The sequence below is a fragment of the Proteiniphilum saccharofermentans genome (assembly GCF_900095135.1).
Classification (GTDB): domain Bacteria; phylum Bacteroidota; class Bacteroidia; order Bacteroidales; family Dysgonomonadaceae; genus Proteiniphilum; species Proteiniphilum saccharofermentans.
Genome location: NZ_LT605205.1, coordinates 1,960,823 through 2,018,493, shown reverse-complemented (window position 1 = coordinate 2,018,493; position 57,671 = coordinate 1,960,823). Strand labels below are relative to the sequence as shown.

At 42.5% G+C, this 57,671-nt stretch carries 45 protein-coding genes (1 of these 45 cut by a window edge); 21 read left to right on the top strand and 24 right to left on the bottom strand.

Annotation, left to right across the window (positions count from 1 at the left end; all coding sequences use genetic code 11):
* From PSM36_RS07875 to PSM36_RS07865, 3 genes are all read left to right on the top strand, one after another.
* Positions 1 to 2,291, top strand: partial view of an efflux RND transporter permease subunit gene (locus tag PSM36_RS07875; RefSeq protein WP_076930452.1) — the 3' portion only. Its footprint begins 811 nt before the window's first position; 2,291 of the gene's 3,102 nt are visible here — the last part of the coding sequence; its start codon lies beyond the left edge, outside the window; the stop codon is at positions 2,289 to 2,291.
* A gap of 101 nt (positions 2,292 to 2,392) precedes the next feature.
* On the top strand, positions 2,393 to 3,205 hold the full coding sequence (gene lpxA / locus PSM36_RS07870) for an acyl-ACP--UDP-N-acetylglucosamine O-acyltransferase (RefSeq protein ID WP_076930451.1): 813 nt from the start codon (positions 2,393 to 2,395) through the stop codon (positions 3,203 to 3,205).
* Between the two features lie 105 nt (positions 3,206 to 3,310).
* A complete protein-coding gene (locus PSM36_RS07865) occupies positions 3,311 to 3,748 on the top strand; it encodes a thioredoxin fold domain-containing protein (RefSeq protein WP_076930450.1) in 438 nt (145 codons plus the stop codon).
* A 350-nt stretch (positions 3,749 to 4,098) separates the two neighbouring features.
* Here the strand turns inward: PSM36_RS07865 and PSM36_RS07855 are convergent, their stop codons facing one another.
* Entirely contained in the window at positions 4,099 to 5,001 is a 903-nt protein-coding gene (locus tag PSM36_RS07855; RefSeq protein WP_076930449.1) for a glycerophosphodiester phosphodiesterase family protein, read from the bottom strand.
* A 245-nt stretch (positions 5,002 to 5,246) separates the two neighbouring features.
* Positions 5,247 to 5,537, bottom strand: coding sequence for a DUF5856 family protein (locus PSM36_RS07850; protein WP_232001545.1), 291 nt, complete (start codon positions 5,535 to 5,537; stop codon positions 5,247 to 5,249).
* 295 nt (positions 5,538 to 5,832) lie between these two features.
* Between PSM36_RS07850 and PSM36_RS07845 the strand changes: the two genes are divergently transcribed.
* The 4 genes from PSM36_RS07845 (at position 5,833) to PSM36_RS17335 (ending at position 10,071) form a co-directional block, all read left to right on the top strand.
* On the top strand, positions 5,833 to 6,588 hold the full coding sequence (locus tag PSM36_RS07845) for a copper homeostasis protein CutC (protein WP_076930447.1): 756 nt from the start codon (positions 5,833 to 5,835) through the stop codon (positions 6,586 to 6,588).
* A gap of 204 nt (positions 6,589 to 6,792) precedes the next feature.
* Entirely contained in the window at positions 6,793 to 7,440 is a 648-nt protein-coding gene (locus PSM36_RS07840) for a hypothetical protein (protein ID WP_154670984.1), read from the top strand.
* Positions 7,441 to 7,583: 143 nt separating this feature from the next.
* Positions 7,584 to 9,920, top strand: a complete 2,337-nt coding sequence (locus tag PSM36_RS07835; protein ID WP_076930445.1) for a glycoside hydrolase family 20 protein — start codon at positions 7,584 to 7,586, stop codon at positions 9,918 to 9,920.
* 13 nt (positions 9,921 to 9,933) lie between these two features.
* Positions 9,934 to 10,071, top strand: coding sequence for a hypothetical protein (locus tag PSM36_RS17335; RefSeq protein ID WP_154670983.1), 138 nt, complete (start codon positions 9,934 to 9,936; stop codon positions 10,069 to 10,071).
* 26 nt (positions 10,072 to 10,097) lie between these two features.
* Here PSM36_RS17335 and nfo read toward each other — a convergent pair whose 3' ends face one another.
* Together nfo and PSM36_RS07825 are read right to left on the bottom strand one after the other, a co-directional pair.
* The gene (gene nfo / locus PSM36_RS07830) at positions 10,098 to 10,940 is read right to left on the bottom strand and encodes a deoxyribonuclease IV (protein ID WP_076930444.1); all 843 of its coding nucleotides are present in this window, start codon (positions 10,938 to 10,940) and stop codon (positions 10,098 to 10,100) included.
* Positions 10,941 to 11,064: 124 nt separating this feature from the next.
* Complete coding sequence (locus PSM36_RS07825; RefSeq protein WP_076930443.1) at positions 11,065 to 11,685, bottom strand: RNA polymerase sigma factor; 621 nt, start codon at positions 11,683 to 11,685, stop codon at positions 11,065 to 11,067.
* A gap of 270 nt (positions 11,686 to 11,955) precedes the next feature.
* Between PSM36_RS07825 and PSM36_RS07820 the strand changes: the two genes are divergently transcribed.
* From PSM36_RS07820 to PSM36_RS07795, 6 genes are all read left to right on the top strand, one after another.
* Positions 11,956 to 12,984 (top strand): FecR family protein, encoded by a 1,029-nt coding sequence (locus PSM36_RS07820; protein ID WP_076930442.1) that lies wholly within the window; start codon positions 11,956 to 11,958, stop codon positions 12,982 to 12,984.
* Between the two features lie 9 nt (positions 12,985 to 12,993).
* Positions 12,994 to 16,374 (top strand): SusC/RagA family TonB-linked outer membrane protein, encoded by a 3,381-nt coding sequence (locus PSM36_RS07815; RefSeq protein WP_076930441.1) that lies wholly within the window; start codon positions 12,994 to 12,996, stop codon positions 16,372 to 16,374.
* A gap of 30 nt (positions 16,375 to 16,404) precedes the next feature.
* Entirely contained in the window at positions 16,405 to 18,180 is a 1,776-nt protein-coding gene (locus PSM36_RS07810) for a RagB/SusD family nutrient uptake outer membrane protein (protein ID WP_019540751.1), read from the top strand.
* Positions 18,181 to 18,203: 23 nt separating this feature from the next.
* Complete coding sequence (locus PSM36_RS07805; protein ID WP_081624401.1) at positions 18,204 to 18,977, top strand: endonuclease/exonuclease/phosphatase family protein; 774 nt, start codon at positions 18,204 to 18,206, stop codon at positions 18,975 to 18,977.
* Between the two features lie 9 nt (positions 18,978 to 18,986).
* Entirely contained in the window at positions 18,987 to 19,754 is a 768-nt protein-coding gene (locus PSM36_RS07800; RefSeq protein ID WP_019540749.1) for a hypothetical protein, read from the top strand.
* Between the two features lie 94 nt (positions 19,755 to 19,848).
* On the top strand, positions 19,849 to 21,399 hold the full coding sequence (locus tag PSM36_RS07795) for a hypothetical protein (RefSeq protein WP_076930440.1): 1,551 nt from the start codon (positions 19,849 to 19,851) through the stop codon (positions 21,397 to 21,399).
* Positions 21,400 to 21,500: 101 nt separating this feature from the next.
* Here PSM36_RS07795 and PSM36_RS07790 read toward each other — a convergent pair whose 3' ends face one another.
* The 8 genes from PSM36_RS07790 to PSM36_RS07755 form a co-directional block, all read right to left on the bottom strand.
* Positions 21,501 to 23,258, bottom strand: a complete 1,758-nt coding sequence (locus tag PSM36_RS07790; protein WP_076930439.1) for an ATP-binding protein — start codon at positions 23,256 to 23,258, stop codon at positions 21,501 to 21,503.
* 96 nt (positions 23,259 to 23,354) lie between these two features.
* Positions 23,355 to 24,059: a response regulator transcription factor gene (locus tag PSM36_RS07785; protein ID WP_076930437.1), complete on the bottom strand. Its 705-nt coding sequence runs from the start codon at positions 24,057 to 24,059 to the stop codon at positions 23,355 to 23,357.
* Positions 24,056 to 24,811, bottom strand: coding sequence for a phosphate signaling complex PhoU family protein (locus tag PSM36_RS07780; RefSeq protein WP_019540744.1), 756 nt, complete (start codon positions 24,809 to 24,811; stop codon positions 24,056 to 24,058). The genes PSM36_RS07785 and PSM36_RS07780 overlap by 4 nt, the downstream gene beginning before the upstream one ends.
* 146 nt (positions 24,812 to 24,957) lie before the next feature.
* On the bottom strand, positions 24,958 to 25,743 hold the full coding sequence (gene pstB / locus PSM36_RS07775; protein ID WP_019540743.1) for a phosphate ABC transporter ATP-binding protein PstB: 786 nt from the start codon (positions 25,741 to 25,743) through the stop codon (positions 24,958 to 24,960).
* Entirely contained in the window at positions 25,731 to 26,606 is an 876-nt protein-coding gene (gene pstA / locus PSM36_RS07770) for a phosphate ABC transporter permease PstA (protein ID WP_076930435.1), read from the bottom strand. Before pstA ends, pstB begins: the two co-directional genes overlap by 13 nt.
* Positions 26,603 to 27,460 (bottom strand): phosphate ABC transporter permease subunit PstC, encoded by an 858-nt coding sequence (gene pstC / locus PSM36_RS07765; protein WP_076930433.1) that lies wholly within the window; start codon positions 27,458 to 27,460, stop codon positions 26,603 to 26,605. Before pstC ends, pstA begins: the two co-directional genes overlap by 4 nt.
* Positions 27,461 to 27,614: 154 nt before the next feature.
* Positions 27,615 to 28,676 (bottom strand): phosphate ABC transporter substrate-binding protein PstS, encoded by a 1,062-nt coding sequence (pstS, locus tag PSM36_RS07760; RefSeq protein WP_076930431.1) that lies wholly within the window; start codon positions 28,674 to 28,676, stop codon positions 27,615 to 27,617.
* Between the two features lie 260 nt (positions 28,677 to 28,936).
* A complete protein-coding gene (locus tag PSM36_RS07755; protein WP_071136433.1) occupies positions 28,937 to 30,040 on the bottom strand; it encodes an ISAs1 family transposase in 1,104 nt (367 codons plus the stop codon).
* A 226-nt stretch (positions 30,041 to 30,266) separates the two neighbouring features.
* On the opposite strand from PSM36_RS07755, the gene queC reads away from it, so the two are divergent.
* Entirely contained in the window at positions 30,267 to 30,941 is a 675-nt protein-coding gene (gene queC / locus PSM36_RS07750; protein ID WP_019540739.1) for a 7-cyano-7-deazaguanine synthase QueC, read from the top strand.
* A gap of 78 nt (positions 30,942 to 31,019) precedes the next feature.
* Positions 31,020 to 31,499 carry a preQ(1) synthase gene (gene queF, locus PSM36_RS07745; RefSeq protein ID WP_019540738.1) on the top strand — a complete coding sequence of 160 codons (480 nt, stop codon included), beginning with the start codon at positions 31,020 to 31,022 and terminating at the stop codon, positions 31,497 to 31,499.
* Here the strand turns inward: queF and PSM36_RS07740 are convergent.
* A complete protein-coding gene (locus PSM36_RS07740; protein ID WP_076930429.1) occupies positions 31,456 to 32,244 on the bottom strand; it encodes a glycoside hydrolase family 16 protein in 789 nt (262 codons plus the stop codon). The two genes, queF and PSM36_RS07740, sit on opposite strands and share 44 nt — an antisense overlap.
* 239 nt (positions 32,245 to 32,483) lie before the next feature.
* On the opposite strand from PSM36_RS07740, the gene PSM36_RS07735 reads away from it, so the two are divergent.
* From PSM36_RS07735 to PSM36_RS07725, 3 genes are all read left to right on the top strand, one after another.
* Positions 32,484 to 33,728, top strand: a complete 1,245-nt coding sequence (locus tag PSM36_RS07735) for a pyridoxal phosphate-dependent aminotransferase (RefSeq protein ID WP_076930427.1) — start codon at positions 32,484 to 32,486, stop codon at positions 33,726 to 33,728.
* Positions 33,682 to 34,929 carry an ABC transporter permease gene (locus tag PSM36_RS07730; protein WP_076930425.1) on the top strand — a complete coding sequence of 416 codons (1,248 nt, stop codon included), beginning with the start codon at positions 33,682 to 33,684 and terminating at the stop codon, positions 34,927 to 34,929. Before PSM36_RS07735 ends, PSM36_RS07730 begins: the two co-directional genes overlap by 47 nt.
* Before the next feature lie 123 nt (positions 34,930 to 35,052).
* Positions 35,053 to 35,400, top strand: coding sequence for a DMT family transporter (locus tag PSM36_RS07725; RefSeq protein WP_394333047.1), 348 nt, complete (start codon positions 35,053 to 35,055; stop codon positions 35,398 to 35,400).
* A gap of 1,173 nt (positions 35,401 to 36,573) precedes the next feature.
* Here PSM36_RS07725 and PSM36_RS07720 read toward each other — a convergent pair.
* The 4 genes from PSM36_RS07720 to PSM36_RS07705 all read right to left on the bottom strand — a co-directional run bounded on the left by PSM36_RS07720 (position 36,574) and on the right by PSM36_RS07705 (position 41,104).
* Positions 36,574 to 37,272 (bottom strand): hypothetical protein, encoded by a 699-nt coding sequence (locus tag PSM36_RS07720; RefSeq protein WP_076930422.1) that lies wholly within the window; start codon positions 37,270 to 37,272, stop codon positions 36,574 to 36,576.
* Positions 37,269 to 39,200 carry a hypothetical protein gene (locus tag PSM36_RS07715; RefSeq protein ID WP_076930420.1) on the bottom strand — a complete coding sequence of 644 codons (1,932 nt, stop codon included), beginning with the start codon at positions 39,198 to 39,200 and terminating at the stop codon, positions 37,269 to 37,271. Before PSM36_RS07715 ends, PSM36_RS07720 begins: the two co-directional genes overlap by 4 nt.
* A gap of 2 nt (positions 39,201 to 39,202) precedes the next feature.
* Entirely contained in the window at positions 39,203 to 39,862 is a 660-nt protein-coding gene (locus PSM36_RS07710; RefSeq protein ID WP_154670982.1) for a hypothetical protein, read from the bottom strand.
* Between the two features lie 222 nt (positions 39,863 to 40,084).
* Complete coding sequence (locus tag PSM36_RS07705; RefSeq protein ID WP_076930416.1) at positions 40,085 to 41,104, bottom strand: hypothetical protein; 1,020 nt, start codon at positions 41,102 to 41,104, stop codon at positions 40,085 to 40,087.
* 441 nt (positions 41,105 to 41,545) lie between these two features.
* On the opposite strand from PSM36_RS07705, the gene PSM36_RS07700 reads away from it, so the two are divergent.
* On the top strand, positions 41,546 to 42,439 hold the full coding sequence (locus PSM36_RS07700; protein ID WP_076930414.1) for a hypothetical protein: 894 nt from the start codon (positions 41,546 to 41,548) through the stop codon (positions 42,437 to 42,439).
* Between the two features lie 86 nt (positions 42,440 to 42,525).
* Here the strand turns inward: PSM36_RS07700 and PSM36_RS07695 are convergent, their stop codons facing one another.
* The 7 genes from PSM36_RS07695 to PSM36_RS07665 form a co-directional block, all read right to left on the bottom strand.
* Positions 42,526 to 43,119, bottom strand: coding sequence for an RNA polymerase sigma factor (locus PSM36_RS07695; protein ID WP_076930412.1), 594 nt, complete (start codon positions 43,117 to 43,119; stop codon positions 42,526 to 42,528).
* Between the two features lie 248 nt (positions 43,120 to 43,367).
* A complete protein-coding gene (locus PSM36_RS07690) occupies positions 43,368 to 44,717 on the bottom strand; it encodes a sugar MFS transporter (RefSeq protein ID WP_076930409.1) in 1,350 nt (449 codons plus the stop codon).
* A gap of 29 nt (positions 44,718 to 44,746) precedes the next feature.
* Positions 44,747 to 46,195 carry a Gfo/Idh/MocA family protein gene (locus PSM36_RS07685; RefSeq protein ID WP_076930407.1) on the bottom strand — a complete coding sequence of 483 codons (1,449 nt, stop codon included), beginning with the start codon at positions 46,193 to 46,195 and terminating at the stop codon, positions 44,747 to 44,749.
* Positions 46,196 to 46,206: 11 nt separating this feature from the next.
* Positions 46,207 to 48,243, bottom strand: a complete 2,037-nt coding sequence (locus tag PSM36_RS07680) for an alpha/beta hydrolase family protein (protein ID WP_076930405.1) — start codon at positions 48,241 to 48,243, stop codon at positions 46,207 to 46,209.
* Positions 48,243 to 49,010, bottom strand: a complete 768-nt coding sequence (locus PSM36_RS07675; RefSeq protein WP_019540486.1) for a glucosamine-6-phosphate deaminase — start codon at positions 49,008 to 49,010, stop codon at positions 48,243 to 48,245. Before PSM36_RS07675 ends, PSM36_RS07680 begins: the two co-directional genes overlap by 1 nt.
* A gap of 74 nt (positions 49,011 to 49,084) precedes the next feature.
* A complete protein-coding gene (locus tag PSM36_RS07670) occupies positions 49,085 to 50,635 on the bottom strand; it encodes a SusD/RagB family nutrient-binding outer membrane lipoprotein (RefSeq protein WP_076930402.1) in 1,551 nt (516 codons plus the stop codon).
* Between the two features lie 8 nt (positions 50,636 to 50,643).
* On the bottom strand, positions 50,644 to 53,634 hold the full coding sequence (locus PSM36_RS07665; RefSeq protein ID WP_232001544.1) for a SusC/RagA family TonB-linked outer membrane protein: 2,991 nt from the start codon (positions 53,632 to 53,634) through the stop codon (positions 50,644 to 50,646).
* Positions 53,635 to 53,857: 223 nt separating this feature from the next.
* Between PSM36_RS07665 and PSM36_RS07660 the strand changes: the two genes are divergently transcribed.
* Positions 53,858 to 55,078 carry an AraC family transcriptional regulator gene (locus tag PSM36_RS07660; RefSeq protein ID WP_232001543.1) on the top strand — a complete coding sequence of 407 codons (1,221 nt, stop codon included), beginning with the start codon at positions 53,858 to 53,860 and terminating at the stop codon, positions 55,076 to 55,078.
* A 243-nt stretch (positions 55,079 to 55,321) separates the two neighbouring features.
* The gene (locus tag PSM36_RS07655; protein ID WP_076932127.1) at positions 55,322 to 57,196 is read left to right on the top strand and encodes an AMP-dependent synthetase/ligase; all 1,875 of its coding nucleotides are present in this window, start codon (positions 55,322 to 55,324) and stop codon (positions 57,194 to 57,196) included.
* Positions 57,197 to 57,671 lie beyond the last annotated feature (475 nt).

Here is a 57,671-nt window from a genome sequence, read left to right as displayed (position 1 = left end):
TGTACCGTGTGAACGGTGAGCCGGCCGTAGGCATCCAGATCAAAAAACAGGACGGGGCTAATACCGTTGCCGTGTGCGATGCGATAAAGGAAGAGATTATATCGCTCGAGAACCGGTATGCCGCGTCGAACATGCAGTTCACTATCCCGCAGGACGGTTCGCTGATCATTATCGACGCTGCCGACTCGGTGCGTTTCGACCTGATACTGGCCGTAATACTGGTAACGTTCGTCATGCTCTTTTTCCTGCATAGCGTGCGCAATGCCGTTATCGTGATGATCGCCGTACCCTTGTCCATTGTTTCCACGTTCGTCGGCATGGAACTGTTGGGATACACCCTCAACCTGATCACGTTGCTAGCGCTCTCTCTGGTGATCGGTACGTTGATCGACGATGCCATCGTGGTACTCGAAAACATATACCGCCATCTGGAAATGGGAAAAAGCCGCCTGCAGGCAACCGTCGACGGGATACGGGAAATCGGGTTGAGCGTGGTATCCATTACCATGGTACTCGTGGTGGTATTTTTTCCTGTCGCATTGTCCCAAAGTATCATATCGCCGGTGATCGCACCGTTCGCCATGGTGATCGTGATCTCGGTTTTAATCAGCTTGGTGGTGGCCTTTACCGTGGTTCCCCTGCTGACATCACGTTTTTCAAAACTCGAAACCCTTGACCGGAAGACAGGATGGAGCAGGATCATTACCGGCTTCGAACAGGGAATGATCGCTTTCTCCAATGCCATTCAACAACTTCTTCAATGGTCGCTTCGCCGGAAATGGATCACGATGGCCATTGCAACCCTGTTGTTTACAGGCTCACTGATGCTGGTGGCAGGTGGTTTCATCGGTAGCGAGTTTCTTAATATAGGAGATACGGGCGAATGCATTGTGAAAGTGGAATATCCCAAAAACTACACCATTGAACAAAATAACCTGATGACACGCAAGATAGAAGAGGTCATCAGTCAGAAACCCGAAGTAATCGGTATTTACTCAACTATTGGTGGCGGATCCGGTTTTCTCGCGGCACAAAGCGGGAATAATCAATCTGAGATCAATATCAAACTGGTGGATAAAACAAGACGGGATATTTCGTCGAACCTGTTTGTGAAAAGGCTGGAAAACGAACTGAATGAAACCTTTACCGATGTAAAAGTAGAATCGGCGGTAGTAAGCCTTATCGGTGGTGCCGATGAAGCACCGATCCAGGTTGTCTTTCAGTCGTCGGATATGGATACCCTGATGGTTTTCGCCGAACAAATGCGCAGGCAGATCAGTGAGATACCCGGGGCGAATAATGTCAGGCTAACTATCGAAAGCGGAAATCCGGAAGTAGTGATCAGGCCGGATAAGCAAAAGATGGCACGATTAGGATTATCGCCGGAGATAGTCGGGGCTACGATCTATACCTCTTTCAGTGGAAATAGCGATAGTAAATTTCAACAGGGAAATTTCGAGTACAATATCAACGTGCGCCTCGACGCTTTTAACCGGCAATCGATCAGCGATGTGGAGAACCTGACGTTTATGAATGCTGCCGATCAAACGGTCAAACTCAAACAATTCGCTTCCGTGACAGAAGAAACAGGAACGTCGCAACTCGAACGTTACGGACGTATATCGTCGGTGATGCTCGAATCGCAGGTATTGGGACGAGCCATGGGGGATGTCGGAAACGATGTTATCTCCTTTCTCGAAAAAACCGATTTTCCGGAAGGCGTCACCTGGCTACCCGAAGGGGAAATTAAATACCAGGAAGAAACATTCGGCAGTATTGGTACGGCCTTGCTGATCGCCATCGTGTTGGCCTACCTGATCATGGTAGCGCTGTATGAATCTTTCCTGCATCCTTTCGTGGTATTGTTCTCCATTCCCCTTTCCATTATCGGCGCTTTGCTGGCGCTGGCACTGACGGGACAGGCCCTCAGTATTTTCAGTCTGCTCGGCATTATCATGCTGGTGGGCCTTGTGCTCAAAAATGCCATTCTGGTAGTAGACTTTACCAATCATCTGCGCAGGGAAGGAAAAAACATCCACGATGCGCTGACAGAGGCAGTACAACTCCGGCTCCGTCCTATCGTGATGACCGCGATCTCCACGGTGATCGGGATGCTGCCTATTGCCCTGTCACACGGTACGGGAAGCGAATGGAAGAGCGGTATGGGATGGGTACTGATCGGCGGACTTCTCAGTTCGATGTTGCTATCGTTAGTGGTAGTACCCGTGGTGTATATGATTGCCGAACAGGCAAAAGCATTTATTAAAAAAGGAAATAGATTTTTAAGTTGATTAAAATACTATGCGATTTATCATTATTAAGAATAATTTCATAAATATCGTATACTTCAAAATTGGATTAAAAACAATATGAAAGAAAAAACAGAAAAAAAATGAAACAACCTTTAGCCTACATTCATCCCGACGCGAATATCGCGCCAACGGTCGAGATAGAGCCATTTGCCATCATTGATAAAAATGTTGTCATCGGAGAGGGAACCCGTATCGGTTCCAACGTGAGAATTATGGAAGGTACACGAATCGGTAAAAACTGCCATATCTTTCCCGGGGCGGTGATAGGCGCCATTCCCCAGGATCTGAAATTCAGGGGAGAAGAAACACTTGCCGTTATCGGCGACAATACAACCATACGGGAATTCGTGACCGTCAACAGGGGAACCATTGCCAGGGGTAAAACCATTATCGGGAATAATTGCCTGATCATGGCTTATTGCCATGTCGCACATGACTGTATGCTGGGCAACAACATAATCATGGCTAATACGACACAACTGGCAGGAGAAGTTGTGATTGACGATCATGCTGTTTTAAGCGGCGGTATACTGGTGCATCAGTTTACGCATATCGGTTCGCATGTGATGATCCAAGGGGGTTCAAAAATAAACAAAGATATTCCCCCTTTTGTAAAAGCGGGACGCGACCCCGTTTCATATACAGGCATCAATTCCATAGGATTGCGGCGACGAAATTATACCAACGGACAGATAGAAAACATCCGGAACATTTACCGTTATCTCTATCTGATGGGGATGAATACATCGCAAGCACTCGAACGCATTGAAGCCGAATTTCCCGTCACAAAAGAACGCGATGATATTTTGCTTTTTGTACGCAACTCTTCACGCGGAATTATTAAAGGGCAGCCGGAACATAAGAGTAAAAAAGCATCTGCTTTATCATATTAAACCGGTTATGACCAAAGTAGAGACCTATATGTACTATGGATAATAAAACGGCTATAAATGGGTTTTCTAATTTAATAAATCATTGGAAATAAACATTGAATAAATATGTTGAATCGTGTTTTTAAACTGGCATCCTGGCATTTTATCATTGCAATAGTGGTATTTTATATCCTGACCGTTATGGTTGCGGACATCAAAGTTAAACAAATGCCATTAGCATCAGTGCATACTAATTTAATTGAGATCGAGGAGATCGAATTGAATAATGAAGAACTCAATTTTGTGTTTTTCCATGACAGTAATTCGGAACTCTGCGAAAAGATGAGATTTAATATTGAGAAACTGATCGAGAGTAATCATGAACCGGTTTGTTTCTACGCGATAGATGTAAGCAAAAACCCCCGACCTTTTTATGAACACAATGTATCCGGCACCCCTAATATATTGGTTTTTAAGGGGGATAGAGAAATAAAAAGGATCATGGGAGTAGTGCCCTATAAAAATTTAACAAGTATCGTTCAAAGAATAAGAAAATATGCATAGGATAAAGCAGTTAAGATGAATCAAAGAACAATAAGAAACAATCCTTATGTCAGAAAAATGATAAAACAAATAAATTTATTCTTCAAATTAAACTGGTTCGTATTCGTTTGTGTATTGTCAGGAATAATTATCGGTTACATATACTGGTATTATTGGGGAATATATTACGGCACTCTCCCTCTCTCTTCCGTGTGCTGGGTAAATTGCACCTACGGAGGATTGATCGGGGGATTCCTGGGTAGTTTAATAAAGGAATAATTTTGAGGAACCCCCGATGACGTTACAAATATTACAAAAGTGCATACCTCAGCATTTATGCGAAACAGGGAAAGATAAGAGAAGACGGGGCATCAATCCTTCAGGGCTTTCCATACTTCAACCGGATAGTCTGACTCAATGATGTCGGGACTTATCCTGATTGCTTGTCTGTAGGCAGATTCTCTTTCTTCGGCTGTTCTTAGCCGGTCGAGTGATGGAGCGTATGACACCATACATCTGACACCTTTGGCCCGTAACTGTTCTACAATATGTCTGTTGGAGTCGTTAATCGTCTGTCCTACATAAGCAATCATGCTTTCCCAGGGAACACCCGAAATAGCAATATCTGCGAATTCTTCATCAGTCCTTGCGAATACTGACAACATGATTCCCGGTAATCTGTCGGAATAATATCTTGCCTGTGCTCCGGTGTGTACTGTAAGCATTACATGCTTTTCCGCCTTGTGCTTCTTGATTAACTCCACAATCATATGAAGCGGTACATCTTTCTTATCGAGATTGACAACGGTCTTGCCTTTACTCCATTTGATCACCTCTTCGAGTGTGGGTATTTTGGCAGAAGTGACATTTCCTTCATGATCTTTTAGTCTTACCGATTGTAGCTCGGAGAAGGCATAATCAGAGAGATTACCGGTCGCATCAGTAGTCCTGTCCAGTGTGGCATCATGCATAAGTACAATAATACTATCTTTGGTCAGGCGGGGATCTATCTCGAAGAAAGCAGGCATTTGGCTCAACACATGCTGGAATCCTTCAATGCTATTTTCCGGATATCCGGCTTCACGACCTCCTCTATGCCCGCTTACCAAGATTGAGCTATCACCTTTATAGGCAAAATATTGATGCGTATCTTTGAGCTTTTTAAATTTAATATAATTTTCTTCACCCTTTCCGGATTTGCAGCTGTTAAGAGACAGCAGTATAACCAACAAAAGAGAGATAGCAAAAAGTAGATTGTTATTGATTTTTATCATAATTATCCTATAGCTTATTCGAGTTTTGCAACATCGTATAATAGTAACTAAATCATGCGAAAGGTCTCAAAGAGTATTCGCTCTTCAAAAATATAACATAAAGATAGAAAAAACTAATAATATGCTCACTAAACGGATAAAAATATGTATGGGCAACCCAAAGAATAATAATACCGGACAACTAACAAGTATAAAAAAGAGCGAACAAAGCCGCTCTTTCCATTTTTTCATTTTTATGGTTTTGGTTATTGCAATCTGACAAGACGGTAAAGGAGCTGTTGAATAGCTTCCTGGATATCATCGAGGATCGATCCTGAAAAGTCTTCTGTAAACAAATCACGTTTGGAATCCACATACTCGTAGAAGCCCGTAGCGTGCTTTACAATATCTCCCGGGACAGAAGTTTGGGGAATCACGATATCCAAATCACCCTTCAACGCGTAAGTAGTTTCGGTAATCCGGTCCAGCAAGCCAGTCAGAGTATCTATAGCCTGATCCAGAGCAATATGCTGGGCATAACTACCTTTACCTGTCACATGCCAATGATAAAGCTTTAAACTATTGTTAAATGAAAAAAGTTCTCCAATGAAAGTTCCGATTTCCTTGCTAGCGGAACTTGTCTTTGATTTTGGTTGTTTTGCTGTTACTGTGCTCATAACTATTATTTTTAGATCGTTAATATATATCAAACAAACCAGAAAGAAAAAAGTGCTCACTTGTTGATTGAAGATATTTATAACCCATACACTTTAACTATATATTAGTTACTTTATATCGCGAAATACCCGCCTAATTTTGTATCTTTGAAGATATTTTAAAAAAGATTGCAACATGAATTACAAACTGGAAATCTGTGCCAACTCCGTCGCCAGTTGCCTGGAAGCCCAAAAGGGAGGTGCTTATCGGGTAGAACTATGTGCTGCCATCCCAGAAGGGGGCACCACCCCGTCGTATGGCGATATTACCGTGGCAAGGGAACTGTTGGATATCAAGCTGAATGTAATTATCCGTCCGAGAAGTGGAGACTTTCTCTATTCGGCACTGGAGCATAGGATCATGCTGAAAGATATCGAAATAGCCCGCCAACTGGGAGTCGACGGTGTAGTGATCGGATGCCTCACGGCAGAGGGTGAAGTGGATATGGAGCGGAACCGGGAACTGATTGACGCCGCGGGGGAGATGAGCGTCACCTTCCACCGTGCATTCGATATGTGTCATGATCCATTCGACAGTCTTGAAAAAATCATTTCTCTGGGATGCCATAGGATACTCACATCGGGGCAACAGCAACAGGCAGAACAAGGTGTTCCACTCCTGAAAGAGTTGGTGCAACGCGCGGACGACCGCATTATCATTATGCCCGGCAGTGGCATCAACATGAACAATATAACTACCATTGCAAGGGAGACCGGAGCAAAGGAGTTCCATCTTTCTGCAAGAAAACCGGTAGAAAGTGCCATGATCTATCGCAATCCCAATATCAAAATGGGAGGCACTGCGGTGGTGATTGAGGAATATGAACAACAGGTCACCAATTCGAATTTGGTACATAATACGTTGAAAGCGTTGGAAAATCTTTCAATTTAAATAGCTTTTCTCTCGGCTTTCACTATATTTCCATTATATAGGATGCGCCTTGGAAAATTTCAAGCAAGCTTGGTTTTTCTCTCGGCTTTCACTATATTTGCATCATATCTATTTAAATTCCAACAATTATGGGTAGAAATAGTAAAATGCTAATGACAAAATAAATACTGTTTCTTGAATCGGGCCTCTAAATCATTTTGGAATATGAAACACAGTTGTCCTATTTTAATAGTTTTGTTTGCATTGATCATATCTTCCTGCTCCGAAGACGATGCAAAACTCATTTATGAGCCGGGCATATACAGGCCTTACAAACAGGATATCTCACCTATTTACGCTTTTACCGACAACAAAGAGATTGATGGTAGTTCTATAAAAGTAACAGGCCCGTCGGGAAAGACCGGTGATATTCATATTGTAGATATGGAACCCAGGGTGGATGCATTGAGAGAACCAACAATACGATATAACACCATTCTTCTGGGAAGAAGAGGTACGGCCAGAGTCTTCTGTCCAACCTGTTTGGATGTCCCTATGCAAATAAGTGTAAAGAATGATAGCCTCTTTTTGGCGCCAAAAGATTTGACAGAGGCAGTGAAATTTGCCCCCTATACTGAAATGGGCCTTGCTGTTGTCAGCGGAGAGGAAGCGGAACTCCATACAACTTTACGGGGGAAAATAACGGAAGGAGGATTTATACTATCTACTTATAATATTTTCATTAAATCTTCAAGTAATACAAAAGGCACTGCTGATGCCAATTATCTCGATCTCGATTATCTGAAAAGCGAACTTAAGAAGAACGACACTTTGGTATATGTGAAAAAAGAAACTTATTTTAGGAAACCATAGGAAACTGGCCCCTTTCCATTATTGATGAGTCTATCAATAGATATGCAATAGAATTAAAAGACCTCAATAATAAAAAAGTAAAGAGTATCTTTGTGCTATCAATCGCGTAAAGAAAAAGTGAATAATTACAAAACCCAAAGAAAATGAAGAGAATCAAACAATCGATCATTGCCATAGTGATCGCTCTGCTTACTGTGTCCTGTAATACGGGTGGCAGTGGTACGGCAGAAGCCAATTATGAAGTAGTCCCCTTACCCAACGAAATTAACATAAAGGAGGGAATTCCTTTCACATTTTCAGGAAGTACCAGGATCGTCTATCCGGAAGGTAATGAAAAGATGCAACGCAATGCCGAGTTCCTGGCGGAATATATGGAATTATCCACGGGAATCAAACCGGTTGTCACGATTGACATTCATGATCAGAACGCCGTTATCCTGTCCACAGGATTAAAAAATGAAAATCCCGAAGCATACCAAATCACCGTCGACGAGCAAACCATCCGGATTGACGGTGCCTCTGAAGCTGCGGTATTCTACGGTATCCAAACATTGCGCAAGGCCACTCCTGTGGAGAAAAAAGGAGCTGTTTCCTATGCCCCTGCCACGATTATCGATGCACCCCGTTTCGGTTACCGCGGCTCAATGCTCGACATAGCCCGCCACTTCCAGCCGGTGGAATTTGTAAAGAAATATATCAATCTGCTGGCACTGCATAATATCAACCGTTTCCACTGGCATCTGACCGACGACCAGGGATGGAGGATACAGATCGATGCGTACCCGAAACTAACAGAAGTAGGATCGATGCGTAAAGAAACGGTGATCGGCCGTAACAGCGGTGGATATGACGGTATACCACACGGTGGTTTCTATACAAAAGAAGAACTCAAAGAAATAGTGGCATACGCACAAGAACGCTATATTACCGTGATCCCCGAAGTGGACCTTCCCGGACATATGCTGGCAGCACTGGCTGCTTATCCTGAATTGGGATGTACCGGCGGACCATACGAAGTAGAGGGATCATGGGGGGTATTTGATGATGTACTCTGCGCAGGAAACGATTCTACCTATATCTTCCTTGAAGCGGTATTGACAGAGGTGATGGAGATATTCCCGTCAGAGTATATCCATATCGGTGGGGATGAATCGCCGAAAACACGTTGGGAAGAATGCCCCCGCTGCCAGGCACGGATCAAGGAACTGGGACTGAAGGACCACGACGGAAATACTGCAGAACACTACTTGCAGAGTTATGTGACGGCCCGCATGGAACAATTCCTGAACAGCCACGGAAGAAGAATCATCGGATGGGATGAGATTCTCGAAGGTGAACTGGCTCCCAATGCTACCGTGATGTCGTGGCGCGGTATGGGTGGAGGTATTGAAGCTGCACAGATGGGACATGATGTGATCATGACACCTACCACTTATGCTTATTTCGATTATTATCAGACGCACAATACCGAAGAGGAACTTTTTGGCATTGGCGGATACCTCCCTATTGAACAGGTTTATAGCTTTGAACCGGCACCGGAAACACTTACTCCTGCACAAAGAAGACATATCCTCGGAGCACAGGCCAATCTCTGGACCGAATATATCAAAACACCTGATCATGTGGAGTATATGCTCTTACCCAGACTGGCTGCCATGAGCGAGGTACAGTGGATGCAACCCGAAAAGAAAGATTATCAGCAATTCCTAAAACGATTGCCGAGACTGCTGAAGCTTTATGACAAACTGGGATATAACTATGCCAGACATATCTTTGATGTGCAGGCCACACTTACTTCCAATACCGACAAGAATGCCCTTGATGTGGAATTCTCCACCATTGACAATGCTCCGGTATATTACACCCTGGATGGCAGTGAACCGACGGAAACCTCAACACGTTATGAAGGCAGATTCTCCATACAGGAGGACGCCACACTGAAAGCAGTCGCCATCCGTGAAGGAGGAGAAAATAGCCGCCTCTTCAATGAGACAATCAAAGTCACCAAGTCGACCTATAAACCTATCGAGTTATTGACAAAACCAGCCTCCGGCTATGCTTATACAGGGGCAACCATGTTGGTGGACGGCCTAAATGGCAGCAGCACCAATTACCGCACCGGACGATGGATGGGTTTTCAACGGGACGATCTTGTAGCAGTAATCGATATGCTGGAACCTGCGGAAATCAGTACTGCTGAAGTCCGTACTGCTGTGGTTACCGGCGATTGGATCTTCAATGCTTCGGCCATTGAGATAGCCACTTCTGACGACAACAAGCATTTCACGACGGTAGCCACGAAGAAGATTGTAGACGATGCAACAGATAATTATGAAGGGATTTTCACCCATGATGTTTCATTTGACCCGGTGATTGCCCGCTATTTCAAGGTGACGGTGAAAACCTCTGTGATACCCGAATGGCATCCCGGAAAAGGAGGAAAAGGATTTATCTTTGTAGATGAAATAAGATTAGACTAAAATTAAACGGGATATGTACGGACAAAACCGTATTAAGACCCAATACTATCAACAAGGCCTGCACGGGATACGATCCCTGATGCAGGCCTTGTCATCTATTATGAAACCGTTTACCAATATTGTATTCAAACAGGTTTACCAACCTTTCTGAACATTATATTTCCTCAACCTTATTATTTATTTTTGCAGCGAGTAAAGCAATTGGATTTCTTCGGCCCAGAGCGATTCATCCGGGGTCTCAAGGATTAACGGCAGATCGTCGAGCCGCGGATCGTTCACGATAAAAGAGAACATATCCATACCCATCACTCCCTTACCGAGGCTGTCGTGCCTGTCTACCCGAGTTGCCAGCTCTTTTTTCGAGTCATTGATATGCATCCCTTTTAAATAGTGGAAACCCACTATCCGGTCGAACCGGCTGAACGTCTCATCATACCCTTCTCTCGTTCTGATCTCATAACCGGCAGCGAGAGTGTGTGCCGTATCGAGGCAGACACCTACCCTACTCTTATCATCTACCTTATCGATAATATGGGCAATCTGCTCGAAAGTGTACCCAAGGTTGGTCCCCTGCCCGGCGGTATTCTCGATAACGGCTGTCACTCCATTCGTCTTTTCAAGTGCTATGTTGATCGACTCGGCAATCCGGTCTAGGCAGGCATCGACCGGCATTTGATTCAGGTGGCTTCCCGGATGGAAATTAAACCGGTTCAATCCCAGATGTTCGCAGCGTTTCATCTCATCATTAAAGGCTCCCCTTGATTTCTTCAGGGCCTCTTCTTCAGGATGGCCCAGATTGATCAGATAACTGTCGTGCGGAAGAATATGATCGGGTGAATAACCCAGTTCTTCGCAACGCGACTTAAAAAGGTCGATATTCTGTTGGGTATAGGGTGATGCAAACCACTGACGCTGGTTCTTCGTAAAGAAAGCAAATGCCTTTGCCCTGATGGCGTGCGCGTTGAGGGGTGCATTCTCCACACCACCTGATGCACTGATATGAGCTCCGATAAATTTCATGATTTATTTTATTTTGATCGTATATTTGTTATTTAATGCTTTGAGGGCCGAAAATGTTCAGTTATCGATGTCCGGCAAAGATATGATGGTAAAGGTTCAATTACAAAAGAAGAATAAACATTCTTCAAAAAAAGAGGGTACGCAATGAAAATATCTTTTTTCCGTTTAAGGTCGAGTTAAAGTCCTCAATCAACTCAGGATGGTTATTTTTCAGATGCGACCTCACAATCGACAGCGATTCCGAATATTTATTATATACTGTTTTTTTGCTCACGGACAACACTTTTGCAGTTTCTTCCACCGACCAGTCATTAATCCGCAACCAGAATGTTTTCCGCACTACATAGGGCTGTTTATCCAATGCTTCACGAATTACCAGTAATAACTCTCTTTCATCCAATCCGGCAGTAATATCCTGATAGTTAAACTCCATAGTTTCTTCCAATTGATCTATGGAGATCATATTTTTCAATGTTTCCCGATACACATCCAGCACTCTGAAACGAAGGTTTCTCAACATATAGGATTGTACTGACCCCTGTTCATTACATTTCAGGAAAGAGGGATCTTCCCACACCTTTATCCAGAATTCCTGAATAAGATCGTCTGTTCGCTCCTGATCGTTCAATGCCTGGTAAACAAATTTGTAGATTAGTTTGATATAACGGTCATAGAGCAAAGCAAAAGCTTTCCGATCCTTTTCCGAAATTAACCCAAGCAAAAAATAATCCGTCTTTTTAATCATAGGGTCTCCTTAACTGCATCTGATTTCACTACAAAGAAACATTATTTCATCCATAAAAAGGAAGATAAACCGCATTAAGTTTTTACTACGAAAAAATTACAAAAATGTTACTATTTTTTCATTCATCGAAAAATGGTCAGTCCATAATCGTCACAATAATAAACATTATGAGATAAATCAAAAAACACATTAAGTTTTATTAACCAAAAAGTCAGGGAAAAACAAACTCTCAATTCCGTAATATATATAAGAAAGAACCGAAAAATGAATATGGATAAAGATAAGTTGCCTGAAAAAAATAATGAAGAAAAATTTTTATTAAAATATTTTCTTCGGCGCATTCATAACAATGAAACTACTCAAAAGGAGAAAAATGTTATAGAGTTATTAAAGCAGTCTTATGAACCGGCTAGAGGAATAAGAAGATTAACCGACAAGGGGTTAAAGAAGGCCATCGCAAGGAACCGGAAACAAATCATGAAAGAGATCGGGACCTCCCAATATTCCAAAGGAAAGACTATACGGCGCATTCCTTTAGTTATAGGAAGCAGTGCCGCCGCAATTGCTTTACTTCTTATCTTATTGACATTCCCGTTCACCAAAGATCCATCTCTTACAGATACAACAGCGATACCGTCGGAATCTTCTTCGATTGAAAAACAATTTACAACCGGTAACGATATGAAAAAGATCGTACTGGCCGACGGCTCTACCATTTTCCTCAATCAGGGAACAACTATCAGCCTGCGACAGGGAAAATTCAACGCTCATACCCGTGAAATATGGCTGGATGAAGGAGAAGCATTCTTCGATGTGAAAAAAGAGGCAAGCCGGCCTTTTATCGTTCATACTCCCAATGGGATCAGTACACAGGTATTAGGTACTTCTTTCAATATAAGAGCATATGCCCAATTGGAAGAACAGGTAATCTCGGTCAATACGGGCCGGGTACAGGTATATGATGAAAAAGAGAATAAAATTATCCTGGATCCGGATTATAAAGTCTCTGTCAAAAACGGGAATAACGAGTTTGTAGCCGGTAAAACAGATGCCGGAAACATATCTGCATGGCGGTCGGGAACAATTATGCTGGAACAGGCAACCATCAGGGAAGTTGCTTTCAGGCTGAAACAGGCATTTAATATTACCCTGATCTACGATCATGCTGTAAATGACAACGAAAGGATAGTAACATCATTTACTTTAAACACACCACAAGAAGAAGTACTTACCACAATATGTAAATTATATAATGTGCATTATAAAAGAAATAACAACAGAGTTGAATTGATTAAATAGGACAAAATTATGGGAATTAAAATGGATGAAATGCGTAGGATCACCCTCTCAGTCGTGATATTGTGTTGGGTGAGTATTGGAAATTTGTCTGCCACTGTACAGAATGTCAGTAGTTTTCCTGCCGAGTCGATGATACACAGATTGGAGCGACTCAATGAAATTGGAAAAACTACAGGGCAATCCGTATCATACAATGCTACAGAGATTCAGAATGAAGAAGCTCCTGCATTTGATGCTGAAACCAATAATATGGAAGAGTGGCTGTATAAATCACTGAGCCAATCGGAATTTACATATGAGAAGAGGAATAATAACCATTACCTCGTTGTTCGAAATAAGCAGGCAGAACCCGAACCGGAACAAACACAGCCGGTGTCTGTTCTCTCCGGACGTGTAACAGATATACATAATGAGCCACTTATCGGTGTAAATATTGTAGAAAAAGGGACTTCCAACGGAACTGTGACCGATATAGACGGCCGGTATTCTTTATCCGTTCCTACCGATGCCGTGATCATATTTTCTTATATTGGATATACTGCCCAGGAAATACCTCGTAACGGCCGGAGCACGATAGACATCGTATTGAATGAAGATTCCGAATTACTCGATGAGGTGGTTGTGGTTGGGTATGGTACACAACGAAAAGTTAATTTGACAGGATCTGTAGGTGTAATCTCATCTGAAGACCTGATAAAGAGACCGATAGCCAATGTATCTACCGGTTTACAGGGACTTGTGCCTGGGATGACTGTTACAGCCAATGCAAACGGAGGATTACCGGGGCAATCCAATGCTACGATACAGATCCGGGGGGTCGGCTCAAGAGGCAACAATAATCCCCTTGTATTGATCGATGGTGCGGAAGGAGATATGAACATCATCAATCCGAACGATATCGAAAGCATCTCAGTATTAAAGGATGCTGCTTCTGCAGCTATCTATGGGAACAGGGCCGCCAACGGAGTTATCCTGATTACAACAAAAAACATATCGGGGAACGAACGTGCACCACGTATCAACATTGACACATATTATGCCGTGCAAACACCCACCAAGCTCCCAAAAATGGCTGACAGCCCTACATTCATGGCATGGGAAAATGAGGCTCAGGCAAATGTGGGAGGCATTCAGAATTATACACCGGAAGATATTCAGAAAGCCATTGACGGAACAGATCCCAATTATTATGCTAACACCAACTGGATTGACGCAACATTTTTATCATCAGCTCCGCAATACAACCTGAATGCCAGTATCGACGGGAAAGCACGAAATATGGGCTATCTGCTTTCTTACGGTTACCTGAATCAGGAGGGTTTGACCGTGGGCAAATCTACACATACAAACCGGCACAATATCAGGTTAAAACTCAATACAAGAGTAGCCAACCGTTTCGATATTACAGCTAATATGGGCTATATTGACCGCCAATTCTCTGCACCAAATGCGTCTTTCGACCTTACCGGAGGTGTATTGTATAACGCTATGCGGACACGACCCACCGTACCTGTGCACTTTACTGATGGCCGATGGGGTTACGGGGGCGGACAAAGCAATCAGGTAGCCTATCTTACCGACGGAGGTGGGCAACAATTCTCTTCACAGGAATTTACAGGTAATTTCACAGTAAAAGTAGATATTCTCAGAGGATGGACCGCTTCGGCCAATTATATCACACGCCAGTCAAACAGTTTCAGAAACCTGTTAAGTAAGACCATTCATTTCTACTATCCGGAAACGAATGACATCTGGTACACAACGAACACCCCTAACTCTATAGAAAACAGAGACTATCGTACCTTAAGCCAAACTCTATTCGCACAAACCGATTATGAATTAACTATCGGCGATCACTCTCTCAACGCGATGCTTGGATTTCAACAGGAATGGCAGAGAGCCGACCAGTTCAATGCTCTCAGAAGAAACCTGATCACGGAAAAAGACCCAATCCTTGACTTTGGTTCACCTGATTCTCAAGCTAACAGCGCAACAGCCAACCATTGGGCAATGCGTTCCGGATTTGGACGTATCAATTACAATTTCAAGGAACGTTATTTATTGGAAGCCAACCTGCGGTATGATCTTACCTCCCGCTTCATCAAAAGGAACAGGGCGGAATGGTTTCCCTCATTCTCAGGGGCGTGGCGTATTTCCGAAGAAGAGTTTATGAGTTCTACAAAGGATCATATAGATCAATTGAAAGTCCGTGCCTCATGGGGTATATTAGGTAATCAGTTCTCAACCGGATCGGACAACTATCCATATATGTCCCGTATCGCCAGTGTTACTGTTCCCACCATAGGTACTGTAGCCAACGACGGGTATGCCGAAACCTATATCGGTAACCCCAATCTGTTATGGGAAATGCTGCATACAACCAATATCGGGATTGATGCCAACTTCTTGAACAACCGTTTAACTTTTACCGGAGATTACTATATACGTAAAACCCGGCGAATGATATACCAGAGAGAGTTGCCCGCCGTAGGTGGATTTCCCTCGGTCATGGATGAAAACGGAGGAGAAATGCAAAACAAAGGCTGGGAACTTGAGATTGGCTGGCAAGACCGTATAGGAACAGATTTCACCTATGGAGCCACATTTATGCTGGCAGATGTGAAAAATAAAATTACCGAATGGGAAGGCTCCATTATCGGATCTGATAATATTACTATGGTCGGTTATCCCAATCAGGCCCTTTACGGATTGGTTGCCGACGGAATTGCCGTGCCAACTGATTTTGAAAAATACAATCCTGTTTCAGGGAGATATGAAAATCCCAAATTCCCCATCATGTCGGGAGACGCCGGATTGGTACAACCAGGTGATATAAAGTACAAGGACCTGGATGGTGACGGTGTCATTGATCTTGATAATGACCGGAAAGTGGTAGGTAGTTCCATTCCCCGCTATACTTACTCTTTTAAGGGGAACATGGGGTACAAGGGATTCGATTTCAGTTTCCTGTTTCAGGGAGTAGGAAAAGTAGACGGATATATTTACGGACCTGCCCGCCATGCATTCACTGACCAGTCGACCTATCCACAATGGTTCCATGCCGATCGGTATCAGGCATCCAATCCCAATCCCAATGCAGCTTATCCGCGCTTCACATACAATCAGAGCTACAACCAGCGCTTTTCTACTTTCTGGATGGAAAATGCGGCCTATCTCCGGTTAAAGAATATACAATTAGGATATACGCTTCCGGCCAAACTAACTCAGAAAATCAATGTCGATCGGTGCCGGATATATACATCTGCCGATAATTTACTGACGCTTACGAATTATTTTTCTTCGGCCGATCCCGAAAGACCGATTCAGGGTGGAGGAAACTATCCGCAAATCAAGACATTTGTTTTCGGCGTAAATATTACTCTTCATTAAACACAATAATGTAAAAATAAAAATAATCGTATGAAAAAAAATATATTATTGATACTGGCTTTATTCCCGTTTCTTTTCTCCTGCAACGACAGTTTTCTGGAAAGAGCGCCTTTGGATGAACTCTCTGACGAAAACTTCTGGGAATCGGAACTACAGGTAAAGAACGCTGCAAATGCCTGTTATTGGGCTTTGGTAGGAAAGGACTTGCCCATCAATATGTCGGAAGGGCTGAGTGACAATGCTCCCTGGTATACGATGAGTGGGTGGCGGCAAATAGGCAGTGGATTGTACGGATCCGATTTCAGTACGTTGAATACCCGTTTCCGGGATTCTTACAGACAGTTAAGAAGATGTAACCACTTCCTCAATAATTACACGAGAGCTACAACGGTAGATCCCGAAATATTAGAGAGATATGCCGGAGAAGTCCGTTTTCTAAGGGCGCTCCTTTATTTCTATCTTACCAGTTTCTGGGGTGATGTTCCTTTTGTGACAGAACCCGTAAATGCAGGAGATGATGCCATGATGGCTCCTAGGACATCGAGGGAAACAATCGTCGACTTTATGTTGGATGAGTTAAGTGAAGCAGCTGAAAGTTTACCTCCACATATTGCCCCTGCAACTACCGACTTCGGACGTATCTCTGGTGCTGCTGCAAAGGCATTTGAGTCGCGTGTGGCATTACAAAACAAACGCTGGGAAAGAGCAAGGGATGCCGCCAAAGAGTTGATGCCCGGCGGGCGATTCGCCTATCATCAGCTTTATTCCACAGGCCGTCCGAACCAGGATTATTTTGATCTGTTCACGTTTATAGGAAGGGCTTCCAGAAATGCAAACAACAAAGAAGCCATCTTGTCGTATGTATATAATTTTGAACTCTCCAATCCGACCCGACATAATTTAAGCAGGGAATTACAGGTACCCGATCAGATCATTCGTTTCAATCCGACAAAATCCCTCGTTGACAGCTACTTATGTATTGACGGATTACCGATCTACAAATCGCCATTATATAAAGGAAACGGTACCTATACACCAGCATACAGCGCTTACGACAGTGTATTTGTAAACCGTGATCCCAGACTCAAACAATCCATCGTATATCCCGGCTACGACAAATGGCACGGAAGAGTGGACGGCAGAGGTACGACCAATCCTGACGAAGACGCTTCCAGAACGAACATTTTCAGATCTCCCAAATTCAATAACGACGGTAGAGGTGCCGTAACTTACACAGGATATTACTGCCTGAAATATTGTGAGCCTTCGAAAGTTCCGATTTACAATCAGGATGATAATGATATTATTCTCATTCGTTACGGAGAAGTACTTCTGAATTATGCAGAGGCTATGTATAATCTGGGGAGCCTTAATCAAAGCGTAATAGACGAAACCATCAATCTCCTCAGAGACAGAGTGGGTATGAAAAGAATGGTACTGAGCGAACTGGACGCCAATGGCCTGGATCTGAAAACGGAATTACAACGCGAACGCCGTGTGGAACTTTTTATGGAAGGACATCGCTGGTTCGATCTGGTAAGATGGGAACAAGGATATGAATTGGGAGTGGACAAATCTGAAACTCCCGAACGGCAGGAAATGGGAATCTTAAAAGGTATCCGCAGGGATTATGCCTATGATCAGTCAGTATTCACATCCAGCACGAAATTCGACGAGAATGGATTTCTTATTTTCGATGATTCCCGTGTTTTTGAAAATCCTAAAAATTATCTATTCTCCCTTCCCTACAGGCAAATGGAACTGAATCCGAATCTGCGGCCAAATAACCCTGGATGGGAGGACTAATCAAACTAAAATTGTACTCGATAATGAATGAATTAAAATATATAGTGTGTTCCTTATTGTTATTACTAGCATGTGGGACATTGACATCACAAACCACTATCCGGGTATTGAACATCAATACCCGGATGTCCGGACAAATGGCCGGATACAATGCTGCCCCCTTTGCAGATTATATAGAACAGTATAACCCTGATTTCGTGATGTTACAGGAAATAGATTACAAAACAGCACGAAACGGATTCCGGGATTTTACAACGGAACTGGCAGCGGAAACTGGATATTTTTCAGCTTTTGGACGCGCAATCGCATATTCCCAGGGAGAATATGGAGTAGCCATACTCTCCAAATATCCTATTGAAAAAATATCCAATACACAACTGACCGGCAACGCCAGCGAAATGAAGGAAATGCGCACTGTCTTATTTATTGATGTAATCCTACCCGATACAGGGGAGAAAGTACGTATGGCAGTAACCCACCTGGATCACTCGACCGATGGTGTAAGACAATCTATGGTACAGCAATTGAATGTCGCTATAGGAACCTCTCTTCCTACTTTACTGGCAGGTGATTTCAACGCATTTCCCAGTGAGACGGCAATAAGTACCGGGATGGCATCATGGAAAAGGGTATGTAATAATTTTGCTACATTTCCGGCTTCCAATCCAGCCAGCAAGATAGATTACATCTTCGCCAAACCAACGGATAAATGGAATGTCAAATCATACCAGGTATTATCTAATAGCGCAGCAATAACAGACCATTGTGCCATGTTAGCAGAGGTTGAACTTCAATAAGTAGATGTTATGAAGAAACAAATCAATTTATACCTGATTGCTTCGTTCTTCTGTTTTCTAATAACCGGTTGCTCAGGAAACGATAATGTAGAGCCGGAACCCGGGACAGAATGGGATAAAACGCGAACGGCAAGAGTGACGTTTGTTTCCGATTTAACGGGTAATAATCCCTATACTACGAACAATTACAATGCAGTGAGTTCGGCAATAAAAGGAAACGACAGCCATGTTATTATACTGGACAGGGCTAATGTCACTTATGAAACCCCAAGGATTAACCCGGGAGCCAATATTGCCGTTTCAGCCGAACGATTTCCTATTTTCGTTCCTGTTTCAACAACAGAAACGGAATACAGAGGGAGCGTTGTATTATATGAGAAACCTGTTCCGGAAATGGAACAAACAGTTGTTGCAGATGTATGCAGAATGATACCGATTGCTGTTGAAATTAAGCAAGGTCTTACAGTTCGCACGGCGCTCCTCTCTTTTGACTCCGAAAATCAGATATCAGTTTCTGCGAACCTGTTCAGATCGGCCCAAACATCTTCGACTCTGGTAACCGGTACGATCAGGAGAAACCTGGTACCTACTCTGGAATCCATAATTTCCACACTGACCGACGGCTCATATACATTGGAAATAATAGAGAATTCCGACAGGAATAGTGAATATGCTATTTATCTGTTCGGCTCTATGAAATGGAAGTTCCGGGATTTCACCGAAGGGTCGGTCAGCGGAAATATAAAAAACTTCCTGTTACAGGTAGAGTTCCTATAGGATAAAAACAGGATTATCAATAGGATAATACAGATCAGATCGTGGTTATCCAGGCATTAAAATAGAATATAAACAATTAAAAAACAAACATAATATGAAAAGGTGTAAACAGATAATTTATACGCTATTGGCATTGAGTCTGGCTATATTTGCCACCTGTAGCGATGGGGAGGTCGCTGTGGATTATACCGACGATAATGCTTATCCGCCACCGGTAGTAAATATTACCTCTCCCACATCATTGGAAGAAGCCTTATTCCAACAAACCCAGATGGTAACTGGGAGTATTGAATCCAGCAATGGATTACGCGACATCTATATTACATTGCTCAAAGGCAATGCTGATGTCGGATATGAAGAAATAAGCAGAAATAACAGGGTCTTTCAAATACTCGATAGTTTTCCGAATGAATTAGATTTCTCTCTGAATATATCTCTCTCCGATGCGTCGACAACAGCGATAGGCGTATTTGCTACCGATATTTATACAAAAACAACCATTATTCCTATCGTGGTAGAAAAACTCAAAGGAGTACCTCCAAGGGTTACACTCAACCCATCGGAAATCGACCAGATTGAACTTAATGAGTCGGTAACTATCGAAGGAACCGCTTCATCTGCCGAAGATTTGGCATCCATTACCTATGCATTGGTTAGAAAAACTCCTTATCTGGAATTGTCTACACCTGGGATAATTGAAGTTGGTTCCTCTGAAACAGAGAAGAGTTTCAGTTTCGATATCACGGTGGACGATGAAAGGGCAGATGCTATCAGTGTGGTTGTGACCGATAAAGAGGGATTTAGAACAACAGCATATACAGACATCAAATCAATCACCGGTATACCGGAAGGCAGGGCGCTTATATTTGAGGATTTTGAAATGGCTCCTGAATGGGAAATTATGTCTAACGCCGGAGTAATCCCTACACAGCCTTACCTGTTCTCAATAGAAGGAATTCAGGTAGGTAATGAGATAAAAAATGTAGTGACACTGAAAGAAGCAGTAGATGCTCCTTCCGGAAGTATTGACTTTGCTTTTGTCAATATCTGGAGAAATTCCGATCGGGTACCGGTTGGCAGCAGAGGCTTCGCATACGTTAGCGCTGCTCGTTTAAGTGGAGGTCCGGTAGGACGACAGGTTGATACGGACTGGCTCGGCGGCATGACAAAAAATGCTATCGGATTTAGAATCCTTTCCCAGGAAGAAGCTACTACCCTGAATCTGGATAATTTCTTTGAAACAACCACCGGGAACTGGGAAACATTCGAAGCTTTATCCGCTTTGGATAGTTATGTTACTCCTGCTATGGTCAACAACGATATCAATAGAATATTGAGACAGCGGACTAATGCCGGAGCCAGCGGAAATTGTAGTCTGGAAATTACCTCCGGTACATACATTGCTTTCAGACGGGTAGTTAACGGATCAGAGGATAAACTGGGTATCATGAAAGTTATTGAGGCCGCAGACGATACGGATGCAACCAGCGATGACGGTTGTAAGATAACCGATCCAATCACCGGAGGTACTACCCCCGGAGCCTCTGCCCATTATACAGGCCCTAACCTGCCGGGATTTGTATACGAAGGAGTAACGAAACTCTACGGTAGAACTACTAAACTGAAAATAATTGTACAGCAATAATGCAATGTTAAAGATAACATATTGTTCCCAAAAAGCTATTAATTCAAAACAGCAGGAATAATATTGAAATAAACCCCAAAAGTTCTTCTAACTTTTGGGGTTTATTGTAGGAATTTCGGAAAAGTCATCAGGAAGTGCAGCCCTCCTTCAGGACGGTTCTTTGCCACAATGCTTCCCTTATGGAATAATACAGCATTCTTTACGACAGAAAGACCCAGTCCAGAACCACCTGTCTTACGGGTTCTCCCTTCGTTCACCCGGTAAAAGCGTTCAAAGATACGTACAAGATGTTTTTCATCAACACCGATACCGGTATCGTAAAATTCAAAGAAGTAAGTATTCTCATTTTCGTTATAGCAACGCACTACGATATCGATATTTTCCCCACCATAGGAGATGGCATTTTCGATCAGATTCCGGAAGATTGAATAGAGGAGCGTACGACTACCGTAGATCACCACATTATCGTTTACATTCACCAGGAAATTATCCTTATTCTCATTCAGCTTGTCAGCCAGATCATTGGACAACTCGTTCAACAACTCATTCATCCGCACCTGTTCCAGTTCGAACCGGTCGGGTGCCTCTTCGATCTTGGTCAGCATACTGATATCCTGTATCAATTCCGAAAGGCGGATAGTCTGTGTATAAGCCCTGTCCAGAAATCCACGAATACGTTCACTGTTTTCTTCATCATAATCATAGAGATTGAGAATAGTCTCCAGATAACCGCGGATACTGGTGACCGGAGTACGTAACTCATGCGCGATATTATTGGTCATTTCCTGCTTGAGCAGACGTGTTTTTTCCGATTTGGTAATATCACTGATATAAAATTCAAAACTCTCATCCTCGAAAATGATGATCCGCACATTGAATTGTCTGCCGCTCTTCTCAATCCGTTTCGAGAACATGTTACCCTCCCGCGGATGTATATTGAGAAAATCGACAAACTCCCCGAAAACAGGATCATCGAAAAGCAGTTCGGGTTCCAGTGTAGGATTGTCGAGAATAATATTCAGGAACTGCAGGAAATGGGAGTTAGCATAGATCTCTCTCCGATCTTTTGAAAAAATGGCGATCCCCTCTTCAGAAAGTTGAAAATGCTGCAGCAGTTTCTCACGCTCAGCCGCCAATTTACGTCGATTTTCCTGCAACAGGTTGTAGTTCTCCACAATATCGGCGCTCACCTCCCCCACCTCATCATCGGCAAAAACGAAACTGGCGGGTATCTTAACGTCGTTCCTCACACTCAATGAAAACTCCCTTAACTCTTTCAACGATCTGGAAAATCGGTTGGAGAAATAGAGCACCATCAGTATGCACACTATAAAAAAGAGAAGGATATATATGACAAACGAACTTCCGGAATTGATAAATGATTGCAGTTGCACATTATAAGGAACCGCCAACCGGATAAAATAACCTTCATCGTATTTTTTAGAATAATAGAGATATTTGATATTATCACTATCCGATATACGGATATTCGACCCATTTCCAAAACCAATCGATTTCTGTACTTCAGGACGTTTCAGATGGTTCTCCATTTTACGGACATCCAAAAAGTTGTCGTAGAGTACTCGTCCCTCCCAGTTTATAATGGTAAAACGCACATCAGAGGGCATATAGCGTAACAGTTCCCCCACCCGTTCCGGCTCCTTTTGCAAATCAATGCTATTCTCGTTGAGATACCGGTACACAATATCGGCATTATTCTCAAGTGTACGCTCCAGACTGAGTGTACGTTCATTTTTGAACTGTTGCTGTTCAAACAGGATAATCCCCACAGTGAAAAGCCCTATGATCACTGAGAAGTTAAGTAAGATACGAGTTTTAAAAGATACTTTTCGTCTCATACGACTAAAATTTAGAGCCAGGACAAATTGTCAATTACCAATTGTCCAAATTGATATTGGCACATTAGCACATCAGTTAATTATCAAATCATTGAATTAGTCTTCGTCTTTAGCGTCGATATTTAGATAATAACCGAATCCGGAGCGATTTACAATAATACCTGCATAATCTCCCAGCTTCTTTCTCAGGCGAGTGATATGCACATCGACAGTACGGTCGAGCACAAACTCGTTCTCACCCCATACGCTGTTCAGTATTTCCGTGCGGGTAAGCAAATTAGGCGATGTCCGTGCCAGCAGAGAAAGGATTTCAAACTCTTTTTTAGTGAGTGATACCTCATTTCCGTCGATGGTCACACGGTTGCCCTGCAGATCAATATTTAATCCTTTATAGCTCCAGTCGGTCGGTATAGGCTCGGCCGGCGTCATTTTAGTGAGTGCACTACGTTTGAGCAATGCTTTTACACGGACAAGTACTTCTTTCACCGAGAATGGTTTAGCTATATAATCATCTCCCCCTAATGAAAAGCCGGTCAGCATATCGTTCTCAGTATTCTTGGCCGTAAGGAAAATAATCGGCACGAAATTTCCCGACTTTCGTAATTTTTCGGCCACTTTAAACCCGGAAATTCCACCCATCATCACATCAAGGATAATAACCCCATGTATATCGGTGATCATCTCCAATGCGTCCTCTCCTGAATGGGCTACATCTACGATATATCCCTCGTTCTCCAGATTGAATTGCAGGATATCGCAGATATCCTTTTCGTCGTCAACAACTAAAATTCTACCTTTCATCTTGCTTCATCTCCTGATTTTTCACCGGCTACCGGTTTTTTGGATTCTTTCACATGGCGGATATCTCTTCCCTCGATCACATATACAGCCGATTCAGCTATATCCACCGCCTTATCACCAATACGTTCCAGATAGTAAGAGATACTGTTGAGGTTCATAATATTTACCAGTGACTGCGAACTCTGTACTTCGTTCTGGAAATCTTCCGCCAGTTGACGTTCGATTTTCCGTTCCAGTTTATCTACCTTATCGTCCATCTGTATGGTATCGTACGCCATTTCATTGCTCACACCGGTAAAGGCAAAAAGTGCATTTTTCAGCATCTTGTCTGTCTGCACAAACATCTTATCGATAGGTTTTTTATATTTCTCGAATCCAGCCAACGAAAAATCTATTCCTTCCAATGCGAAAGCAATATTCTCGATCAGATCGCCCACCCGCTCCATCGAAATAGTCATATCGTGATAGGCCATCAGTCGGCGCAAATCAGAAGCCCGGGGTGTAAAAAGCATGATGGCGTTAATCACTTTTTCCTTGATAGTGACATCCAGCGAATTAATCAATTTCTCATTCCGTTTCAACTGGGGAATGATCTCTTTGTTACGATTATCCCGAACCAGATCAGAAGCCAGTTTTATCTGTGTCAGTACAATTTCCGAAATCAACTGGAAATCACCATGCAACTGATCTATATAGTTGTCTTTGATTCCCCTCACGTATGGGGCATTACCTTTTTCGTTCCCGCTGTTCATTGTTCCCTCATTATTTAAGATAATCTATGCTCCTGTTCCTAACAGGCAAAAATACTCATTTTTCTTTATCTCACAACGTAAACGTTTACTCCGTTAGTTGTTTTCAATATTCGGGGTTGACCCCGTATTATCTAACTAAAGTGCTCTTACCCAAAAACACCGGTCAGATACTCTTCTGTACGTTTGTTCTGTGGTTTGGTAAACATCTGTGTGGTATTTCCATGTTCCACGAGCTCACCCAAATACATGAACATGGAATTATCCGATATACGTGCTGCCTGCGACATATTATGGGTCACTATGATGATGGTGAAATCCTTTTTCAGTTGCAACAGCAACTCCTCAATCTTATTGGTAGATATCGGATCGAGCGCCGAGGTGGGTTCATCCATCAGTAATACCTCAGGGTTCAAAGCAAGCGCACGGGCTATGCAAAGCCGTTGTTGCTGGCCTCCCGAGAGGAAAGATCCCCTTTTTGTCATTACGTCCTTCACTTCATCCCACAGTCCCACACTCTGCAGACTTTGCTCTACAATTTCGTCTCTCTCCCGCTTTTTCAGTCGGATGCCATTAAGTTTGTATCCGGCCAGCACATTATCATAGATACTCATCGTAGGAAAAGGATTGGGCTGTTGGAACACCATACCCGCCATACGGCGTACCTCCATAGGATCCATTGCCAGTACATTTTTTCCTTTCAGTATGATCTCACCCGTGGTTTTGATATGGGGATAAAGATCATGCATACGGTTAATGGCACGCAGAAGCGTACTCTTTCCGCAGCCCGACGGCCCCATGATGGCGGTGATGGTATTGGGATAGATATTGGTCGACACTTTATTCACGGCAAAACTGCCGGGTGAATAGGAGACCGACACCTCTTTCAATTGAAGAACAGGAGTCTTTCCGTTTGCTATTTTTACACTTTCCATTTACGTGCTACAATTTTGGCTATCCAGTTTAACAGGAATATTACGATCAATAAAAGGAGCGACGATGACCAGATCAAATCTACTAAGTTCGGGTCGTTGTAGAAATCCCAGATCAGCAGTGGAATTGCACTGGTGGGTTCCATCACTTTCCAGTTCACTACAGACGCTCCGAGTGCGGTAAGCATCAGTGGAGCGGTCTCTCCCATCACACGTGATACGGCAAGGAGTATACCGGTAAAGATTCCTCCAAATCCGGAAGGGATTAATATCCTGAATACCACGCTGGTGTATGACGATCCTAATGCAAGTCCCGCCTCTTTATAGGCTACAGGTAACATTTTCAGCGTCTCTTCGGTAGAACGTACAATCATCGGCAGCATCATAATAGTAAGCGCCACACTACCGGCCAGGGCCGAATAACCACCCAGCGGCTTCACTATCCATGCATAAGCAATTATTCCGATGACGATGGAGGGCATTCCCTGCAGCAGGTCGGTCAGATAACTCACCACCCCTGCAAACCGTTTTCCCCTGTTGTCGGCAAGATAAATCCCGATAAACAATCCCAGGAATACCGAAAAGAGGATGGCCATTCCCACGATCAGTACCGTACCCGTGATCCCGTTCAATATCCCACCGGGAATAGGTTCACCGTTCATCCGTGCCAGCATGGCATCCATCGACGAAGGGGTCACCTCGGTGAAGAGACGCAAATTGAAATTCTTATATCCTTTCGAGATCACATCCCACAAGATAAAGAACAGAGGGAACATGGCTACCAGTGAAAAAAGGCAAACCAGTACAAAGGTCGTTTTATCCTTTCCTTTCCGCCATCCCGTATGTGTTATTTTATGATGGTTCATGTCCTCGCTAACTTTTTCATTACCATTTTGGCTATCAAATTGATGAGTGCCGTAATAATAAACAGCAACAGGCCGATGGCGATCAATGCGCTTAGTTTAAGCCCGTCGGCTTCACCAAACTGGTTGGCAATCACACTCGCCATGGTATTTCCCGTATCGCGCAATCCCTGCGGTATCCTGTTAGTATTCCCAATCAGCATGGTTACCGCCATCGTCTCACCAAGGGCGCGTCCCAACGCCAGGATAAAGGAGGCTACAATTCCCGATGCTGCGGTAGGAAGACTGATATGCTGCACGACCTCTAACTGTGTGGCTCCAAGGCTATATGCCCCCTCTTTGAGCTTATTGGGAACCATTGACAGAAATTCAGCACTTAGTGACGAAGCATAAGGAATGATCATGATCGCCAATACGACTGATGAGAGAAATATACCGAATCCCTGTGCATTGACTCCTATCTCTATGATAATGGGACGAACGGTATAGAATCCCCATAAACCATACACAATAGAGGGAATACCGGCCAGCAGATCCACAATGGAACTCACAAAAGAGGATAGTTTGGTACCCTTAAAATATTCACCGTTGAACAGAGCTACTGCCAGTGCAAAGGGAATACAAAGCAAAAGGGAAAAAAACGCAGTATAGAGCGTTCCCATGATAAAAGAGAGCGCACCATATTCTTCCGTCGCCGAACGGGGATCCCATTCAGCATTGGCTACAAATCCCCAGATACCATATTCACCGAAAGCTTCTACAGAACGGCTCACCAATGCATAAATAATTCCTGCCGCAAGCAACAGGATTACTAACGCCGCTAAGAAAAGTACTATCCGGAATAATTTATCTTTCATTCATTTAATAATTACTAATTAATAATTACTAATTACAAATTGATTAACAGCCTCTTATTTTTTATTATTTCTGATTTCGACTAAATATTGGCAATTTCTCCCTGAATCATCAAATCGTTAAATCATCAAATTATCAATTATCAATTATCAATTGTCAATTGATTAACTCCCCGCCATAATGGATCTCACCGATCAGTTTTTTTGTCTTCTCTATCGCTTGAGCAGAAAGAGGCGCATAGTTTATCTGTGCCGCCACCTTTTGTCCACCGTCGCTGATTATATAACCAAGCATGTCTACAAGCGCCTCCGCTTCTTTTTTTGTGCGGTTGCCATACTGCTGATCTTTATAAACAAGTATCCATGTAAAAAGGCTGATAGGATAAGCATCCGGATCGTCCGAATCAATAATTGTCGCCCGCATATCGTCGGGCAACGTTACGTTGGCGGCTGCAGAGATGGTTTCAAGCGTAGCATCTACATAAATTCCCGCTTTATTCCTGAGTTTGGCTACCGGAAGCTTCAGTGTGAGTGCATATTCCGAACCGATATATCCGATGGCTCCTTCAGTCTGCTGCACAATACCGGCTACCCCGGGATTTCCTTTTGCCGCAATACCCGCCTCCCATTTCAGGGCCTTTCCTTTTCCCATCACACTATCCCAATCGGGGCTCACCATGGACAGGTATTCCGAAAAATTATAAGTCGTCCCGCTACCGTCCGACCGGTACACCGGGGTGATATCCAGATCAGGTAATGGCACATCCGGATTGATAGCCTGGAGTTTCGGATCATTCCATTTTTTGATATTTCCCAAATAGATGTCCGCAACAAGAGGCCCTGTCAACCGGAGGCTATCCACTCCTTCGAGGGTATAAGCCATCACTACTCCGCCCATACAGGTTGCTATATGAACCACCTCCGCATTCATTGATGCGATTTCCTTACTATTCAGGAAGGCGTCGCTGGCACCGAAGTCCACCGAGCGGTCACGCAGGCTGCGAATTCCTCCACCGCTGCCAATGGCACCATAGCTCACCTTTAAACCTCCGTTCAATCGCATGTAATCGCGAAAAACAATATTGTAATAAGGATAGGGAAAAGTGGCACCTGCACCGGATAAAGACATTCCTGAGCCACCTTTTTCCACATTGGCAGAATTGTTGTTACAGGATATAAGTAAAACAAGCAGAAATAAAAGCTGAGATAATCGTTGCATCAATAAAATTGTCCTCCTTCGGATATTTTGCACAAAAGTACGATATGGATGTTACAATGCAGTTACAAAAATGTTACAAAATTATTAAGATTGTAGTTCAGGGATTTACCTCTTATCTGTAAAAAAGTATCGTTAAATCAACCTTTATGGGTAAAACAGGAAATGAATGTATTTGATGGTACCCAAAAAACAAACTTGTTTGAGTTTTGGTGAGGTGCGAAGGAAAAAGACAAAGTCAAATAAATTCAGGGTCAACGCATTTAAATTTTCAACAACTGTAGCAAAAAGTTGTCATCCCACCCGGCCTTGAGACGTTTTGAAACCAAAGAACCCTTCGATGTGTCTTGTTTTAGAAGGTTGAGTGCTATTTTTCTGATGAAGGAAAAGTTTTGGGCGGAGTTCTTCGCCCTTTTCCTTTGCCGGTCTTCGTCAAAAACCATGTCCAATGTCCAGTGGAGTTTGTTTTCAATGCCCCAGTGCTGACGTATAAAAGTGTTGAAGTTTGCTGCTTGGTCAATGACACTGCTAATGTAGAAACGGGTTTCGGTCTCCTGTTTTTTACCCGTGTCCCTGTGGGCAGTAATCCTGACAATCGTCTTGAGTCCTTTCCAGTGTTCCCTGTTGTCGATGAAACCCAGGTTCGAGATAATTTCACAGGTACGTGTTTCAATCCGTCCGTGCCCTTTTTCCGTCACCTGATCGACCGAGTCCGGATTATGCCGGTTGAAACTGTCCTCCACCTGGGACAAAAGCTCTTTCTGGTTACCCTTGACCGAAAGGATATAATCCGCTTTATTTTCTATGATTTTTTCAGCAATCTTCGTTTGGGTACCAATGGCATCTATGGTAATAATGCTTCCTTCTATGTCAAGCAGGTCCAGCAATAACGGGATGGCCGTGATCTCATTGCTTTTCTCATCCACCTTGAGTTGGCCCAGGACCAATTGGTTTTCTGATGCCCAGGCGCTGACCATGTAGATGGGGTTCTTTTCATGAAAGCTGTCTTTGGACCCTTTTATACACTTGCCGTCCAAGCTGATAACCTCTTTTGTGATATGCTCATCCTTTAAAGAATCAACCCATTTGATGAAAGCTTCTTCAAAAAGACGTGGACGTAAACTGGAAAACACCCTGTTAATCGTATCGTGTGAGGGGATACCGTTGGGCAGTTTGAGGAACGTTTTCAGGAATGAAAGTTTTGTCTTGCCGAAAAGTTCAATTGAATCCCACGATTCCGCCCCACAAATAACGGCGAGTATCGACAGGATTATGATGTCGGATAGCAGGTGTTTCTTGTTCCTGTTGATTCGGTGGTCGGGAATGCACTCAAAATACCGGTGCAAAGAAGTGGCTGGACTTGTCATGTCTTTTTTGAGGCAAAGATACGCATTTACATTGCCTCAAAACAACACAAGTTATTAACAACCAGACGGATAAATTGTTGATAACACTGTCTTTTCTGATTTTTTTATGCGTTGACCCTGCAAATAAATTTGTTCTGCACTTACTTAACGAAAACGTTCGTACCTTTGCAATGAAAAGCGAACGCTTTTCTGTGTAGCTTAGGTACCACATAAAAAACAAAGAACAATGAAAGATTACCAAGAACAGGATGCCCTTGTGCTCTTCTCGGGCGGACAGGACTCCACGACCTGCCTCTATTGGGCAAAACAACAATTCAGACGCACCTACGCGCTCTGTTTCACCTACGGACAGCGTCACTCTCAGGAAGTTGAAAATGCACGACGGATCGCTGAAATGGCCGGCACTCCGTTTCAAGTATTGGATGCGGGTATCATCTCCCGATTGGCACCGAATTCACTGACCGATTTCTCCGTACAGATGGATGAAGAGCAACCGGCCGGCTCTTACCCTAATACTTTTGTTCCGGGCAGAAACCTGCTGTTCCTTACTTTTGCAGCAACCCTCGCCTACGCACAGGGAGTCAAACATTTAGTAACAGGGGTATCAGAAGCCGATTACAGCGGTTATCCGGATTGTCGCGATACTTTTATCCGCTCAGCCAATGCCACACTCAACCTCGCTATGGATAACCAGTTTGTGATCCATACGCCGCTTATGTGGCGCAATAAGAAAGAGGTATGGCGATTGGCTGATGAACTGGGTGTTTTCGATATTGTAAAAAATGAAACCCTTACCTGCTATAACGGAATTCTGGCCGAAGGATGCGGCCATTGTCCCGCCTGCCGGTTACGGAACAAGGGATTGCAGGAATATTTAGCAGAACGGGAAAACAGCCTGTAATTAACTGGACGGAAATACAGCCGACCCTAAATCCTACCCTTTAATTTATATTCGATTTTTCGAGAAACAACAACGGTTATGCAACACAAAGGACTCAGCCACCTGGGTGGCAAAACAGAATACAAGCAAGATTACGCACCGGAGATGCTGGAAGCATTCGACAATAAACATCCGGGAAACGACTATTGGGTTACATTCGACTGCCCGGAATTCACCAGCCTCTGCCCTATCACAGGCCAACCCGATTTTGCTACCATCCGCATCGACTATATACCCGATATAAAGATGGTGGAAAGCAAAAGCCTTAAGCTCTATCTTTTCAGTTTTCGCAATCACGGAGCCTTTCATGAAGATTGTGTGAACATCATCATGAAAGACCTGATCCGGCTGATGGATCCCAAATATATTGAGGTGACAGGTATCTTCACTCCCCGTGGAGGCATCAGCATCTATCCGTATGCCAATTATGGGCGGAAGGGTACCAAATACGAAAAACTAGCCGAAGAGCGACTTTTTAATTATTCGTTTCCGGTTCGTAATAGCGTACCCAGTCGATAAACATATCTACAGGTAATTCAGTAGAGTCAGTATCTTTATTGAGCCGGATCCCAATAAACAGATCAAGATCCATGTCATTGAACGGGAACTGTCCCGGGATATCAGTCAAGATACGTGGGTATTTTTTAGTACGGTTATTATCCACAAAAAACACAACACTGTCAGGATAGGTCTCCACCCCATAGGTATGGAATTGATTGGGATTTACACCGACCAATGCGCTGGAAGGCGGATTATCCGGCATCCCCTCTGTGGTGGTATATTGTGAGGTAACTGACTGGTAGATGAACTCGTCATAACCATACCGCTCCATGATATCGATAGCGATATTCCCGGTTCCATCCGAAGGGAGTAATGAAACAAACGGTACAGCCCCCGCTACCGGATTCATGCGAGCCCTTACTTCAACCCTGCTTACACTGTTCTTTTTCACCCCTTGCCGGGTAATACCTCCGGTAAGAAATGGAATTTCCGCATTATTCCCGGCATTCTCTACTCCCCGGAGTACAAGTAGTCCGTCTTCCAAGATATAGAGAGCTTCATTGTCACTCATATATCGGCTCATGTGTTGTTTTCCTCTGGGTATCTTTGACCAGGTATCCAGCCCTGTTTTACCATCAAAATCATCCTCCCATGCCAGAGTCCACCCTTTTCTGAATTTATCCGGATCACTTTTTTGTCCTGTACAAGCAACCAGTCCGGCTGTAAGTGCAAGAATCATTACTAAGATTGTGTTACGTGTCATCTTTTTTCTTTTTTAATTTCAGGGGACAAACTTACTACAATCCTTTTTCAAGGTCTATCTCCATCACAATAATAAGTGTTAATCATTTGAAAAGTCTATAAAGCCCGTCTCCCAATCACTTTTCCATCTTTCCACTTTTCCACTTTCTAATTGAGTATACTCCAACTTTTTTATTACCTTTGCTCCCTATCTGTTATAAGGAAAAAAGATTTACAAAGGTTACAATCAACGCGAACATTATGCCGCACATATCCCAACGGGGCATACAGATGCCTCCTTCACCCATACGAAAACTGGCACCGCTTTCCGATGCGGCCAAAGCAAAGGGGGTAAAAGTATATCACCTCAATATCGGCCAGCCCGACCTCCCTTCTCCCACATCGGCATTGGATGCCATCCGCAATATCGACCGTACCACATTGGAATACAGTCCCAGTGACGGCTACCGGTTTTACCGGGAGAATTTGGTTGATTATTATAAAAAGTTTAATATCAGCCTTACTCCCGAAGAGATCATCGTCACTGCCGGCGGATCGGAAGCAGTACTCTATGCCTTTATGGCCTGTCTCAACCCGGACGATGAGATCATCGTCCCCGAGCCGGCTTATGCCAATTACATGGCTTTCGCCATTTCTGCCGGAGCGATCATCCGTACCATCCCCTCTACCATGGAAACGGGATTCGCCCTTCCCCCGGTAGAAGAGTTCGAGAAACTGATCAACGAACGTACCAAAGGGATCCTTATCTGCAATCCCAACAATCCCACGGGTTATGTCTATACGCCGCACGAAATGGAACAGATAAGGCAACTAGTAAAGAAATACGATCTCTACCTCTTTTCCGATGAGGTATACCGCGAATTTATCTACAACGATACACCTTACATTTCCGCCTGTCACCTGAAGGATGTCGAAGAGAATGTGGTGCTAATCGATTCGGTATCCAAAAGATATAGTGAGTGCGGTATCCGTATCGGGGCACTTATCACCAAGAACCGGAAGGTGCACGATACCGTCATGAAGTTCTGCCAGGCACGCCTGAGCCCTCCCCTAATCGGACAGATCGCAGCCAATGCATCGTTACAGGAGAACGGCGCATATATGCAACATAACTTCGACGAGTACAAGAGTCGCCGCGATTTCCTTATAGAACGGCTGAACAATATTCCCGGAGTCTATTCCCCCATGCCACAAGGAGCATTCTATACCCTGGCAAAGCTCCCTCTTGATGATGCCGATGCTTTCTGTGCTTGGTGCCTCTCCGATTTCCGCTATCAGGGTCAGACCATCTTCATGGCACCCGCATCCGGCTTCTATGTCACTCCCGGGTTGGGCAGAAATGAAGTTCGTATCGCTTATGTGCTCAATAAAGACGATCTAAACAATGCGCTCATAGTGCTGGAAAAAGCACTTGAAGCATATCCACATACCCATAAACATGAATGCGGAGCTCTTTATAGCGAGGCGGATTTACAAAGGCGATAAAAAGAATGATAAACGGGTCTCATCGCCTGCCATCAAAATTGCCATTGCCGGCATTGCGCTCGGTCTGGCCGTGATGATTGTGGCAGTATGTATCATTGTCGGCTTCAAAAAAGAAGTACGTGCCAAGGTGGTGGGTTTCGGCTCCCATATCCAGATCACTGCCTTCGAGAGCAACTCGTCCTATGAGCATTCCCCCATTGCATTCTCAGATACACTGGCGTCCATACTCACTGCCAACCCTGATATCCGTCACTTTCAGGAATTCATTACCAAACCGGCTATTATCAAGACCGACGATGATTTTATGGGCGTGGTATTGAAAGGAGTGTCAGAAAAATATGACTGGGAATTTTTCAAGAAAAACCTGCTAGAGGGAACTATTATCCAAGCCAACGATACTATTACGGCTAATCAGGCTATTATTTCAAAAGAGATTGCCGATAAATTACGATTAAAGACAGGGGACAGTTTTACCTGCTATTTCGTACAGGAGCCTGTCCGTGCCCGTAGATTTCATATTAGCGGTATTTACAGCACCAATTTTGAAGATTATGACAAACTCTATGTGATTGTCGGGAATGAGATCCTTTCTTCCCTTAATGGATGGGATAGTGATATGGTGAGCGGGATCGAAGTACTGGTACGTGACTATGATAATCTCGACAGGATTGCACAGGATCTTTTCTTCGATATGGCATCATACAAAGACCGCCTCGGCAATGCCCTTTATACCCGTTCCATCAAGGACATCAACCCCATGATATTTAACTGGTTGAACCTACTCGACATGAATGTGTGGGTTATTATCATCCTTATGTTAGTGGTTTCGGGCTTCACCATGATCTCTGGCCTGCTTATCATCATCCTCGAACGTACCAATATGATCGGCATGTTGAAATCGATGGGAGCAAGGGATTTCAGTATCCGCAAGGTTTTTCTCTACCTTTCTGCTTTTCTTATCGGACAGGGGATGTTATGGGGAAATATAATTGCTCTGGCTTTTTGCCTTATCCAGGATAAATTTCAGCTACTAAAACTCGATCCGTCCACCTATTACCTCTCAGCAGTACCGGTAGATCTCAACCCGCTATATATTATTCTTCTTAATATCGGTACGCTCGTCGTCTCCTTACTGATGATGATCGGCCCCTCCTATCTGGTCGCCAAGATCACCCCTGCCAAATCCATCCGGTTTGAGTAGTTTTCCGGTATATTGCCGATAATTCCAAATGGCGCAATGTATATAGTTATTTTGAATGCAATAAACAATTATGGATGGGAGTTTTTTGCTACCTTTGGGCAGAAATAATTATAGTCGTATAAAATGAACATTAACTGGATAATCCTGATTATTGGAGGAGTTTTCGAATCAATTTTTGCGATGAGCCTGGGAAAGATGCAACAGACATCAGGCAAAGAGATGTGGCTGTGGCTTGCGATATTTCTTGCCAGTGTAAGCCTTAGCATGTTTTTACTGTTCAAATCGATGGGAGGCTCCCACCCGATTCCGACAGGAACCGCCTATGCCGTCTGGGCTGGCATCGGCGCTGTAGGAACGGTTGTTCTCAGTATCCTGGTTTTCAGGGAACCGGTCACTTTCTGGAGAATATTTTTCCTTAGCACGCTAATTATTTCGATCGTTGGATTGCAATTCACTTCTGCACATCATTGATTTAAATTGCAAAATTGATTTAAAATACAAATTAGCAATTACTAATTACAAACGCCTTTCCACATTATTCATATTGGCGATGGTACATCACAAACCTTCCTATCTCTATCATCACATCAACCTTCCCACCTCTCCACTCTCTTAGTCAATCCAGCACACCACTGTTAATAACTTGTTGATAACCTGTTGAGAAGTTGTTCATAAAAACGACCAAAAATATTTGCAATTTATTTGTCCGGTATGTTATATTTGCAGAACAACAATGAGAGATAAAGTACGAATTTCGTACAAAAGACATACATAGGAGTTCATTGACATTTTGTACACAACGGGAAGAGTTTCATTCAAGAGATCGGCAAATCCGTTTGTTTTTCTCTTTGTTCATGAAGAGTGAGACATTGATAAAATGTTTCTATCGGATGAACCATAAGTTTTTCGTTACGTGATTCCCCTTGATAGCAGTTTATCTGTATATGTAAGGGAGTGATTGCAAAATAGCGACCGACTCGGACGAATGAACCATCTTCAGGCATAGGCAGAATTTGTGACTGCTTTTGTATCCTATTTTGGTTGAAAGGTAAACCTTCACGGGCAAGCCAACTCGCCGGAAACAGATACAAGAGTTTGTAAATTCCGGGAATAGGGATGAAAATCCGGTCTCAAACATTGATTTTTTACTACATCGGCCTTTTCCAAACCGGAAAAATCCGACGGTAAGAATTCGAGGGTTGAAATACATGATTACATTCGTATGACTGATTCTGCTTCACAATCCGGAAAAATTATGTATCAAACGATTTAATGTTATCGAATTGAATGATATACAAGACTTCTCAGAGCAGCTTTAGCAGCTTCAAACACTGCTTCAGACGTTTTTTGAAGTATCCGCATTCTGAAGTATAAGCCCCTGTAGAAATCATAAAATTGACTTTCTAAGCCAGTTTCAGTTTCCACAGAGTTTGAGATTTTCTCAGGCAATTGAACACATTTTCAGTTTTTGCACCGTTCAGTACAGAACGATTTGAACTCCTACCATATACAAAAAGCCGGCTTTGCAGCCGGCTTTTTTTGTTTCATCACATAAAGGGTTTACTATTTAAATTACCCGATGATCTTTTCTCCTGTTAAATCTCCTTCCGGAATAAGGTAACGATTTCATCCATAGAGCTGTTCCTAAAATGAGAATCCTACTCCTCCGGTAAATCTTATTCCACTCCAATTGATCGAAGCGGAATTATAGGCAGATTCTCCCCATTCAGCTTTAGCAACGAAGTCATAACCCACCGAAACATGTATATTTATCTTTTCAGTAATGTAATATTTAGTTCCTATCTGGGTTAAAAAAGAAAAACCGGATGTATTAAACATTTCATCAAAATTGTCCAGTTCTTCACCATTCACCATAAAAAACCCCCGGTTTTTAAATTGAGTCATAAACATACCGGGAGATACTTCCCCAAAGAAAGAGAAGAGTTCCCTCCCCCGCCTGTTTTCATAGGTAAAAAAGTAATATTTATAATATATCCCAGCTCTGACACCATTCACAATAAACCTATTGGCATATTCTCCCGAATAATCTTTGAGAGACAGTTTTCCTCCTGTGGAGTGATATCCTCCCCCCTTTAAGCCAAACTCATGTTGTTCAAACAAATAACCAATATCTATAACATGAATCATATTTTGTGCCGGAAAATTATCTACGTTCTTTGCACCGATAATGGATGCGGGAGGTCTTCCCAGTACACTTCTTATCATGCTTCTCATGGCTCCCGTATCATAAGAGGAGTAGCCGCCGGAATAACTCACGGTGAATTGTGCCTGTAATAACCCACTAGAGAATAATGCAAGAATCAAGAAGATATATTTTCTCATTTTTTTAAGTAGTTAGTGATATCTAAATAATAAAGTTTGGAAACTCCCCCATGGGCAGTTGTAAAGAAATAGTTATTAAACAGGCAGTTGACATATGTCCGTTCCTGTGCGAAAAGCTCTTTGGTAAATGTCTGATCATGTATCGAACAATAATAGCCATTAGCTGTCACGATGTTACCGGTATATGGATCTGAACCGACATATAAACCCGTTCTTTTCTGACTCTTCGTACCGTCATTTAAATTCACCACATAGGTTTGTCCTCCGGCTTCTTCAAAAGTGATAATCATCAGGTTGGTTTCTTTTTCATTAAAATTGATGCGCTTAGGATCTTCTCTTTGACCGTATACCGGAAAATCTTCCTGGTATACCAATGAAAATCCGTTTTCACCAAACTCATACACGGAAACATCATTCTTTATATGAGAATTATAATAAATTGCCACATATTTACCATCTCTCGAAACGGCAACATGATCATTCTTGTTGGGGAGAATAAGATAATCAATCAGTTCACGTGTCTCCAGACTATACGCGAACAGTTTTCCCTCGAACGCTTCGATCCCTCCCGGAAGTCTATCCACCACATCCATATAGGTTTTGATAAATACCACATCATTGGTACCTAAAAAAGCTTCATGATACGTAAGTTCTTCTTCCCTATCGAATTGTAGCTTCTCATAGTTTTTAAGATCATAGCTGACTAACTCGATACATCCACTCGAGGGAATGACTATCAATGAGGATTTCTCAGAGCAAAAAATCCGACCATTCCATGAAATGGATAACGCATCTACGATTCCCTGGTCTAACAATTTTAAATCATCCTTATCATAAATCCAAAAGTTATACCCGTTCCTGACAAATAATCTATTCGTTGGCGTATCCGTACAAATTTGAAAATCCAAATAACCGTCTTCAATGGTAATCAGACTGGGAGAATAGAGCACATCATAATGAATAGGCCAAGCCCCATCTTTACTAATACTCTTCGTATCGAAAGGCACAACGTACAATTCATACAGGACACCTTGCGAAAAAGGGAACAGATTGTTTTTATCCCGCGTAAACTCTATCAGGTCATCGATCTCGAAATAATTTTCCTCCCCCTCGTATACTATATCGCCGTAGTAACCGGTTGCAAAAGCATATCTGGACTTATATTCGTTCTTCGGCCATGATATTTTTCCTGAATTGACTCCGGTATATTCAAACCGGATAGAATTTTTTGGAAATTCAATTACCGTTGTATATACATCTACCCAAGGTTCCCTTATAGCTTCTTTAAAGAATGTTTCTATCCTGTAATATAACGCACCGAACACGGCTAAACTGTCTACAAAACCTGTTTCATGAGGGTCGGTAATCTCCTTTACATACGTTTTGTTATTGTGATAATAGGTTATCCTGTATTTATCTACGGTATATTGTTCCAGCTCCGGTTTGTCCCAGGTCAGTTCAAAATAATCATCCTTATTTCTATGATGGACAATATTGTTGAGATGCAGCACCGCATCAGGAATAAAAACTAACGTATATTCAAATTTACCTATATAGTTTTCAAATCCCAGCTTACCGGCAATACTTTCAGAATGAGGATCCACTTCTATATCAACTGTCAGTTTTTTTGTAGTCCGGACATTGCCGGTTGGTACGAATTCGAAATAACCATCCATCGGATATATTTCTTCACCACTCAGACTGAACCGTTTTTTTAATACTTGCCCTTCCGGTAAGGAAAGTTGATAATGTAATTTTGTTTTCTTGTAAATATAGAGAGTGGCACCGGAAGGGAAATCAGCCAGATTAAGTATGATCTCCTTGTCATCCGGTTTCGGAACATCCACATAATATACATCGTCCCTATCATATTCACAGGCAGCGAAGAAGAATAAGATTGTGCACAGAATTAAATAATCTATTTTCATCCCTATTTGATATAATCAGTTAAATCCAGTGCCGCACCATACCCTGCTCCATAGATAATCAACCTGTTCTTCATAAAATAATGAGGGTATTTATATTGGCTGAAGGGTATTCTTGTCAATATCCTGTCAAAAGTATTATCATAAATAGCGAGAAGAGAGTTTTCATTATGGAATTCATCCAGACAGGCATAGTTCCCTGTTATGGGATCCTGAACAATAAACAGACCACCTACCTTGTATTTTTCCCTCAATGTACTCACATCAAACACAACAGTCTCGTTCCCTCCACTTAAAATCAACTCGTTTGGATTGGTGTAACTAAACTGACAAATCTCATATGAATACTCCGTATTATGATAAGAATATAGTGGAATAAAAACGTCATTATCAAATTTATATATCCGATAACTATCTTCATAATATTCACATATATATTTCCCATCATATGATACTGCAACTTTAGCGTATCCCTCTACCATCTTTTTTTCCGCTACTATTTCTCCTGTTTTTGAATCAGCTGCAAAAAGAGATGAATATAAATAGTATCCATTGTCATCTATCACACCATCTCTAAAAAATAAGCGGTAATTGTCTGCAATAAAAATATTTACCTCCCATGGATTTAAGATTTTCACAGGAAGCGGATCCTCAAAGTTATTCACATTGTAGATATAAATTTCATAAAATGGACGGGGGGATCCATAGGTATGTTTATAAATTGCAATTCGTGAAGTTAGAGGGGTGGCTGATAAGATAATACGGTCGGAGGGATCAAGCGTATAAACAGGTCTTAGCAATAAATCCCTTTTCTTCTTGAAATTGGAGACAGAATAGATATTCAACAGACCGTCTTCCATGAAATAGTACTCATCTCTCCCCAGATTCTACGCCATAGGCGGTTTAATTACTACGGAACGTTCATCCTCCGACTTATAATCAGCAGCGATAAAGGGACATTTCTTATATTCTTCATACGGAAGATGATAAGGTATGACGTAAAGCTTGAATCTTTGCGGATCTATTGGGAATCTGAAACGTTGTATCTTTGCATTCCTTTTATTTTCATCACATTCTATTTTTGTACCATCTCCATCAACTTCCAGCAAATATTTACACTTATAACCGGTATATTTCCAGGAGACATTCATCCATTCATGGTCAATATATTGATAACTAAATTTTGTCGCACCACCTGAACCATAATAAGCAGGCGTAAAATAGCTCTCCCTCGCTGATGTATAATTCACATCATTATTCTTATAATGCACGGTAAGTTGATAGGCACGATAGCCCCAAACATAATTTTTATCAATAAAACCAGTTTGCTTCGGATCAGTGATAATATAAGTTTCTTGCTTATCAGTAATACTATTGAAGAAAGTAAGTTCATATTTTTGAAACGTCGCATTGTCAAATTCAGGCTCATTCCACTGTAATTGTAAATATCCCTCGTCTGAAACCCCTCCCTGAAAGTCGATAGTAAAATCTTCTTCCAGTTTGACAAATTTCACATCATATTCATACCTGCCCACATACTTTTCATAACCTAATTTCTCCGCAATACTTCCTGTATTGGTTTTTAATTCTATATCGAACACCAGTTTTCGGACAGAATTATCGTTTAAAGGATATAAATAAATACTATTATTGTCTATGTAAGCATCGGCATCAATAGTAATTGTTTGATTGAGCACTTCATGTCCTTTTGTGTCAATGGCAAATGAGACCTTGGTGTATTGGTAAATAAATAGAGTGCTGTTTGGTTTAACATCGGAAAGATTTATCTCCACTTTAAAGTCATCTTCCGGTGGTGTTATTTCATTCGTATATATGAAATCTTTATCATATTCACACGAATAGAATAAATGAAAGAAAAGAAAAAAAATTATCCCGATTTTTTTCATGTCCGTAAATTAAAAAGATGGCTAACTGTCAAAGGAGTCTCTGTGTTTTTCCTGGACAAAGAACCATTTTTAAATGCAAGCCTTATTTAGCACTTCATTATAGAATTAATATCCTGTAAAAAAAGAGCATTAGAAAAATGCTTTTAGTATTTATTATTTTTCAATAACAAAGGAAAATAAAAAAGCACTGATCACCAAATAAAATTGTATTAATTCATTCAATTAATTAATGACATATGAGATACCCAATGTAGTAAAGAAATTGATAACCGATCGTATACAACAAATGAGAAGCAGTGATTGTTTACATATTACGCAATAGCACTCGGAATATATTTATTTGAATAATAAATTAAGGATAGAGATAAATTTGAAAATAAGATTTCCTGAATTTTTTATTATCTTTGTTCCAATAGGATAACTCTTAACTCCGCAAGCGATATGAAACATTTTTATATTCCGTTTCTGATGATCCTTTTCTTCGTTCAGACGAAAAGTTTTGCACAGGATATCCCGGTGAAACCGGATAGTCTGGATTTGAAAACCGGAATCGCCGGTGGATTGCCAAAACAGGCCGACTCTCTCAGATCCGGCCAGCTTCCGTTAAGATTACCCCGACTGAATCCGGCAGAAAATCTTCTGCCGCAATTTACTCCTTACCAACGGTTCACCCTGGAGCCACAACATTCGGATAAAGAAACTAACTTCCCCCAGATTCACTGGCACGGAGCCGCATCTGATTTCATCAATAGCAAGAGTCGCACGGCCATTGCTACAACAATGCCAACTTCCAACCTGCTATTACATTCATCGGCTACCATCGGTATGGTGGAGACTCCTTTCTTCGGTAAAGGCTATTACTATATATTGGATGCAGGGGCCCGCTATGCGATCAATCCTGCGTTGACGATGGGCGTCAGCGGTGGCTATAACTCCAATTTCGATGTGATGCCTCTCTGGAATGCAGGAATTGATGCCAGCTACCAGGTGAATCGTAACCTGATGTTCGATGGAGGGTTGACCTATATGAAGACGGCTAGAAATGATTTCTCTCTCAACCAATCGGCTGTAATGATCGACCTTCACGGTCGCTACCGGCTTAACGATGACTGGTATCTCAACGCTTATGGAGGGATGCCTGTATTACAAAACAGTAACAAGTCAGACATGCCGATGTTACCAATGATGAACGCTCCTTACTACGGGGGTTCTGTGGAGCACTGGTTCAAACCCACCATGGGTGTGGAAGCCGGTATGATATGGATGCGCGATATGTTCTCCGGGAAAATGCGCCCACAACCCAAACTGGAATTACTCTTCAGGCCTGGACGATAAATCATTGCCCGGGAACGATAAGTATTGGGCACGATAACAATGGTCTCAGCAATTTGTCCGGAAGATGCATCGTATCAGTAAGACCATCAATTAATTGTTAAGATCATTTTGTGGTCAGTGGCCAGTTTACGCATGTTGAGAATAGCATAGCGCATACGTCCAAGAGCGGTATTGATGCTTACACCGGTGACATCAGCAATCTCCTTAAAACTTAAATCCCCATAATATCGCATCTCCAGTACTTCACGTTGTTCAACAGGTAAAAAGTCGATCAGTTTCTTCACATCGTCGAGCACCTGAGTTTTCACCATTTTCATCTCTACGGTATCGTCACACAGGGAGGGATTGTTCAACAGATCGACCTCGTAAGCATCATTGGAGACGGTATTTTCATTCTTTCTCTGACGGAAATAATCGATTATCAGATTATGGGCAATACGTGTAATCCATGCTTTGAATTTGCCTGTTTCAGTGTATCTGCCCTGCCTGATAGTTGTGATAGCTTTGAAGAAAGTATCCTGAAAGATATCTTCGGCCAGTCCCTGGTCACGGACAGTATAGAAGATATAAGCGTAAAGAGATTGTTTATGCCGGTTGAGGAGCAGATCAAACGCATAGTCATTGCCGTCGGCATACGAAACGACCAATTCTTCATCGGTCATCATGCAGAAAGTATCCATTGCTTTACTTCTTAATTGTTATGTAAGTTCAATTGAGTAAAGAGGACTTATAGGCAAATGATTTTAGTGTTTGTTCTTACCAGCGTTTGCGTTAGCTAAATGAGTTAAAGATAAACTGTACTCACGATGTCAACAAACGAGGAAATTTATTAAAACAAAGAAAAATAAAAAAAATATAATTACCAAATAATTAGAGATGAAATTCCACGTTTGTCAACAATACTTCCGCTATATAGCGGGAAAATAACCTACCCTTCTCTATTATCAATCTTTTCATTTTGTATTCTTTTTTCTCTTTTCCAATAATTAATCGTATGTCCGTGAAAAGCAAACCATACCAAATAAATAAAGCACGGAATCAGAACCCAGTAGCCTGCTCTCAAGCCATAGTGATCTCCTATCGCACCATAAATCAGTGGCAGGATGGCATTCCCGCTTAATCCCATGATCAAAAGGGAAGAGCCCGTTTTGGTTAATTTCCCTAAGTTATGGATCGACAAGGGCCAGATACCGGCATAGATCAATGCATTAGGAAATCCTATCGAGGCTAAGAACCATATCGAGATGTTTGCCGTATGCCCGAACAGTGAAACAGTATGGTTGGCAAGTACTACCCCTAAAGAAAGGAGTAGCCCGAGTGCGGTACAAAACTGTAAAGCCGTCTTTTGCGAAACAAACCGGGGAATAAGCAAGATACCCAGCAAATAACCGATAATGGTGCATATAAGCGTGTAAGACGGAAAGAACTTTGCATCCAGCAGGCCGATCCCCATCGACCCGGCATAATTGATAATAGTATCTATCGCCACCACTTGCGTACCTACATGCAGGAAAATCGCGATGGCTCCAAAGATGAGATAAGGATAATCCAAAAGAGACTTCTTTGACGGATTTACAACAGATAAAGTATTATTCTCCTCTTTGGGTTCATCCTCTTTTTCTTCTATCTCCGGCAATACTGAATATCTTATGCCGATACCTGTTAATAGCAAAAGAGCGGCAAGGATGGAATAGGGCATAATTACCCTCCTGATCAATTCCTGCAGAATAATATTTTTCTCTGTTTCGGAGAGCGTTCCTGCTTCAAGTAATGCAAAGGTGCTGTCATCAGTCGATTTGAACACTACCGCTGCAAAAAGCAAAGGAGCAATGATACCTGCGGACTTGTTGAAGATTCCCATCACGCTCATTCGCTGTGCTGCGCTATCGATCGGTCCGACTATGGTGACGTAAGGGTTTGCTGCCGTTTGAAGAATGGCAAGCCCTGTCCCGAGGCAATACAATCCTGCAAGAAAAACGGCATATTGTCGCATAAGTGCTGCCGGGACAAAAATGAGGGCGCCCAATGAGAGGAATATGAATCCGTACATAATCCCTTTTTTATACCCCACTCTGTTTAATAACAATCCCGATGGAATTGCCATCACAAAATAGGCGATATAAAAGGCAAAAGTAACGAAATATGACTGAAAATGTGTCAGTTCAAGAGCTATCTTGAAGTAAGGAATAAGGATTGCATTCACCCATGATACCAGGCCGAAAACAAAATACATAACGGCCAGGATACCCATCGAGGTATAAAAAACTTTTTTATTCATTAAGGAAGTATTATTTCAAAAAATTGTCTTTATACGATAACACCCGTAGTTCCTCCGTCCTTTAAAGAGATATCATGGGGTTGATTTGTTTTCCAGGCTCCATTCGTAAAATCCGGGATATCGATCGGTGCCGAGCGGTTGGCTACCGACCATTCGCTTAACGGACCAATGACACTCCATGACGCAGCATCGTATACATCCATATCCACGGGCAAACTGTTCCTTAAACAGTCAATCAATCTCCAGTCCATCAGAAAATCCATTCCTCCGTGCCCCCCAATCTCTTTGGCAATATCCTGCATCTTCTCTATGATAGGGGGATTATATTGCAGTTCAATTTCCCTGAATTTCTCCTCAGACAACCATTCCTGGTGATTCTCAGCTATGGATAGACGGGGAGGGAGGGGATATTTCTGCGCTGTTGCTTTTGTCCCGCTTATGGTATGCAATCGGGAGTAAGGCCGGGGTGTGGTGATATCGTGCTGAATAAGGATCGTTTGTCCTTTTACCGTTTTTATGATCGAATTATTCATGTTCCCCCGGAATGGGGCACCTTCGAACTGTTTAAAGTAATCTTCTTTCTGTGACAACTCTTTGGCATATTTATTCATTAAAAAGTCATCAGAAGACATCGACACCATATACTCCATCCGGTTTCCCCGGTTGATATCCATGATTTGTGCCACAGGTCCCAATCCATGTGTCGGATAGAGATTTCCATTTCTTTTCATATTTTCATTTAAGCGCCAACTGCGTCCGGGTTTCCCCCTGAAGAACAAGCTTTCCCCTATTTCATGAATATATCCTCCTTCGGCATGCACTATCTCACCAAAAAATCCATTACGTGCCAGATTCAGGGTAAGTAATTCAAAAAAATCATAGCAGCAGTTCTCCAGGATCACACAATGCTTTTTTGTATGTTCAGAGGTCTCTACTAATTGCCAGCAATCTTCTACTGTAGTTGCAGCAGGGATTTCCAATGCGACATGCTTACCCTGCCTCATGGAATAGATCCCGATCGGGGCATGCAATTCCCAGGGAGTGGCCACATATATAAGGTCGATATCTTCCCTTCGGCACATCTCCATCCAGGTATCTTCTTTTCCTGAATAGACAATGGCCGGATGTCCCGGTGTCAGAATACGCGCTTTTGCTTTCTCTGCATGCTCGGTCAATACGTCGCAGATGGCAACAATCCTGACTCCGTCAATACGGCTCATCCTCTCTACGGCAGCGGTTCCCCTCGATCCGACGCCCACAAAACCAACTCTGACGGTTTCCAGTTTAGGAGCAGCATACCCGCACATATTAAATTTCTGAGGATGTTTCTTATACGCTTCGCTGTATATTTTTTTTAAGGACTTGTCCGATTGTTGAATGTCAGCAGGTATTCCACTACTTAGCCCCTTGGCCGGTAACATGGCCGATACGGTTGCAGCTCCTGCTATTTTAAAGAAATTTCTTCTATTAATTTGCATGGCGAAATATATTATTTTAGAAAATGAACCTCCGAACGCTTCTCCAAGTGTGGACTGAAGTGATTGACTTCAGTTCTGAACGCTTCAATTTCTTTACAGCTTAACTCCCTTCCGGAAATGGTTACCGGATCAATAAAGGTAATATCTTTACCGGACATTGCAACTGCAAGCGACATATCTCCCCAGAGTAAAAAGTCAGGAATATGGACAGCCATGGAAAAATAATTGATATCACCGGATTTATCAAATAAATAACTCAATGGCATTTCCCTGAGAATTAATTTATCAGCCTTATTCCCAAGGACAGAAGACAATACACTTGCTACAGCTAATTCCCTATCGGCATCAATAGTGATTTCTTTTATCTGATGTGAGTTGACAAGCCAATTCAAAACAATATCCAACTGGCCGATCCAAATTCCTTGCATGGTTTGGTTTAACCATAATGCAGAACGGAATAAAGTATGAAATTCCGGTAACGATCCGTCAATATGTTTAGCCTCGGAAGAAGCGCTCTCTCCAATACCCCACAGATCTACAATACAGATACCGGTTCCCCGTGCTATAAGTCCATCAATCAAATCGGTATCAATCCAATCCTTTCCTTTTGAATTAGCAATTAAAACGTATTCACGGCTGCTCTTATTAGGGAAATATAGCAACAAGGGGATAAGATCTCCGGTTGTTGTTTCCAACACATACCGTTCCCAATTATTTACATTTGAGAATTGGTGAACATTCTTCAGGTCATAATTATCCGATATTCTTACTATTCGTTTTAACTCCTCTTTTTTCTCCCGGATATTCATACTGGTATCCGACAGCATCTTTGCTCTCAGAAGTGATCCTTGATTAAAGCAGTACTCTGCGGTAGAGACAATCTCTTCCGGGCGTTGCCCTTTGGGAAAAACCATTAATTCAGATTCAGGCAATGGCGCAAACGGTTTTTCTTTTTTCGGCGTATCCGTACCCTTATTTTTCAAGTGTAGATCAAACCATCCGAGCATAGTCTCCCTCATTTCAGGGAAATAACCATGAGGTGTATCAAATATCTGATAAGAGAGATTCTCTTCAGCATCATAAAACCGGTATATAGTCTTTGCTCCATTGAAACTTCTCAACATTTCCCGTGGATGAAATGCCGCATTCGAATCTCTCAATCCGTTACAGATTTTCAGTGCCCGGGGTGCAATAAGACCTAATACAGCCGATTCTTCGGTGAAAGTCAATCCTCCGTCCAATGCTTCACAGATGCAATTACTATTCAATATATACGACTGAAAGGTTCCCACACTTACCACCGGAACGACCGCTTTGATGCGCTCATCCATTGCAGCAAGCCACATTACCTGATTACCTCCCCCACTCGCCCCTGTTGCTCCAATATTTTTGCTATCCACAAAAGGGAGAGAGGAGAGCAGATCGACAGCCCGCATATTGTCCGTAATCTGCACTCCCATTAAGGTCTCTCCCACATTCAAGAGGGACGCACCCAGATTAGCCCCGTGATATTCGAACTCACCGTGAACAGTGGTCCGCTCCCCGGCTCCCCAGGGATCAATAGCTATTGCTACATAACCATTCATGGCTAATGTTTGTCCTAATGCCTGATATTCATGAAACAGTTTCCCGTTGCGTGAATGTCCCATTGCTACAACTACAGCAGGAAAGGGACCCTTTCCTTCGGGAATATATAAGTTAGCCGTAGCAAACAGATCAGGTCGTGTCTGAAAGAAAATATTTTTAACAAGAAATTCTCCTTTTTTATATATAGCTGTCTCACTATACTCTAAAGGCAAATCATGATTATAGGAAACTCTCGCATGTGCAAGAATAGCCTCCTTTAGCTTTTCTCTCCGTGTATTCCATTCATCCTTACTTTGTGGAACCTGTAACAGATTATAAGCTTTTGCTGCTTCTCTCTTAAAAGAAAAGCTTATCAAATCGTTATTTTTATTATCGGTAAAGATATACGGGAGATCATTTTGTCCCCGTATACCTTTGCTGAATATAACGATAAACAGCAGAACAAACAGCTTTGACTTCATTATAACTGAGAGGCAGAGTCTTTATCCAAAAACAATACTGTATGAGGATGCCTTCTTAAGATCGTCGCCGGGCATGCAGTCGATATTTCAGCATTCAGTGTATTATACACGGCATTGGCTTTTCGCTTATCCGGCACCATACAACTGATTACTTTACAACGCATGATAGCGGGAATTGTCAGGCTGATCGCCTCTTTCGGCACCTCTTCAAGAGTGGAGAACCATCCCTCTCCCAACTGCTGCCGGCGTGAGATATCATCCAGTTGGACTATTTTCACCAGCGCAGGATCATTAAAATCTGCTACTTCAGGATCATTAAAGGCAATATGTCCATTCTCCCCGATGCCGATACAGGCAACATCCACAGTGGCAGCTTTCAGTAGCTCTTCATATCCGGCTATTTCCCGGTCAATATCTTTTGCATCACCATTTATATAATGCACCTGAAATGGTTTTACAATATCGAGGATTCTTTCTTTCAGGTATTTTCTGAAACTGGCCGGATGTGTTTCAGGCAGACCTTTGTATTCATCCAGATGGAATACGGTAATTTTACTCCAATCGACCTGAAGCGTTTTGAGAGCCTCAATAAAGGCAAATTGTGAAGCGCCTGTAGCCAGAATCAGAGTGGCATACCCTTTGGCCTGAATCGCGTTATTCAAATGTTGGGCGACAAAATCCGCACTACCCTTTCCGGCAGAAGTCTCATCCGTAAAAATACGAACTGCAAGATTTTCTTTTTTGAATTGTTTAATTTCAATTGTCATTTCTAAATCAATTATGTATCAATTTGTATAGTATATTTCTTTCTTCCTTGTAAGTTGACAATCACCTTATCAGGTTAGTCCACATCCCACCAGAGGTTGGTTGCGACATTGTCGGGACCGTCCAGAAGAGCCTTTCCTTTTTCCAGTTCTTCTTTATTATTCGCTTCTTCGGTCAACGGGAACGGTAATCTTTTGATAAAACTTCCTTGTGGTAGCAGCGGGTTGTCCGATTGATAAACCGGATACATGACGGGATATCCCGATCTTCTGAATTCCGCCCAGGCCTCCATACCATCAGGAAAAATGGCCAACCACTTCTGGGTTCCTATCTGTTGACGTTGTTCGTCGACATTGTTACTCCATTTTACAGGAATGGATGCCACTGCCGGCGATTCCTGGTCATCCTCCGGAGCTATGGGTTGCTTATCAGATTGGATATATCCGGTAATATCGTCCGAACCAATTCCCCATTGTTCCATACTTGTTTCTATACCTTTATTGTATAATTCTTCGGCTGTCCCGGCCATATTCCATCCATTCAAAGCTCCTTCTGCTCTCAGGAAATAAGCTTCGGCCGCACACATCACATGGAACGGGGCTGTAAGATTCGGGTTAAAAGTCTTATCACTTTTGGGTGTCACCCAATAAGTTCCCACATTAGAATTCTGTGAAGGGGTATTCCTCGGTTTTCCCAACAGGGTTGCCGGTAACCCGTTTCTTACACTGGTATATGTTCCGGTCGTCACATTGGGTTGGAAGTAAACCTCCAGACGCGGATCTTCATAACCTTTCAAATAGGACGCTATGGTAGAACTCATTGCAAATTCATTCCAGGCTGCCACCTGTGACAAGCCGTTTGTATCATTTCCCGGTTCTGCCTTTTTCAGAAGTGCATTTTGCGAATTATCCAAGAATACACCGGCCGCAACAGCTGCCTCCGCTTCGGTTTTAGCCCTGGCCGGATCTACTTTCGATATGCGTAACGCCAGGCGAAGACGCAGTGTATTGGCGAAAGCGATCCATTTCTTAATATCCCCGTCATACATCAGTTCATACCCCTTAAAGACAGTGGTTCCTTCCGGCAGTAGCCTGAGGATATTCACGGCCGACTCCAGACGGATAAAAAAATCATCATATATCTTATCCTGAGAATCATACGGAATTACCTCAATCGGTTCGGCAGCCTGAAAATAGGGAACAGGGCCAAAATGATCGGTTAACCGGTGAAAAGCATATACCCATAGGATATCAGCCAAAGCGGCTTCTCCGGAACCGGGCTCGGCATTTTCTTTAATGGCTTTCAGTTGAGGAGCTGTATCCACATAGACAACGGTCCAGAAACGACGTTGCCAGTCGGGAACAAGCACATAGCGGTCAGTGGAGAAAGACGTACTTGTCAGTGCAAAATATTGGGCGTACAAGTCCGCACCCAGATTCTGTACAGTTTGGTAAAAACTACGGTTTAAAGCCGATGATGATTGAGCTTTGGCAAACATGAACGGCATTTCGCGTGGACCCACTTCCGTCAGGTTATTAGGATCCGTATTCATTTCCTCAAAGTCTCCCGTACATCCCATCAATATTATGAGAGACATCACATAACTGTAAATATATTTTTTCATCATACTGATTATTAGAAAGTTAATTTAATATTAAGACCGATTGACCTTGACAGTGGCGGCAAACCCAATTCCACCCCTTGATAATTTCCGGCGCCCAAAGAGGCATCCGGATCAGTAGGATTATCTCTTTTGCCGATACCGTTAATGTTCATTATCGATTTTCCTCTATAGAAGAATAGCAGATTTCTTCCTGTAATGGAGAGCGATGCAGATTCAACGATTGCGGTTTCTTTTAATTGAAAATCATATCCGACCGATAATTCCCTGAGACGCACATTGGTCATATCATAGGTAAAGAAATCACCCCATGCATCACGCCCGTTCTGGGAAACGGTAGTCCACAACTGTTGGGAAGTAATGGCAGTAGTATTGGCAGAACCGTCGGCCTTTACGGCATCAAGGACCAAGCCTCCTTCCCTGAATTTTTCCGTGTAACCGGCAACCCCATAGGCCGCAAGATAAGCATCGGTTCCGGAAACCATCTCTCCTCCGATACGGGCATCGATCAGGAATGAAATGCTGAAATTTTTATATCCCAACCGGTTGCTCCATCCCAACATAGCATCGGGATTAAAATTCCCCAGTTTTTGATTGGACTCTACTACCGGCAATCCTCTGTCATCCACTACATATTTCCCTGTAGCAGCATCTTTTTTCCATGCCCATCCATATAGATCACCATAAGAACTACCTTCCTTAACAATCACCGTGGCATATTTTGTATTGTCGGTAATATTCACCTGCGTGGTGTTCGGTGCCAATTCAATTACTTTATTTATATTCCTTGAAAAATTGACACCGGTGTTCCAGGTAAAGTGTTCCGTTTCAACGGGAGTAGCGTTCAATTGAATTTCTATCCCTCTGTTCTCGATATTCCCGGCGTTGATATAACGCCTGTTAAACCCGCTGGCCATAGGTAAACCCACATACAGCAACTGATTGATCGTATTACTCTTATAAAGAGTCGCATCGAGACCTAAACGGCCATTTAAGAAACGCCAGTCCAGACCGATTTCGTATGATTTTGTCTTTTCCGGTTTCAAATCCTGAATTGATTTTATCTGATTCCGTGAAATAAATCCTTGACCGGCACCCAAAGCAAAAAGGAATCTTTGTTTCAGCAAATAAGGATCGGGATCATTCCCCACTTGTGTATAAGAAGCCCTTATTTTCCCAAAGCTAACCCAGGAAGGCATATTCACCATATCAGATATAATGGCGGATAAACCGACGGAAGGATAAAAATAACTGTGAGGAGAAGGCAATGTGGACGACCAGTCGTTTCTTCCGGTCACATCTATGAATAAATAGGATTTAAACCCCACTTGCAGGTTACCATATACAGAATTCAAAGCCCGGGTATATCCTCCTACATCCTGAAAAGCCGGGGTAGTTGCCGCGGTCAGGCTGAACTTGTTTGGAATAGAAAGCCCGTTGGCCATATCCGTCACTGTAGCATATTTTCTCTTTAAGAAGCTGGTTCCCAGATTATAGTTAAGGCTTATATGCTCTGCAATAGTATTTTCCCCTGACAGAAGAAAATCGAAGTTCCTTTCCCAGTATTGTGAATTGGTCTCGTAATATTTACCACCTGCCTTTACGTCTCCTAACGAAACCGTACCATCGTAAAAAGAACCGTCTATCTTATCATCATACCGGTCATAACTCACCCGCCCCAAGATACTCAGCCAATCTAACAACTGATATTTGGCAGAGCCCAGTAATGTCACACGGTTACGCTCTTCGTTTACCGACGTCCTGTTGGTACTCCAGTATGGATTGTCGTAAATGGAAGAGGTAGTCCAGTATTTTCGTACCGGTTGTCCATTATTCGGATTGATTGTCTCATAATCTTTTAACTCCTGCTCGCTCATATCCCTCGGCATGATATATGCCTCTATGGGTGTCCCGGCATCTCCCAGGCGCGGGCGATTTTTCACTCTCTGATTTACGTATGTAATCTTGGCATCGGTCGTGAGTCTGGAATCAAACTGAGTATTTATTCTCAGGTTCATTGTATTCCTCTCCAGCTTATTACCCGGTATCATCCCCTCTACCGAGTTATTGGTATAGGAAGCAAATCCCTGCATCATATCCGTCCCTCCATACAGGCTCACTGTATTATTAAAAGAATAAGCGGTTTCGAAAAAGTCTTTCACATTGGTCGGATAAGTTTGAGCTGCTGCTCCCCAGCTTTCACCTACACCTTCCGCTGCAACCCCTCCGTTACCTCTGCCGTATGTATCCTGGAAGTTGATTAGTAAATGAGGCTGGTCTACCGACATCCCGCTATTAAGATCTATCTTCAATCCACCCTCTTTTCCTTGTTTTGTAGTGATGATGATAGCTCCGTTAGCTGCCCTGCTGCCATACAATGCGGCTGCGGAAGGGCCTTTAAGGACATTGATAGAGGCAACATCATCGGGATTGATATTCACCGCACCGTCACTTCCCCCATAATTATAGGTAGTACCCGTAGCCTGACCGTAAGACGTATTATCATACGGGACACCATCAATAACGATCAGGGCGGTATTGTTTCCACTGATGGATCGGTTTCCCCTGAGCACCACACGGGCAGCGGCACCGGGCCCTGTTGCCGCGGTAGATATTACCGCCCCCGATATTTTTCCCGATAAACTGCTTAAGATATTAGAACTGTTGTCCTTTATTTCTCCTATTGAACCCTCTATTTGTTGGGTTGAATAGGACAATGTCCGGGTCTTTCGTTCAATCCCTAATGCGGTAACTACTACCTCTCCGAGGTCGTATGTGGTAGGGGTCAATTCAATATTGAAAGAAGTTTCGTTCCCTATAAGGATTTCCTCAGATTCATAACCGAGCATACTAAATACCAGATAATCGCCATTATTTGCTTCAATTTTAAAAACTCCGTCCACATCAGTCACTCCTCCTCTGGTTGTGCCTTTCACAATAGCCTGAACACCGGGTAAGGTTTCTTTCGTTACCTTATCGGTAACAACTCCCTGTCTGGTAGACATGTCTTGACTATAAATAGGGATTGACAAAAATAAGAGACATGTACTTATCAAAAACAATTTCCGAATTATTCGTTCCATAGGTATGTATTTAAATTTGTGATTGTATTCACAAAGATAGAGGCTGGATCTGGCATCTTATAAGATAATTAACGAAAAGATCAGTGGCTTATTACGAATAGATTTATAGAAATAGTATTGATTATAGAACAATATACTATTTGTATTGTTAAATGAAAATAATGATTTAAATCTGGTTAAAGAGATTCTTTATAGATTAGCAATGATCAAAATACTTGTCCTTATAGATTCTGCCACTGAATTCAGTCGTCGTTTTCTTACTGGCCTGATTCGTTACGCACATGAGAACGGACCTTGGACATTTTATCGATTACCTTTGTATTATAAAGTGCTTTACGGAGAAGCCGGCATTGTAGAACGAATCAAAGATTGGGGTATCGACGCAATCTTTGTCCAATGGGAATACAACGAGATTCAATTTTTAAAACAACTGGATATTCCTGTATTCCTTCAAAATTATGAAGATAACGCCGATTGGTTTTCAAAAATTTCCGGTGACTATATAGAAGTGGGTGCAATGGCCGCGAGTTTTTTCGCTAAAAAAAAGTTTAAAAATTTCGCTTTCTATGGTAACAAAAATTTCCTCTGGTCGAAAGGAAGAGCTGAAGGATATAGAATCGAAGTAGAAAAATTAGGAGGTAATTATTATTACTTTGAATCGGAATATTTAACAAATAGCCAATGGAGTAGAAGTCATATAGAATTGGATGAATGGCTGTCATTGCTTCCAAAACCTGTTGCCGTTTTCGCATGTGATGATTATTTTGCCCTTCAAGTGGCAGAGATGTGTAAAATAAACAATATCGATATTCCAAATGAGTTATGCTTACTCGGAGTTGATAATGACGAACTTATCTGTAACTTATCTTATCCATCCATCTCGTCTATTGTAACCGACGATGAAAATATCGGGTATATAGCTGGAAAAAAGATCCATGCACTGATTGTAAATAAAAAGAATATTCCTTTCAATATAGTCAAAAAGCCACTACATATCGAACAGCGACAATCTACGGAAAAATATAATATCTCAAACAAATACATCACAACGATAATAGAATATATTGAAAAAAATTGCAAAACAAACATTTCAATTGATCAACTAACGCAAGTTGTTCCGCTTGGCCGAAGAAACCTTGAAAAGAAATTCAAAGCAATCATGGGTTCCTCCATTTACCAATTCATTCTGGAAAAGAAAATAGAACATATTTCCTTCGAATTATTAACTACAGAAAAAAGTTTTTTGGATATCGCCATTGAGACAGGTTTTAATGATATAAGAAATGCTTATCGGATCTTCAAAAAAAATACCGGTCAGACACCTTTAAATTTTCGTAAAAAATTTTTGAAGCCAGAAACACAATAATATATTCGTCAAAATAGACCATATACCGCACTTACATAAAGTTACGGCACGGTTTATCAACACCATTACAGACAGAGTACCAGCAAAGAAATAATTTCATACAAAAAAACAGTCCAGCGAACACCCTATAACCATATAAATATGTGCGATTTACAATCTATCCCCAAAATTTATTCAACAAAGATGGGGTAAAATCACCAAGTGGTAGTTATATTTGCACCCGCAATACAATCCAATGATTATATGGAAAACAATACCATTCTGGACTTACTGAAAGAAGCCGTAGAGAAATACGGCGATCGGCCCTATCTGCACGAAGCAAGAAAAGGCACACAATACACATCTTTAACGTATAAGCAGGTACAAGAACAATCTTTGCAGTTCGCAGCAGGGCTTATTGCATTGGGAATTGAGGCAGGTGACCGTATAGCACTTATTTCCGAAGGAAAAAACAACTGGGTGATCGGCGAATTAGGCATTCTCCACGCCGGGGCAGCCAGTGTGCCTTTGTCTGTGAAGCTCCAGACCGAACAGGATCTGAGTTTCCGGATCAATCACTCCGGGTGTGTAGCTGTACTTGCCTCGGATCAGCAGATTGCAAAACTGCGTCCGATGAAGGGACTGTTCTCCACTGTGAAGCATTACATATTACTGGATCCGGAAGATCAGCCCGAAAATGACGAACAGTCGTTCGAATCGGTGACAGAAGCTGGAAAAAGACTCCTCGAAACCAATCCGTCAGTTTTGAAAGAGAGGATGGAGACAGTGAAACCCGATTCTTTGGCAAACATATCCTATACATCAGGCACCACTGCCAATCCGAAAGGAATCATGCTTACCCACGGCAATTATGTATGCAATGCAGGACAAGCTGTGGATATCCTCAACGGGATCCCTCCACATTACTGTACCCTGTTGATATTACCCTGGGATCATTCCTTCGGCCATACAGCCGGGATCTATACCTTCATGAAATGCGGGGCTTCCATTGCATCTGTTGCAATGGGGAAGTCGCCCATGGAGATCCTGCGCAATGTACCCAAAAGTATCAAAGCTATTAACCCACATATACTGATGAGCGTTCCGGCACTCGCTTCTAATTTCCGAAAGAGTATAGAAGCAGAGATAGAGAAAAAAGGAAAATTCACCGCCTCATTATTCAGAAGAGCGCTCAAAACCGCTTATGCCTATAATAAAGAAGGATATAATAAAGGAGGACGCGGACGTTTGATGCTCTCCATTTATGATAAGCTGATCTTCTCCAAGATAAGACAATCATTTGCCAGTAATATGGATTTCTTTATTGGTGGTGGGGCGCTCTTGGATATCGAGTTACAACGGTTCTTTTACGCTATCGGTATCCCCATGTATCAGGGCTACGGTTTATCGGAGGCGACACCTATTATTTCGGCGAACAGTCCGCATGCACACAAGCTGGGGTCTTCCGGAAAACCTGTTCCCCGTATGGATATCAAGATTGTGGATGACAACCTCAAGGAAGTGTCTATAGGTGAAAAAGGCGAGATCATCATTCGCGGGGGAAATGTAATGAAAGGATATTGGAAAAATCCCCAGGCAACGGCAGAAACCATTGTGGACGGTTGGCTCAGGACAGGCGATATGGGATATATCGATAAGGACGGCTATCTCTATGTGTTGGGACGCACTAAATCGCTGCTGATAAGTGACGATGGTGAGAAATTCTCTCCCGAAGGGATTGAAGAATCGATCGTCTCCACATCACCCTTTATCGACCAGTGTGTACTCTACAACAATCAAAGTCCTTATACAACAGCGCTTATTGTGCCAAATGCGGCAGAGTTGCAAAAAGTAAAGGCCGATCCCGAACAAGCCGCGCTTCTGATAGAAAAAGCGATCAACGCGTACAGGAGCGGTGGCAAGCACGATGGACTGTTCCCCCATCGCTGGATACCTTCGGCTTTTGCCGTTATAGAAGAACCCTTCTCCGAAAAGAATGGACTAGTGAACTCCACCATGAAGATCGTGAAGCACAAGGTTTATGAAACGTATGCTTCGAAAATAGCATCGCTTTATACCCCCGAAGGTAAACCGGCTACGTCTGCGGAGAACCTGGAAGCGTTGGAGAAGATATTGTAAATTTCGTAAAGAAAAACGGGATGTTTTAATATGTATATAATAACAATTGGGCCATCCTTCTAAATTGATGTATACTTTTCGGGATTCCTTTACCCGGAGAGGCTTCAGATTAAATACAAAAGTCCGGGATATCACTGCCAGACAATCTTCGTTGTTCACAAATTCTATTTTAGCATATCGCTGTGGGGGATTGGAATAGGCCTGTTTACCGGAATCTATCAATGTGGCTTCCCATCTTGAACCGTTGCATCCACTTGCCGTAATGGTTACATGCAGTTCATCCCCTGTAATTCGAACTTGGGTCAAAGGAGTATTATTGTCCAATTGACCATAGCGTTCCGCATGGATTATTGTCTGCATATCTACATTCGAAGCATCGGTTTCATTCTTTTCGCAACCTGTGCAAATACAGAACATGGATAAGACCAAGACTGTAATCAAAGAAAATCTGTTCATTTTTATTTACTTTATGAAA

Excerpts from the sequence above, each read along its gene's own strand:
- lpxA (WP_076930451.1), top strand. The coding sequence starts at position 2,393 with ATGAAACAACCTTTAGCCTACATTCATCCCGACGCGAATATCGCGCCA.
- PSM36_RS07865 (WP_076930450.1), top strand. The coding sequence starts at position 3,311 with ATGTTGAATCGTGTTTTTAAACTGGCATCCTGGCATTTTATCATTGCA.
- PSM36_RS07855 (WP_076930449.1), bottom strand. The coding sequence starts at position 5,001 with ATGATAAAAATCAATAACAATCTACTTTTTGCTATCTCTCTTTTGTTG.
- PSM36_RS07845 (WP_076930447.1), top strand. The coding sequence starts at position 5,833 with ATGAATTACAAACTGGAAATCTGTGCCAACTCCGTCGCCAGTTGCCTG.
- PSM36_RS07840 (WP_154670984.1), top strand. The coding sequence starts at position 6,793 with ATGAAACACAGTTGTCCTATTTTAATAGTTTTGTTTGCATTGATCATA.
- PSM36_RS07835 (WP_076930445.1), top strand. The coding sequence starts at position 7,584 with ATGAAGAGAATCAAACAATCGATCATTGCCATAGTGATCGCTCTGCTT.
- PSM36_RS17335 (WP_154670983.1), top strand. The coding sequence starts at position 9,934 with ATGTACGGACAAAACCGTATTAAGACCCAATACTATCAACAAGGCCTG.
- nfo (WP_076930444.1), bottom strand. The coding sequence starts at position 10,940 with ATGAAATTTATCGGAGCTCATATCAGTGCATCAGGTGGTGTGGAGAAT.
- PSM36_RS07825 (WP_076930443.1), bottom strand. The coding sequence starts at position 11,685 with ATGATTAAAAAGACGGATTATTTTTTGCTTGGGTTAATTTCGGAAAAG.
- PSM36_RS07820 (WP_076930442.1), top strand. The coding sequence starts at position 11,956 with ATGGATAAAGATAAGTTGCCTGAAAAAAATAATGAAGAAAAATTTTTA.
- PSM36_RS07815 (WP_076930441.1), top strand. The coding sequence starts at position 12,994 with ATGGGAATTAAAATGGATGAAATGCGTAGGATCACCCTCTCAGTCGTG.
- PSM36_RS07810 (WP_019540751.1), top strand. The coding sequence starts at position 16,405 with ATGAAAAAAAATATATTATTGATACTGGCTTTATTCCCGTTTCTTTTC.
- PSM36_RS07805 (WP_081624401.1), top strand. The coding sequence starts at position 18,204 with ATGAATGAATTAAAATATATAGTGTGTTCCTTATTGTTATTACTAGCA.
- PSM36_RS07800 (WP_019540749.1), top strand. The coding sequence starts at position 18,987 with ATGAAGAAACAAATCAATTTATACCTGATTGCTTCGTTCTTCTGTTTT.
- PSM36_RS07795 (WP_076930440.1), top strand. The coding sequence starts at position 19,849 with ATGAAAAGGTGTAAACAGATAATTTATACGCTATTGGCATTGAGTCTG.
- PSM36_RS07790 (WP_076930439.1), bottom strand. The coding sequence starts at position 23,258 with ATGAGACGAAAAGTATCTTTTAAAACTCGTATCTTACTTAACTTCTCA.
- PSM36_RS07785 (WP_076930437.1), bottom strand. The coding sequence starts at position 24,059 with ATGAAAGGTAGAATTTTAGTTGTTGACGACGAAAAGGATATCTGCGAT.
- PSM36_RS07780 (WP_019540744.1), bottom strand. The coding sequence starts at position 24,811 with ATGAACAGCGGGAACGAAAAAGGTAATGCCCCATACGTGAGGGGAATC.
- pstB (WP_019540743.1), bottom strand. The coding sequence starts at position 25,743 with ATGGAAAGTGTAAAAATAGCAAACGGAAAGACTCCTGTTCTTCAATTG.
- pstA (WP_076930435.1), bottom strand. The coding sequence starts at position 26,606 with ATGAACCATCATAAAATAACACATACGGGATGGCGGAAAGGAAAGGAT.
- pstC (WP_076930433.1), bottom strand. The coding sequence starts at position 27,460 with ATGAAAGATAAATTATTCCGGATAGTACTTTTCTTAGCGGCGTTAGTA.
- pstS (WP_076930431.1), bottom strand. The coding sequence starts at position 28,676 with ATGCAACGATTATCTCAGCTTTTATTTCTGCTTGTTTTACTTATATCC.
- PSM36_RS07755 (WP_071136433.1), bottom strand. The coding sequence starts at position 30,040 with ATGACAAGTCCAGCCACTTCTTTGCACCGGTATTTTGAGTGCATTCCC.
- queC (WP_019540739.1), top strand. The coding sequence starts at position 30,267 with ATGAAAGATTACCAAGAACAGGATGCCCTTGTGCTCTTCTCGGGCGGA.
- queF (WP_019540738.1), top strand. The coding sequence starts at position 31,020 with ATGCAACACAAAGGACTCAGCCACCTGGGTGGCAAAACAGAATACAAG.
- PSM36_RS07740 (WP_076930429.1), bottom strand. The coding sequence starts at position 32,244 with ATGACACGTAACACAATCTTAGTAATGATTCTTGCACTTACAGCCGGA.
- PSM36_RS07735 (WP_076930427.1), top strand. The coding sequence starts at position 32,484 with ATGCCGCACATATCCCAACGGGGCATACAGATGCCTCCTTCACCCATA.
- PSM36_RS07730 (WP_076930425.1), top strand. The coding sequence starts at position 33,682 with ATGAATGCGGAGCTCTTTATAGCGAGGCGGATTTACAAAGGCGATAAA.
- PSM36_RS07725 (WP_394333047.1), top strand. The coding sequence starts at position 35,053 with ATGAACATTAACTGGATAATCCTGATTATTGGAGGAGTTTTCGAATCA.
- PSM36_RS07720 (WP_076930422.1), bottom strand. The coding sequence starts at position 37,272 with ATGAGAAAATATATCTTCTTGATTCTTGCATTATTCTCTAGTGGGTTA.
- PSM36_RS07715 (WP_076930420.1), bottom strand. The coding sequence starts at position 39,200 with ATGAAAATAGATTATTTAATTCTGTGCACAATCTTATTCTTCTTCGCT.
- PSM36_RS07705 (WP_076930416.1), bottom strand. The coding sequence starts at position 41,104 with ATGAAAAAAATCGGGATAATTTTTTTTCTTTTCTTTCATTTATTCTAT.
- PSM36_RS07700 (WP_076930414.1), top strand. The coding sequence starts at position 41,546 with ATGAAACATTTTTATATTCCGTTTCTGATGATCCTTTTCTTCGTTCAG.
- PSM36_RS07695 (WP_076930412.1), bottom strand. The coding sequence starts at position 43,119 with ATGGATACTTTCTGCATGATGACCGATGAAGAATTGGTCGTTTCGTAT.
- PSM36_RS07690 (WP_076930409.1), bottom strand. The coding sequence starts at position 44,717 with ATGAATAAAAAAGTTTTTTATACCTCGATGGGTATCCTGGCCGTTATG.
- PSM36_RS07685 (WP_076930407.1), bottom strand. The coding sequence starts at position 46,195 with ATGCAAATTAATAGAAGAAATTTCTTTAAAATAGCAGGAGCTGCAACC.
- PSM36_RS07680 (WP_076930405.1), bottom strand. The coding sequence starts at position 48,243 with ATGAAGTCAAAGCTGTTTGTTCTGCTGTTTATCGTTATATTCAGCAAA.
- PSM36_RS07675 (WP_019540486.1), bottom strand. The coding sequence starts at position 49,010 with ATGACAATTGAAATTAAACAATTCAAAAAAGAAAATCTTGCAGTTCGT.
- PSM36_RS07670 (WP_076930402.1), bottom strand. The coding sequence starts at position 50,635 with ATGATGAAAAAATATATTTACAGTTATGTGATGTCTCTCATAATATTG.
- PSM36_RS07665 (WP_232001544.1), bottom strand. The coding sequence starts at position 53,634 with ATGTCTACCAGACAGGGAGTTGTTACCGATAAGGTAACGAAAGAAACC.
- PSM36_RS07655 (WP_076932127.1), top strand. The coding sequence starts at position 55,322 with ATGGAAAACAATACCATTCTGGACTTACTGAAAGAAGCCGTAGAGAAA.